Annotated in this window: 32 protein-coding genes; 9 read left to right on the top strand and 23 right to left on the bottom strand. The window is 72.3% G+C overall.

Annotation, left to right across the window (positions count from 1 at the left end; translation table 11 throughout):
* On the bottom strand, window positions 1-419 hold a 419-nt coding region (locus AA75_RS02895), incomplete at its 3' end, for a ribose-5-phosphate isomerase (protein WP_033818094.1).
* 74 nt (window positions 420-493) lie between these two features.
* Window positions 494-1,093, bottom strand: a complete 600-nt coding sequence (locus AA75_RS02890; RefSeq protein WP_033818093.1) for a biotin transporter BioY — start codon at window positions 1,091-1,093, stop codon at window positions 494-496.
* A 413-nt stretch (window positions 1,094-1,506) separates the two neighbouring features.
* Between AA75_RS02890 and AA75_RS02885 the strand changes: the two genes are divergently transcribed.
* Window positions 1,507-2,811: an amino acid permease gene (locus AA75_RS02885; RefSeq protein WP_233288897.1), complete on the top strand. Its 1,305-nt coding sequence runs from the start codon at window positions 1,507-1,509 to the stop codon at window positions 2,809-2,811.
* 129 nt (window positions 2,812-2,940) lie between these two features.
* Here AA75_RS02885 and AA75_RS02880 read toward each other — a convergent pair whose 3' ends face one another.
* Window positions 2,941-3,576 (bottom strand): DsbA family protein, encoded by a 636-nt coding sequence (locus AA75_RS02880; RefSeq protein ID WP_033818092.1) that lies wholly within the window; start codon window positions 3,574-3,576, stop codon window positions 2,941-2,943.
* Window positions 3,577-3,744: 168 nt separating this feature from the next.
* On the opposite strand from AA75_RS02880, the gene pepN reads away from it, so the two are divergent.
* A complete protein-coding gene (pepN, locus tag AA75_RS02875; RefSeq protein ID WP_033818091.1) occupies window positions 3,745-6,309 on the top strand; it encodes an aminopeptidase N in 2,565 nt (854 codons plus the stop codon).
* A 69-nt stretch (window positions 6,310-6,378) separates the two neighbouring features.
* On the opposite strand, the gene AA75_RS02870 is transcribed toward pepN, so the two are convergent.
* The 5 genes from AA75_RS02870 to acnA form a co-directional block, all read right to left on the bottom strand.
* Complete coding sequence (locus AA75_RS02870; protein WP_033818090.1) at window positions 6,379-7,323, bottom strand: carbohydrate ABC transporter permease; 945 nt, start codon at window positions 7,321-7,323, stop codon at window positions 6,379-6,381.
* 14 nt (window positions 7,324-7,337) lie between these two features.
* Window positions 7,338-8,270 carry a carbohydrate ABC transporter permease gene (locus tag AA75_RS02865; RefSeq protein ID WP_033818089.1) on the bottom strand — a complete coding sequence of 311 codons (933 nt, stop codon included), beginning with the start codon at window positions 8,268-8,270 and terminating at the stop codon, window positions 7,338-7,340.
* A 77-nt stretch (window positions 8,271-8,347) separates the two neighbouring features.
* On the bottom strand, window positions 8,348-9,757 hold the full coding sequence (gene ngcE / locus AA75_RS02860; RefSeq protein ID WP_033818088.1) for an N-acetylglucosamine/diacetylchitobiose ABC transporter substrate-binding protein: 1,410 nt from the start codon (window positions 9,755-9,757) through the stop codon (window positions 8,348-8,350).
* Window positions 9,758-10,139: 382 nt separating this feature from the next.
* A complete protein-coding gene (locus tag AA75_RS02855; protein WP_033818104.1) occupies window positions 10,140-11,462 on the bottom strand; it encodes a glycoside hydrolase family 18 protein in 1,323 nt (440 codons plus the stop codon).
* 171 nt (window positions 11,463-11,633) lie between these two features.
* Window positions 11,634-14,282, bottom strand: coding sequence for an aconitate hydratase AcnA (gene acnA, locus AA75_RS02850; RefSeq protein ID WP_033818087.1), 2,649 nt, complete (start codon window positions 14,280-14,282; stop codon window positions 11,634-11,636).
* Window positions 14,283-14,592: 310 nt separating this feature from the next.
* Between acnA and AA75_RS02845 the strand changes: the two genes are divergently transcribed.
* Complete coding sequence (locus AA75_RS02845) at window positions 14,593-15,009, top strand: type II toxin-antitoxin system VapC family toxin (protein WP_033818086.1); 417 nt, start codon at window positions 14,593-14,595, stop codon at window positions 15,007-15,009.
* 166 nt (window positions 15,010-15,175) lie between these two features.
* Complete coding sequence (locus AA75_RS02840) at window positions 15,176-15,763, top strand: hypothetical protein (RefSeq protein ID WP_051811688.1); 588 nt, start codon at window positions 15,176-15,178, stop codon at window positions 15,761-15,763.
* 22 nt (window positions 15,764-15,785) lie between these two features.
* Here the strand turns inward: AA75_RS02840 and argF are convergent, their stop codons facing one another.
* The 3 genes from argF to AA75_RS02825 form a co-directional block, all read right to left on the bottom strand.
* Window positions 15,786-16,784, bottom strand: a complete 999-nt coding sequence (argF, locus tag AA75_RS02835; RefSeq protein ID WP_033818085.1) for an ornithine carbamoyltransferase — start codon at window positions 16,782-16,784, stop codon at window positions 15,786-15,788.
* A gap of 323 nt (window positions 16,785-17,107) precedes the next feature.
* Complete coding sequence (locus AA75_RS02830) at window positions 17,108-19,804, bottom strand: polynucleotide kinase-phosphatase (RefSeq protein WP_082526200.1); 2,697 nt, start codon at window positions 19,802-19,804, stop codon at window positions 17,108-17,110.
* On the bottom strand, window positions 19,801-21,378 hold the full coding sequence (locus tag AA75_RS02825; RefSeq protein ID WP_033818084.1) for a 3' terminal RNA ribose 2'-O-methyltransferase Hen1: 1,578 nt from the start codon (window positions 21,376-21,378) through the stop codon (window positions 19,801-19,803). Before AA75_RS02825 ends, AA75_RS02830 begins: the two co-directional genes overlap by 4 nt.
* A gap of 192 nt (window positions 21,379-21,570) precedes the next feature.
* Here AA75_RS02825 and dapD point away from each other — a divergent pair, with 192 nt between their 5' ends.
* The gene (gene dapD, locus AA75_RS02820) at window positions 21,571-22,560 is read left to right on the top strand and encodes a 2,3,4,5-tetrahydropyridine-2,6-dicarboxylate N-succinyltransferase (protein ID WP_033818101.1); all 990 of its coding nucleotides are present in this window, start codon (window positions 21,571-21,573) and stop codon (window positions 22,558-22,560) included.
* Between the two features lie 341 nt (window positions 22,561-22,901).
* On the opposite strand, the gene AA75_RS48960 is transcribed toward dapD, so the two are convergent.
* The 8 genes from AA75_RS48960 to AA75_RS02780 all read right to left on the bottom strand — a co-directional run bounded on the left by AA75_RS48960 (window position 22,902) and on the right by AA75_RS02780 (window position 32,307).
* Window positions 22,902-24,065: a DUF6099 family protein gene (locus AA75_RS48960; RefSeq protein ID WP_033818083.1), complete on the bottom strand. Its 1,164-nt coding sequence runs from the start codon at window positions 24,063-24,065 to the stop codon at window positions 22,902-22,904.
* Window positions 24,066-24,241: 176 nt separating this feature from the next.
* Window positions 24,242-24,640 (bottom strand): nucleotide pyrophosphohydrolase, encoded by a 399-nt coding sequence (locus AA75_RS02810; protein WP_051811694.1) that lies wholly within the window; start codon window positions 24,638-24,640, stop codon window positions 24,242-24,244.
* A gap of 257 nt (window positions 24,641-24,897) precedes the next feature.
* A complete protein-coding gene (locus tag AA75_RS02805; RefSeq protein ID WP_051811686.1) occupies window positions 24,898-26,166 on the bottom strand; it encodes an AAA family ATPase in 1,269 nt (422 codons plus the stop codon).
* 141 nt (window positions 26,167-26,307) lie between these two features.
* Window positions 26,308-27,135: a putative RNA methyltransferase gene (locus AA75_RS02800; protein ID WP_033818082.1), complete on the bottom strand. Its 828-nt coding sequence runs from the start codon at window positions 27,133-27,135 to the stop codon at window positions 26,308-26,310.
* Window positions 27,136-27,226: 91 nt separating this feature from the next.
* Window positions 27,227-27,646 (bottom strand): hypothetical protein, encoded by a 420-nt coding sequence (locus tag AA75_RS02795; RefSeq protein ID WP_033818081.1) that lies wholly within the window; start codon window positions 27,644-27,646, stop codon window positions 27,227-27,229.
* The gene (locus tag AA75_RS02790; RefSeq protein WP_033818080.1) at window positions 27,643-27,885 is read right to left on the bottom strand and encodes a toxin-antitoxin system HicB family antitoxin; all 243 of its coding nucleotides are present in this window, start codon (window positions 27,883-27,885) and stop codon (window positions 27,643-27,645) included. The genes AA75_RS02795 and AA75_RS02790 overlap by 4 nt, the downstream gene beginning before the upstream one ends.
* Window positions 27,886-28,452: 567 nt before the next feature.
* Complete coding sequence (locus tag AA75_RS02785) at window positions 28,453-29,784, bottom strand: class I SAM-dependent RNA methyltransferase (RefSeq protein ID WP_033818098.1); 1,332 nt, start codon at window positions 29,782-29,784, stop codon at window positions 28,453-28,455.
* A gap of 459 nt (window positions 29,785-30,243) precedes the next feature.
* Complete coding sequence (locus AA75_RS02780) at window positions 30,244-32,307, bottom strand: APC family permease (RefSeq protein ID WP_033818079.1); 2,064 nt, start codon at window positions 32,305-32,307, stop codon at window positions 30,244-30,246.
* A 256-nt stretch (window positions 32,308-32,563) separates the two neighbouring features.
* Between AA75_RS02780 and AA75_RS02775 the strand changes: the two genes are divergently transcribed.
* Window positions 32,564-33,232, top strand: coding sequence for a TrkA family potassium uptake protein (locus AA75_RS02775; protein ID WP_033818078.1), 669 nt, complete (start codon window positions 32,564-32,566; stop codon window positions 33,230-33,232).
* The gene (locus AA75_RS02770; protein ID WP_033818077.1) at window positions 33,232-33,903 is read left to right on the top strand and encodes a TrkA family potassium uptake protein; all 672 of its coding nucleotides are present in this window, start codon (window positions 33,232-33,234) and stop codon (window positions 33,901-33,903) included. The genes AA75_RS02775 and AA75_RS02770 overlap by 1 nt, the downstream gene beginning before the upstream one ends.
* 76 nt (window positions 33,904-33,979) lie before the next feature.
* Here AA75_RS02770 and AA75_RS02765 read toward each other — a convergent pair whose 3' ends face one another.
* From AA75_RS02765 to AA75_RS02750, 4 genes are all read right to left on the bottom strand, one after another.
* Window positions 33,980-34,762 (bottom strand): DUF3159 domain-containing protein, encoded by a 783-nt coding sequence (locus AA75_RS02765; protein WP_233288895.1) that lies wholly within the window; start codon window positions 34,760-34,762, stop codon window positions 33,980-33,982.
* Window positions 34,759-35,169 carry an OB-fold nucleic acid binding domain-containing protein gene (locus AA75_RS02760; protein WP_033818076.1) on the bottom strand — a complete coding sequence of 137 codons (411 nt, stop codon included), beginning with the start codon at window positions 35,167-35,169 and terminating at the stop codon, window positions 34,759-34,761. The genes AA75_RS02765 and AA75_RS02760 overlap by 4 nt, the downstream gene beginning before the upstream one ends.
* Before the next feature lie 62 nt (window positions 35,170-35,231).
* Complete coding sequence (locus AA75_RS02755) at window positions 35,232-35,912, bottom strand: response regulator (protein ID WP_033818075.1); 681 nt, start codon at window positions 35,910-35,912, stop codon at window positions 35,232-35,234.
* The gene (locus AA75_RS02750) at window positions 35,909-38,500 is read right to left on the bottom strand and encodes a sensor histidine kinase KdpD (protein ID WP_033818096.1); all 2,592 of its coding nucleotides are present in this window, start codon (window positions 38,498-38,500) and stop codon (window positions 35,909-35,911) included. The genes AA75_RS02755 and AA75_RS02750 overlap by 4 nt, the downstream gene beginning before the upstream one ends.
* A 193-nt stretch (window positions 38,501-38,693) precedes the next feature.
* Between AA75_RS02750 and AA75_RS02745 the strand changes: the two genes are divergently transcribed.
* Together AA75_RS02745 and AA75_RS02740 are read left to right on the top strand one after the other, a co-directional pair.
* The gene (locus AA75_RS02745; RefSeq protein ID WP_051811684.1) at window positions 38,694-39,896 is read left to right on the top strand and encodes an ROK family transcriptional regulator; all 1,203 of its coding nucleotides are present in this window, start codon (window positions 38,694-38,696) and stop codon (window positions 39,894-39,896) included.
* A 121-nt stretch (window positions 39,897-40,017) separates the two neighbouring features.
* On the top strand, window positions 40,018-40,992 hold a 975-nt coding region (locus tag AA75_RS02740), incomplete at its 3' end, for an NtaA/DmoA family FMN-dependent monooxygenase (RefSeq protein ID WP_033818074.1).

Raw genomic sequence — 40,992 nt, 5'->3', positions numbered from 1 at the left:
TCGATCCGGCGGGTGTGCCGGGCCTCGCCGCTGTACGGGGGGTTGAGGAAGATCTCGACGAACTTGGTGGCCTCGTCGAGGGTGTGCATCCGGCCGCCGACGCTGATCACGTTGGCGTTGTTGTGCTCCCGGCCGAGGGCGGCGGTCTGCTCGCTCCAGGCCAGCGCCGCACGGACGCCCTTGACCTTGTTGGCCGCGATCGCCTCGCCGTTGCCGGAGCCGCCGATCACCACGCCCAGCGCCTCCGGGTCGGCCGCGGTCCGCTCGGCGGCCCGCAGGCAGAACGGCGGGTAGTCGTCCTCGGCGTCGTAGATGTGCGGGCCGCAGTCGACCGGCTCGTGGCCGGCCTCCTTCAGCCACTCCACGAGGTGGTTCTTGAGTTCGTATCCGGCATGGTCGGAGCCCAGGTACACGCGCATGGGTATGAGTGTGGCATGCGCGTGCACCCGGGCCCGGCAGCGGGCCCGGGAGAGCTCGCGGCGGTCCGGTGCCGTCAGCCGCGGCGGCCGAGCAGCTTCCAGGTGAGCGGCAGCGCGCCGACGGCCAGCGCGGCCTTCAGCGCGTCGCCCACCAGGTAGGGGTAGAGGCCCAGTTCGGCGGCGCGGGCGAGCGGCAGGTGCAGGGCGAGGGCGAGGTAGGGGACGCCGACGGCGTAGATCGCGAGGTTCCCCAGCACCATCGCGGCGGCGGTGCGCAGCGGGCTGCGGTCGGCGCCGCGGCGGGCCAGCGCGCCGGTCAGGCCGGCCGCCAGCACGAAGCCGATGACGTAGCCGAGGCTGGGCATGGCCCAGCCGGAGCTGCCCTGGGCGAACCAGGGCAGGCCGGCCATGCCGGCGAGCAGGTAGAGGCCGAGCGAGGCGATGCCGCGGCGGGCACCGAGGGCGGTGCCGACCAGCAGGGCGGCGAAGGTCTGGCCGGTGACCGGGACCGGGGAGCCGGGGACGTTGACCGAGAACTGCGCGGCCAGGCCGGTCAACGCGGCGCCGCCGGCCACCAGGGCCAGGTCGCGGGCCTGGGCGCCGAGCCGGGTCGCGGCCTGCGGGAGCAGGTCGGCGAGGACGGTGGCGGAGGGTGCGGGGGTGGCGGTGGCCATGGGCGGGGACTTCCGTTCGAACACGGTGGGACGGGTGAACAGTTGTGAACCTATGCGCCGGGGGCGGCCGGGGAGGGCGTCGGCAACCGACAAACCGTCAGGGCCCTGCTTGTCGGATTCGGCCTGACTCCAACCCCGATCTGTCACATCTGCGCAGTTGTGCATGCACTTTCGGTCACATCACTGTCCGGATAGCGGCTGTTTTGCCGCAAATCTTGGCCGGTCCGGTCGCTGTACCGAATAGTGGGGCGAATCCTCCGCTATCCGAACAGTCTGGATCCGACCCGATGTCGACCCCCACCCGACCGCCCGCCCAGGACCGGTCCGACGTTCCCGTCGCCTCCTCCCCCACCACGGCCGCCCCCGCCACCGAGGGCCGGCTCTCGCACGGCCTCAAGCAGCGCCACCTGTCGATGATCGCGCTCGGCGGGGTGATCGGCGCCGGGCTGTTCGTCGGCTCGGGCGCCGGCATCGCCGCCGCCGGCCCGTCCATCGTGCTGGCCTTCGCCCTCTCCGGGCTGCTGGTCATGCTGGTGATGCGGATGCTGGGCGAGATGTCGGCGGCCAACCCCGCCAGCGGCTCGTTCTCGGTGCACGCCGAACGGGAGATCGGCCGGTGGGCCGGGCTCACCGTGGGCTGGCTGTTCTGGACCCTGCTGTGCGTCGGCGTCGCCGCGGAGGCGATCGGCGCGGCCGGGATCATGGCGCACTGGCTGCCCGGGGTGGCGTCCTGGGTCTGGGTGGCCATCTTCATGAGCTTCTTCTGCGCGGCCAACCTGTCCGCCGTGAAGAACTTCGGCGAGTTCGAATTCTGGTTCGCCGCCGTGAAGGTGGCGGCCATCGCCGCCTTCCTGGTGATCGGCGTCCTGGCGATCACCGGGGTGCTGCCCGGCACGCCGTCCCCGGGGACGGCCAACCTGACCGGCGCGGGCGGCTTCTTCCCGCACGGCACCACCGGCCTGATCACCGGTCTGCTGGCCTCGGTCTTCGCGTACGGCGGCCTGGAGACGGTGACCATCGCGGCCGCCGAGTCGAAGGACCCCCGGCGCAGCGTCGCCACCGCCGTGCGCACCGCGATGTGGCGGATCGCCGTGTTCTACGTCGGCTCGATGGCCGTGGTGGTCACCCTGGTGCCGTGGAACGACCCGGCGGTCACCGGGTCCGGCCCGTACGTCGCGGTGCTCAACCGGATCGGCATCCCGCACTCCGGCGACCTGATGCGGGTGGTCGTGCTGATCGCCCTGCTGTCGGCGATGAACGCCAACATCTACGGCTCCTCCCGGATGGCCTACTCGCTGGTCAGCCGCGGCCAGGGCCCCAAGGCGCTGGCCAAGGTCTCCGGCGGGGTGCCGCGGACGGCGGTGCTGGCCTCCTCGGCCTTCGGCTTCCTCGCGGTGCTGCTCAGCTACTGGTGGCCGACCACCGTGTTCAGCTGGCTGCTCAACATGGTCGGCGCGGCCGTCCTGGTGGTCTGGGCCTTCATCGCCGTCGCCCAGCTGCGGATGCGCCGCCGGCTGGAGCGTGAGGCGCCCGAGCAGCTGACCGTGCGGATGTGGGCCTTCCCGTACCTGACCTGGCTGGCGCTCGGCGGCATCGTCGCGGTGCTCGCCCTGATGACGCTGGACAGCGGCAACCGGGTGCAGCTGTGGTTCACGCTCGGGCTGACGGCCGTGCTGGCGCTGGTCGGCGCGGTCCGCAAGGCGCCGCGCACCGCCTGAGCCGGCGGCTCGACCACGGCCGGACGACGGTCGGGAACGGCGGACGACAGAGGCCGAGGGGCCCGGTACGCACCACGCGTACCGGGCCCCTCGGCGCTGCTCGGGAGAGCCGGCCCCCGGGCGGAGTCGTCACTCGAAGGACGGGCCCGCCGTCCGGGTGCGCTTGATCTCGTAGAACCCGGGGGTGGAGGCGACCAGGATGGTGCCGTCCCAGAGCCGGGCCGCGGCCTCGCCGCGCGGGGTGGGGGTGACCACCGGGCCGAAGAAGGCGACCCGGTCGCCGTCCGGGCCGTCCACCGCGATCACCGGGGTGCCGACGTCCTCGCCCACCAGCGAGATGCCCTCCTGGTGGGAGGCGCGCAGCGCCTCGTCGTAGGCGTCGGTGTCGGCGGCGTCGGCCAGCTCGGCCGGCAGGCCGGCGGCGACCAGCGCGGCCTCGATGGTGGCGCGCTCGTTCGGCAGGCCCTGGTTGTGGAAGCGGGTGCCGAGCTCGGTGTAGAGCGGGCCGAGCACCTTGTCACCGTGGAGCTGGGCGGCGGCGATCAGGACCCGGACCGGGCCCCAGCCCTTGGCCAGCAGGTCCTTGTACTGCTGCGGCAGCTCGTCGCGGTTCTCGTTGAGCACCGAGAGGCTCATCACGTGCCACTTGGTGTCCACCGGGCGCAGCTGCTCGACCTCCAGCATCCAGCGGGAGGTCATCCAGGCCCAGGGGCAGATCGGGTCGAACCAGAAGTCGGCGATCTTGCGGGAGTCTGCGGTCGTCACGGACGGTGCCCTTCGGTCAACGGGTGCGGGGTCGCTCTGACCTAGCGCTCAACACCGCGGATCGGCGGCTGATTCCGCCCGAGCTGTGCAATGGTACGTGGCGCCGAGCATGAAAGGATGCGCCCGGCACCCCAGCCCCACCGGGCTCATACGGACAGGAGTACCACCGTGCCGGGCAAGAACCTGAGCCGCGAGGAAGCCCAGAAGCGGGCCGGTCTGATCGAGGTGGAGAGCTACCGCGTCCACCTGGACCTGGCCTCCGCACCGGATCCCGCGTCCGCGACCTTCCGTTCCACCACCACGCTGACCTTCCGTGCCGCCACCCCGGGCGCGGACAGCTTCGCCGACCTGCTGGCGCCGGGCGTGCGCTCGGTGACCCTGAACGGCCGGACGCTGGATCCTGCGGAGGTCTTCGACGGCACCCGGGTCGCACTGCCGGACCTGGCCGCGCACAACGTGCTGGTGGTGGACGCGGACTGCGCCTACAGCCGGACCGGTGAGGGCCTGCACCGCTTCACCGACCCGGTCGACGGCGAGACCTACCTGTACACCCACTTCGAGCCGGCCGACGCCCGCCGGGTGTTCGCCAACTTCGAGCAGCCCGACCTGAAGGCGCCGTTCTCCTTCACGGTCACCGCGCCGGCCGCCTGGGACGTGTACGCCAACGCGGTCCACGAGTCGGTGCAGGAGCAGGGCGCGGCCCGGGTCTGGCGGTTCGCCCCCACCCGGCCGATCTCCACCTACCTGACCGCGGTGGTCGCCGGCCCGTACCACGTGGTGCGCGACCACTACCGCCGGGAGCTGCCCGACGGCACCACCCTGGAGATCCCGCTGGCGGCGACCTGCCGCCGGTCGCTGGCCGAGCACTTCGACGCGGACGAGATCCTCACCGTCACCAAGCAGGGGCTGGACTTCTTCCACCAGGAGTTCGACTACCCGTACCCGTTCGGCAAGTACGACCAGTGCTTCGTCCCCGAGTACAACATCGGTGCGATGGAGAACCCGGGCTGCGTCACCTTCCGGGAGGAGTTCGTCTTCCGCTCGAAGGTCACCGAGGCCGCGTACGAGGGCCGGGCCAACGTCATCCTGCACGAGATGGCACACATGTGGTTCGGCGACCTGGTCACCATGAAGTGGTGGGACGACCTGTGGCTGAAGGAGTCCTTCGCGGACTTCATGGGCTCGTTCGGCCTGATCGGGGCCGGCACCCGCTACCGGGCCGCCTGGATCACCTTCGCCAACCGCCGCAAGGCCTGGGCGTACCAGCAGGACCAGTACCCGACCACCCACCCGATCACGGCGGACATCCGGGACCTGGAGGACGCCAAGCTCAACTTCGACGGCATCACGTACGCCAAGGGCGCCTCGGTGCTCAAGCAGCTGGTGGCGTACGTCGGCCGGGACGCCTTCTTCGAGGGCGCCCGCCGTTACTTCCAGCGGCACGCCTACGGCAACACCGTCCTCGGCGACCTGCTGGGAGCGCTGGAGGAGACCAGCGGCCGCGACCTGAAGTCCTGGTCGGCCTCCTGGCTGGAGACCTCGGGCGTCAACTCGCTGACCCCGCAGGTGACCTGTGACGCCGAGGGCCGGATCACCGAGCTGGCGGTGCTGCAGGACGGCGACACCCTGCGCCCGCACCGGGTGGCGATCGGCCTGTACGACCTGGACGGGACCGGCGCGCTGGTGCGCACCGGGCGGGTGGAGGCCGACGTCGCCGGGGCCCGGACCGTGGTGGAGGTCCCGGCGGGCCGGCCGCGCCCGGCGCTGGTGCTGGTCAACGACGAGGACCTGACGTACTGCAAGGTGCGCTTCGACGAGGTGTCGCTGGCCACCCTGCGTTCCGGTCTCGGCGCGATGACCGATCCCCTGGCCCGGGCGCTGGCCTGGTCCGCGGCCTGGAACCTGACCCGGGACGCGCTGATGCCCGCCCGCGACTACCTCGACCTGGTGCTGCGCTTCGCCGGGCAGGAGTCCGACATCGGGGTGCTGCAGTCGCTGCACCAGCAGGCCAGGGCGGCGCTCGACTACTACGCCGACCCCGCCTGGCGGGCCGAGGGCGGCCGGCTGCTGGCCGAGTGCGCGCTGCGCGAGCTGCGCGCCGCCGAGCCCGGCAGTGACCACCAGCTGGCCTGGGCCCGCTTCCTGGCCACGGTCGCCGAGGGCGCGGAGCACCTGCAGCTGCTCACCGGGCTGCTGGACGGCACCGCCCGGATCGACGGCCTGGCGGTCGACCAGGAGCTGCGCTGGGAGTTCTGGCTCGCGCTGGCCGCGGCCGGGTCGGCCACCGCCGGGGAGATCGAGGGCGAGCTGCGGCGGGACAACACCGCCAGCGGCAAGCAGCGGGCGGTCAAGTGCCTGGCGGCGCTGCCGACCCCGGGGGCCAAGGCGGCCGCCTGGGCGGCGGTGGTGGACTCCGACGAACTGCCCAACGCGCTGGTGGAGGCGCAGATCGCGGGCTTCGCCCAGCCGGGTCAGCGGGAGCTGACGGCCGGGTACACCGACACCTACTTCGCGCTGCTGGAGCAGGTCTGGGCGCAGCGCAGCATCGAGATCGCGATGCGGATCGTCGGCGGCTTCTTCCCCCGGCTGCAGACCGAGCGCTCGACGCTGGACGCCACCGATGCCTGGCTGGACGCGCATCCGCACGCGGCGCCCGCGCTGCGCCGGCTGGTGCTGGAGTGCCGGGACAACCTGGCCCGGGCGCTGCGCGCGCAGGACCGCGACCGCGGCTGACGGGGTGGTGACGGCGGACGGCCGCCCGGGGGTTCCCGGGCGGCCGTCCGTCTGCGCGTGGGGCGCGGGCTACTTGAGGGTGGCGGAGGTGAGGCCCGCCTGGACCTGCCGCTGGAAGGACAGGTAGACCACCAGCACCGGGAGCATCGCGATGGTCATACCGGCGAACAGGGCCGGTGCGTCGCTCTTGTACCCGGACTGCAGGGCCAGGTTGACCAGGCCCTGGGCGAGCATCGAGTGGTCGGCCTCGCCAGCCGTGGTGGGCTGCATCAGGGTGACCGGCAGGATGTACTGGTTCCACTGGCCGAGCACGTTGAAGATGGCGACGCTGACCAGGCCGGGCTTGGCCATCGGCACCATGATCTGGAAGAACGCCCGGGTGTGCGAGCAGCCGTCCAGCATCGCCGCCTCGTGCACGGCGGTGGGCAGCGTGCGGAAGAACGAGTACAGGAAGAACACGGTGAAGGGCAGCGAGTACGCCACGTACACCAGGATCAGGCCGAGGTAGCTGTTGAGGCCGAGCAGCGGGGTGATCTCGCCCAGGTTGCGGACCATGAAGAACAGCGGGACCAGGGCGAGGTAGACCGGGAACATCGAGCCGGCCACGAACAGGTAGTAGATCGCCCGGTTGCCCTTGAACTCGTAGCGGGCCAGCACGTAGGCGGCCATGCCGCCGAGCAGCATGGTCAGCGTGAGCGAACCGGCGAGCACGATCAGGGTGTTGAGGAAGAACCCGCCGATGCCCTTGGACCAGGCCCGGGTGAAGGCGTCGAAGCCCCAGCTCGCCGGCCAGGACCAGGCGCTGCCGTTGATCTGCGCGTCGGTCTTGAAGGAGCCGAGGACGACCCAGACCAGCGGGAAGATGATCAGCAGGGCCCAGACGGCGAGGAAGCCGTGCGAGAAGACGTTGAGGACGCCGCCGCCCTCGCCGAACCGGGTGGTCCGGTCGGCCTTCGGGCGCCCCGCCGCCCGCTGGGCGGGGACGGCCGGGTTGGTGTCGGTGCTAGTGCTCATGTCGATGGCCCCGCTCAGTACTCGATCCGGTCACGCTTGGTGGCCCAGAGCGAGACGACGGACAGGATCAGCGTGAAGAAGAAGATCACCACGCCCATGGCGCAGGCATAGCCGGCCTCACCGTTGCGCAGGAAGCTGCGCATCAGGTAGGTGGAGATCAACTCGCTGTGGTGGTCAGGGCCGCCGCCGAAGTAGGCACCGGGCGTGATGCTGGAGACCAGGGCGAAGGCGTCCATGGCGACGATCGCGAGGTACACCCAGGCGGTCTGGACGGTCTCCCACAGCAGCGGCAGGGTGATCTTGAGGAAGGTCTGGCCGCGCTTGGCGCCGTCGAGCAGGGCCGCCTCGTAGATGTCCTTCGGGATGCCCTGCATGGCGGCCGAGAACAGCACCAGGTAGAAGCCGACGCCGGACCAGACCAGCACCGCCAGGACGCACCACATGACCATGTCCGGGTCGGACAGCCACTGCACCGGGTGGGCCGCGTCGGCCAGGCCGAGCTTGATCAGGACGCCGTTGGCCAGGCCCGCGCCGTCGGTGCGGTAGACCGCGCCCCACAGCACCGCGAGGATCGCGATCGACAGCACCTGCGGGAAGAAGAAGACCACCTTGTAGAACGAGGCCCCGCGCACGCCCTGGATGCCGCCGGTGCCGCCCTTGCCGCCGACGTTGAGCATGAAGGCGAAGAACAGCGCGATCAGGATGGTGACCAGCGGCAGCAGGATCAGCAGCAGCAGGTTGTGCCAGATCGCGCCGAGGAAGACCTCGTCATCGAGGAGTTTCGCGTAGTTGTCCAGGCCGACGAAGTTCATCTCCTGGCTCTGTCCCGACCAGTCGGTCAGGGAGTATCCGAAGGTCTGCGCGTAGGGCCAGAGCACCAGTCCCACGTACAGCACGATCGGAAGAAAGAGGAACCCCACGATGAAGGGGTACTTGCCGTGACGCATCGCCACTTCTCCTGTCCTCGGGCAAGAGGCACCGGGGGCGGTTCGGGGCCCCCGGTGCGCTCTGAAAACTCCGCTGGTCAGGCGGTCTTGTTCTTGGTGGCCGACTCCTTGGCCCGCTTGATCCACTCGGCGGGATCGATGCGCGCGGCCATCAGCTCACCCGAGGCGTTCTGCAGGTCCTCGTCGAACTTGCTGGCGGTGTTCGGGTACTGGAAGTTGAAGGTGTTGGCGCCGGCCGCCTTGAGGGCCACCACGGTGGACGCGGTGCCGGGCTTCAGCTTGACCTCCGGGCCGACACCGTCCTTGAGACAGGTGAGGCTGTTGGCGGTCTGGGCGAACTTGCCCGAGGCCTCCTTGGTCAGCATCATCCGCAGGAACTCCAGGCCGCCCGCGACGTTCTTGGCCTTGGCCGGGACGATGAACGGCTCGCCGGCGCCGGCCCGGATCGCCTCGAACGGCAGCTTGTCACCCGGCAGCGACGGCATCGGCAGGAACGCCATGTCGAAGTCGGCCGGGGTGGAGGCGAGCTGCTCGTTCTCCAGCCAGGAGCCGGACGGGATGAACGCGGCCTTGTACTGGTTCCACGCGGTCTGCGACTCGGTGTGGGTCATGCCGTTGGTGCCGGGGAGCAGGAAGTCCTTGGAGACGATCTGGTAGAACGCCTCGACCGCGGTCTTGACGGCCGGGTCGTCCCAGGCGGCGGCGTCCAGGCCGTCGATCCGCTTCATGAGGTCCAGGCCGCCCTGCTTGGCGATCATGTCCATCATGACGACGTTGATGTAGTACGGGTACTTGCCCTGGTGGGCGACCGGGGCGATGCCGGCGGCCTTGATCTTGCCGCAGAGCTCGATGAACTCGGCCCAGGTCTTCGGCGGGGTCCAGCCGTGGTCCTTGAACAGCTTGTTGGAGTACCAGAAGCCGAACACGGTGTAGACGTAGGACAGGTTGTAGACCTTGCCCTTGATGGTGCCGGAGTCGATGGTGCCCGGCATCAGCACGTCGCGGACCTTCTTCGACGGGTCGTCGATGTACGGCGCGTCCAGCAGCGGGGTGAGCTCGGTCAGCTGGTTGGAGTCGGCGAGCACGTCCAGCTTGATCTGCTTGGCGCCCGAGTCGTCGATGACGTCCGGCGGGGAGCCGGCGTTGAAGCGCGGCTGCAGCTTGCCGGTGACGTCCTTGTCGGTCTGGTGGTTGATCTTGGCGCCGGGGTAGCTCTTCGAGTAGATGGCCTCGAAGGCCTTCGCGTACTCGTTGCCGTAGCCGCCGTCGAAGATGAAGACCTCGAGGCCGTCGGCCTCCTTCACCCCGAACGGGTTCTTGGCGTCGCTCAGGTTGAAGCCGCCCGCCCCCTTGGAGCCCTTGTCACTGCTGCCGCCGGTGCCACCGGCGCAGGCGGCGAGCAGCGAGCCGCCGCCGGCCGCGAGCACGGCGATGCCGGCGGCCCGCTTGAAGATGTCACGACGGTTGTACTCGGTTGCAGAGCCCATGAGTGCCCAAACCCCTCGGTGTCCAGAGAAGAAGCAGACAGGTCTGACGGAGGGTCAATTCCTGTTCGGTCAGGCGCGCCTAGCGGCAAAGGTGCCGGTCAGAGGCGGTTTTCTTCGATGCGCAAAGGTATAGTCCACTGTTCATCTGGCGGCAATAGGCCGACCGCCCGATGTGCCGGGTAACGGTCAAAGCGTTGTCGGCGGTGCAGCATGTGCAATGTGCAGGGAGCCTGCATATTGCGCTCGCGCCCCGTCGATGACCGAGAATGTAGCGCGATCATGCGCGTTTGAACATAGAAACGCGCAGCTTCGCGCATCACCGAACCAGAACTGTGATGTGCGAAGCCGCGCGTCCCGGCCGCCGGCGTGCCGGCGCGCCGGCTCAGCGCCCGCTGCCGCCGAGCCCCCGGTCCAGGGCCCTGACCAGCGCGCCCTGGGCGTCATCGTTGTCCAATGCCCACATCATCACGCCCCCAAGCCCGTTCCAGCGGGCGTACTGGGCCTTGCGGGCCAGCAGTTCGGGGGTGTCGTACGACCAGAACTCGGTGCCGTCGTACTTCCAGGTCGCGCCGTGCAGCCGGTCGTAGTGCACCGTGCCCGGCAGGTCCTTGATCTGGTTGTACGGCAGGTTCCCGCCACGCGCCGGACCGGTGGCGCTCTGGTACAGCCCGGCCTTCGGACCGGCCGGCACGCCCGTCCAGCCGTAGCCGTAGAAGGGCACCCCGAGGACGGCCTGGCGGGCCGGCAGCCCCTTCTCCAGGTAGTGCCGGACCACCCGGTCCGCGCTGTAGCCCCGGTTGTCGGTGGCCGGGTCGGCGCGGTCGGAGTAGAGGTTGGCGTTGTGGTCGGTCGGCCCCTGCGCCTCCCAGGTGCCGTGCAGATCGTAGGTCATCAGGTTCAGCCAGTCGACCGACCTGGCGACCTGGCGGACCTCCAGCTGGTCGGCCCGCGCCTCGTTGGCGGGCACCGCGGCGGTGAGCAGGTAGTGCGTCCGGGACTTCGCGCCGAGCGCGTCCAGCTGACGGCGGAACTCCTGCATCAGCAGGGTGTAGTTGTGACCGTCCTCGGGGCGCACCACGTTGCCCGGGTCACCGCCGCCGCCCGGGTACTCCCAGTCGATGTCGATGCCGTCGAAGACCCCGGCGCCCGCGCCGGCGCCGCCCTCGGCGGAACCGAGCTGCGGCAGGTTCCCCTTGAGGTAGAGGTCGAGGCAGGAGGCGACGAACTTCTTGCGGGAGGCGTCGGTGAGGGCCGCGTCGGAGAAGTACTTCGACCAGGACCAGCCGCCGAGCGAGACCACCGCCTTGAGCTGCGGGTTGGCGGCCTTGAGCTTGCGCAGCTGGTTGAAGTTGCCCTTCAGCGGCTGCTCGGCGGTGTCGGCCCGGCCGTCCACCGACTCCTCGGCGCCGACCGGGCGCTGGTAGTCGGCCCAGGCGTCGCCGACGCCGGCGGCGTTGGCCTCGAAGCAGGTGCCGTCGGCGGACACGTTGCCGAAGGCGTAGTTGAGGACGGTGAGCCGGCCGGCCTGGCCGGAGTCCTGCACCTTCCTGGCGGAGAATCCGCTGTAGATGCCCCACTGGGTGAAGTAGCCCACCCGCTGCCCCTGCAGGTGCGGGACGCGGTCCTGGGCCTGGGCGGCGGCGGGGGAGGCGACGGCGGCGGCCACCGTGGCGGCGGCGAGGGCGGCTGCGGTACGACTGAACATGCGCATGCGAGAAGACCCGTGGCTTTCTCTGAATCAGCGTCAAATGGTCTGGACCAAGCTGACAAAGAGGTTTAGTCCACGAGCGGCACCCCGCACAAGGGGTGTGCCGGAACGCGGACCGGGCCGCACCCCGTGGAAGGGGTGCGGCCCGGTCGCCGTACGGGGTACGGGTCAGCCGTTGATCAGGCTGCGCAGCACGTACTGCAGGATGCCGCCGTTGCGGTAGTAGTCCGCCTCGCCGGGGGTGTCGATGCGCACGACCGCGTCGAAGGTGACGTCGCCCGCCGTGACCTTGACGGTCTTGGGGGTGCGGCCCTCGTTCAGCTCGGTGACACCGGTGAAGGAGAAGGTCTCCTCGCCGGTCAGGCCCAGGGTCTCGGCGTTCTGGCCGGCCGGGAACTGCAGCGGCAGGACGCCCATGCCGATCAGGTTGGAGCGGTGGATGCGCTCGTAGGACTCGGCGATGACGGCCTTGACGCCGAGCAGCGCGGTGCCCTTGGCCGCCCAGTCGCGGGACGAGCCGGAGCCGTACTCCTTGCCGGCCAGGACGACCAGCGGGACGCCGGCGGCCTGGTAGTTCTGCGAGGCGTCGTAGATGAACGACACCGGCGCGTCGGCCTGGGTGAAGTCGCGGGTGTAGCCGCCCTCGGTGCCCGGCGCGATCTGGTTGCGCAGGCGGATGTTGGCGAAGGTGCCGCGGATCATGACCTCGTGGTTGCCACGGCGCGAGCCGTAGGAGTTGAAGTCACGCTTCTCCACACCGTGCTCGGTGAGGTACTGCGCCGCCGGGGTGCCCGGCTTGATGTTGCCGGCCGGGGAGATGTGGTCGGTGGTGACCGAGTCGCCCAGCTTGGCGAGCACACGGGCGCCGGCGATGTCGCTGACCGGGCTCGGGGTGGGCGCCATGCCCTCGAAGTACGGGGGCTTGCGGACGTAGGTGGACTCGGCGTCCCACTCGAAGGTGTTGCCGGTCGGGATCGGGAGCGACTGCCAGCGGTGGTCACCGGCGAAGACGTCCTGGTAACCCTTGTCGAACATGGCCTCGTCGATGGAGCCGGCGACGGTGTCGGCGACCTCCTTCTCGGTGGGCCAGATGTCGGCGAGGAAGACGTCGTTGCCGTCGGCGTCCTGGCCCAGCGCGTCCCGGGTGATGTCGATGTTCATGTTGCCGGCCAGCGCGTAGGCGACCACCAGCGGCGGGGACGCCAGGTAGTTCATCTTGACGTCCGGGTTGATCCGGCCCTCGAAGTTGCGGTTGCCGGAGAGCACCGAGACGACCGCGAGGTCGGACTCGTTGACGGCGGCCGAGACCTCCTCGGGCAGCGGGCCCGAGTTGCCGATGCAGGTGACGCAGCCGTAGCCGACCAGGTTGAAGCCCAGCTTCTCCATGTACGGGAGCAGGCCGGCCTTCTCGTAGTAGTCCATGACGACCTTGGACCCGGGGGCCAGGGTGGTCTTGACCCACGGCTTGACCGTGAGGCCCTTCTCCACGGCCTTCTTCGCCAGCAGGGCGGCGCCCAGCATGACGGAGGGGTTGGAGGTGTTGGTGCAGGAGGTGATCGAGGCGATCACGACCGCGCCGTTGTCGATCGCGTACGAGGTGCCGTCAGGGGCGGTGACGGTGGTCGGCTTCGACGCCTCGGAGGAGTACGCCGGCAGCGCCTCGGCGAACTTCTGCGCGGCCTCGGAGAGGATCACGCGGTCCTGCGGGCGCTTCGGGCCGGAGATCGACGGGACGACGGTGGAGACGTCCAGCTCGAGGTACTCGGAGAAGACCGGCTCGACCGACGGGTCGTGCCACAGGCCCTGCTCCTTGGCGTACGCCTCGACCAGGGCGAGCTGCTGCTCGTCGCGGCCGGTGAGCTTCAGGTAGCTGATGGTCTCGGCGTCGATCGGGAAGATCGCACAGGTCGAGCCGAACTCCGGCGACATGTTGCCGATGGTGGCGCGGTTCGCCAGCGGGATCGAGGTGACGCCCTCGCCGTAGAACTCGACGAACTTGCCGACCACACCGTGCTTGCGCAGCATCTCGGTGATGGTGAGCACCAGGTCGGTGGCGGTGGTGCCGGCCGGGAGCTGGCCGTTCAGCTTGAAGCCGACCACGCGCGGGATCAGCATGGAGACCGGCTGGCCGAGCATCGCGGCCTCGGCCTCGATGCCGCCGACGCCCCAGCCCAACACGCCCAGGCCGTTGACCATGGTGGTGTGCGAGTCGGTGCCGACGCAGGTGTCGGGGTACGCCTGGCCGCCGCGGACCATGACGGTGCGGGCCAGGTGCTCGATGTTGACCTGGTGGACGATGCCGGTGCCGGGCGGGACGACCTTGAACTCGTCGAACGCGGTCTGGCCCCAGCGCAGGAACTGGTAGCGCTCCTTGTTGCGGCCGTACTCGATCTCGACGTTCTGGACGAAGGCGTCCGGGGTGCCGAACTTGTCGGCGATGACGGAGTGGTCGATGACCAGCTCGGCCGGGGCCAGCGGGTTGATCTTCGCCGGGTCGCCGCCGAGGTCCTTGACGGCCTCGCGCATGGTGGCGAGGTCGACGACGCACGGGACACCGGTGAAGTCCTGCATGATCACGCGGGCCGGGGTGAACTGGATCTCCTCGGACGGCTCGGCCGTCGGGTCCCAGCCGCCGAGGGCGCGGATGTGGTCGGCGGTGATGTTCGCGCCGTCCTCGGTGCGGAGCAGGTTCTCCAGCAGGACCTTGAGGCTGTAGGGCAGCCGCTCGGAACCCTCGACGGCGGAGAGCTTGAAGATCTCGTACGACTCGTCGCCCACCTGCAGCGAGCTGCGGGCGTCGAAGCTGTTCGCGGACACGACTGACTCCTTCTAGGTCCACCCAGTGGTAAGGTAAGCCTTACTTAGGCTCCGCCTCGCCACGATGGAAGGCGTGCGCCTCTCGGCAAGTATCTTGATGTCAAGATAAATCATAGCGTGGAGTTATCTCGACGTCGAGATAAACCATAGTGCATGCCCGTCGACGGGACGAAGGCAGGCATGCCCGGGCATCCTCTCCAAACTTCACCTGCCGACCGCCCGCCGCAACCGCAGCCGAGGCGGCGGACGGCGCGGTGGCCGCGCTACCGTGGACGGCGTTCGAAGATCCTTCAGGCAGGGGGCCGGCCCGGTGATAGTTGTCGACGCATCAGCACTGGTCCTGGCCCTGGCGGACGAGGGCGAACGGGGCGATGCCGCCCGGGCCGCGCTGGCCGCCGATGCCGACTGGGCGGCGCCCGAACACGTCCTGATCGAGGTGATGCAGTCCCTGCGCGGGCTCTACCTCGCCCGGCAGGTCGACGCCGGCCGGGTCGCCGAGCTGGCCGCGGAACTCCCCCGGATCGCCATCCGCAGGGTCGAGGTCACCGCGCTGCTCGGCCGGATCTGGGAGCTCAAGGACAACCTGACGCCGGACGACGCCGCCTACGTGGCCGTCGCCGAACAGCTCGGGGCGCCCCTCGTCACCGCCGACCTGCGGCTGATGCGGGCGAGCGGTCCGCGCTGCGAGATCCGGGGCATCGCACCGGCGGGCGGGCCGAAGGGCTGACCGGGCGGGGCGGGCCGGGCGCGGCGGCGCGCCTACGGTCTCATGCGGGTGGGCCGGCTCTCGTACGGGTGAGCTTGGACGGGTGTCGGCACGGCGGCGTGCGGCGCGAGGAGTCCAGGCGCCACGGTGGGCGGTGCCCGGCCCGCCGTCCGAAAGGTCCAGCCCGATGACCGTCCCGCTCGCCACCCTGGCCACCGCCCTGGCACCGCTCGCCCTGCTGCCCGCGGCACCGCTGCCACCGGCCGCCGCCGGACTGCCGGCCTTCCCGCGGCCGGTCGCGGCGCTGCCCACGGTGGTGGACGCGGACTTCGACCCGGCCTCGGCGTTCGTCCCGCCGGTGGCGATCAGCTACGCCCGGGACCTCGTGCCGTACGGCGCACACGCGCGGGTCACCGTCGAGCGCGGCGCGGGGCGGACGGTGGTCACGGTCGAGCTGGCCGGGGTCGCCCCCGGACACCGCTTCCCGGCCCACGTCCACACCGGGCGGTGCGGCGCCGACCCCGCCGCCTCGGGGCCGCACTACCAGGACCGAACCGACCCGGTGCAGCCGTCCACCGACCCCGCCTACGCCAACGACCGCAACGAGGCCCGCGCCACCGTCCGCACCGACGCCGCCGGGTCCGGCCGCGCCGTGACGGCCGTGCCCTGGGCCTTCCGGGCGGACGCGGCCCACTCCCTGGTGCTGCACGCGGGAGACCCGGCCGGGACGCACCCCGCGGCGGAGCGGGTGGCCTGCGTGAACGTCGACTTCTGAGCGCCGGGGCCGCCGGCCGCGGTCAGCCCAGGGTCGCGACCAGGACGGCCTTGATGGTGTGGAGGCGGTTCTCGGCCTGGTCGAAGACGACCGAGTGGTGCGACTCGAAGAGCTCGTCGGTGACCTCCAGCTCGGTCATCCCGGTCGCCTCGTACAGCTGCCGGCCGACCTCGGTACCGAGGTCGTGGTACGCGGGCAGGCAGTGCAGGAACCGCACCGCCGGGTTGCCGGTGGCCCGGACGGTGTCCATCGAGACCTGGTACGGCTTCAGCATCGCGACCCGGTCGGCCCAGACCTCCTTCGGCTCCCCCATCGACACCCAGACGTCGGTGTAGAGGAAGTCCGCGCCCGCCACCCCGGCCGCGACGTCCTCGGTGAGGGTGATCCGGGCACCGGTCCGCCCGGCCAGCTCCTCGGCGGCCTTGCGGACCTCCTCGGACGGCCAGAGCTGCTGCGGGGCGACGATCCGGATGTCCATGCCGAGCAGGGCGCCGGTGACCAGCAGGGAGTTGCCGGTGTTGAAGCGGGCGTCGCCGAGGTAGACCAGCGTCACATCGGCGAGCGGCTTGGTGGAGTGCTCCCTGATGGTGAGGACGTCGGCGAGCATCTGGGTGGGGTGCCACTCGTCGGTGAGGCCGTTCCACACCGGCACGCCCGCGTGCGCGGCCAGCTCCTCGACGATCTCCTGGCCGTAGCCGCGGTACTCGATGCCGTCGAACATCCGGCCGAGCACCCGGGCCGAGTCCTTGATCGACTCCTTGTGGCCGAGCTGCGAGCCGGCCGGGTCGAGGTAGGTGGTGGACGCGCCCTGGTCGTGGGCGGCGACCTCGAAGGCGCACCGGGTCCGGGTGGAGGTCTTCTCGAAGATCAACGCGATGTTCTTCCCGCGCAGCCGGGGCTGCTCGGTGCCCGCGTACTTGGCGGCCTTGAGCTGGGCCGCCAGATCCACCAGGTGCCGGAACTCCTGGGGCGTGAGGTCCAGCTCCTTGAGCAAGTGCCGGTTCCGGAGGTTGAAGGCCATGCCGGGCTCCTGGGTCGTCTGGCGGATCGGGGCGACTCGGCGGACCGAGACGGGAAGTGTATACGACTGGCAGAATTTATATGCATCCCGGGGATGGCGGCGGCCCCACGGCGCGCGGGACATCCCGGAAACTCCCGGGGCGCCCCGGCTGTTCGCCGTGGGGCCGGACGGCGCCGCGGCCGCCGAGCGGTGACGGTTGGCGGGGCTCGACGGCGGTGCCGGGTGGCGGTGGCGGTGCCGGGTGGCGGTGCCGGGTGGTAGCGGGGCTGCGGAGGGAGCGGGGTCGGGTCGGCGCCCGTTACGGGAGAGCGACCCGGCCCCGGCTACAGCCTCGGGTCCACCGGCTCCGACTCGAGGGCCAGCACCGCGAACACCGGCTCGTGCACCCGCCACAGCGGTTCCCCGGCCGCCAGCCGATCCAGTGCCTCCAGGCCGAGGGCGTACTCGCGCAGCGCGAGCGAGCGCTTGTGGCCGAGGAAGCGCTGGCGCAGCTGGTCCAGGTACTGGGTGTAGTCCGGGCCGTAGATGATCCGCAGGTACTCACGGCCGCGGACCTTGACTCCCGGCTGGACCAGTCGGCCGTCCGCACCACCGCGGACCAGCGAGGCCAGCGGCTTGACCACCATGCCCTCGCCGCCCGCCGCGGTGAGCTCCTCCCACCAGGCCACACCGGCCGCGACCGAGGCCTCGTCCGCGGTGTCCACCACCAGGCGGCCGGTGCGCCGGAGGATCGGCGCGGCCGGGTCGTCCGCGTCGACGAGCCGGTCGATCCAGCCGAGGTGCTCGTCGTGCGGGCGCACGGCGAGGTTGGCACCCTCGGCGGCCAGCACCTGGAACGGCGCCAGGCGGATGCCGGAGAGCCCCTCGGTCGGCCAGCAGTAGCGGCGGTAGGCGGCGGTGAACGCCTCCGCGTCCGCCGCGCGCTGCCGCTGCTGGGCCGTCAGTTCGGCGACCTCCAGGCCGCGGCCGGCGGCCAGCTCAAGCGCCGCGAGCACCTGCGGCAGTGCGGCGCCGGCCGCCGCACCGACCGCCGCGTACTGGCGACGCAGCAGCTCGGCGGCCTTGAGCGACCAGGGCATCAGTTCGGCGTCGAGCAGCAGCCAGCCGGTCTCCAGCTCGTCGAACAGCCCGGCCCGCTCGGCGGCGGCGCGGACCCGGTCGAGGACGGCCGCGGTCAGCTCCTCGTCGCCGAGGAACGCCCGGCCCGTCCTGGTCCAGATCGCACCGGGGCCGGCCAGGTCGAACCGCTTCTCCAGCGCGGCGTCGTCCCGGGCCACCAGCACCACGGCACGCGAACCCATGTGCTTCTCCTCGCACACCACCTGCCGCACCCCGTCGTGCGCGTAGGCGAGGAACGCCTCCTCGGGGTGCTCCAGGTAACCCTCGCGGCGCGAGGTCGCGCAGGGCGCCATGGTCGGCGGCAGGTAGCTGAGCAGCCTGGGGTCGAGCGCGAACCGGCTCATCACCTCCAGCGCCGCCGCCGCGTTCTCCTCCCGGATCGACACCCGCCCGTGGTGGGCGGTCTCCACGATCCGGCGGCCAGCCACGTCGCCGAGGTCCAGCGGGCGGCCCTCCCGGGAACCGGGGGCGTCCGTGTGCATCGGACGGACCGGGGCGTACCACTCCTGCTCGGCGGGCACGCCGACCAGCTCGCGCTCGGGGTAGCGCAGGGCGGTGAGGCTGCCGCCGAAGACGCAGCCGGTGTCCAGGCAGATGGTGTTGTTGACGAAGCTCGCGACGGGCACCGGCGTGTGGCCGTAGACCACCAGCGCCTTGCCGCGGTACTCCTCGGCCCACGGGTAGCGCACCGGCAGGCCGTACTCGTCGGTCTCGCCGGCGGTGTCGCCGTAGAGGGCGTGCGAGCGCACCCGGCCGGAGTTGCGGCCGTGGTACTTCTCGGGCAGGCCGGCGTGGCAGACCACCAGGCCGCCGCCGTCCAGGAGGTAGTGGCTGACCAGGTCGCGCATGAAGGCGCGGACCTCGGCGCGGAACTCCTCCGGCTCGGCGGCCAGCTGGTCCAGCGACTCCTGGAGGCCGTGCGAGACGGTGACCTTGCGGCCGGCCATGTGCCGGCCGAGCTTGTTCTCGTGGTTCCCGGGCACGCAGATCGCGTGGCCGGCCCGGACCATGCCCATCACCAGGCGCAGGACGCCGGGGGTGTCCGGACCGCGGTCGACCAGGTCACCGACGAAGACCGCGGTACGGCCCTCGGGGTGCACGGCGTCGACCGGCCGGCCCTGGTCGTCCCGGGTGAGGGTGTAGCCGAGGCGCCGGAGCAGGGTCTCCAGCTCGGAGCGGCAGCCGTGGATGTCACCGACGATGTCGAACGGGCCGGTGAGGTGCCGGAGGTCGTTGTACCGCTTCTCGGTCACGATCTCCGCCGCCGCCACCTCGGCCTCGCCGCGCAGGATGTGGACCTTGCGGAAGCCCTCGCGTTCCAGGCCGCGCAGCGAACGGCGCAGCTCGCGCTGCTGGCGCGGGATGACGTGCGGCGGGAGCTGCCGGTCGGGGCGGTGCCGGTTGCGCTCGGCGCAGACGGCCGGGGGGATGTCGAGCACGATGGCGATCGGCAGGACGTCGTGCTCGCGGGCGAGCGCGACGAGCTGCTTGCGGGCCTCCTGCTGCACGTTGGTGGCGTCCACGACGGTGAGCCGGCCGGCGGCGAGCCGCTTGCCGACGATGTAGTGCAGGACGTCGAAGGCGTCGGCGGAGGCCGACTGGTCGTTCTCGTCGTCGGCGACCAGGCCGCGGCAGAAGTCCGAGGAGACGACCTCGGTGGGCCGGAAGTGCCTGCGGGCAAAACTGGACTTGCCGGCGCCGGTGGTCCCGATCAGCACCACGAGGGAGACGTCGGTGACGGGCAGGCGGCGCGGCTCGTGCGCCGGGGTGGCGGCGTCGGCGTCGGCGGGCACGGTGTCGGGCGTGGTTGCGGGCGGTGCCGTCACGATCTCGGTCTCGGGCACGGCTTCGGCGTTGCCGGGCTGCGCGGCCTCGGCGGGCTGTGCTGCGTCGGTGGTCATCGGGTCGCGCTCCCTTCCTGCGAAGTGGTGGTGTCCGCTGCCCCGCCGATGCGGAACAGCGCGAGCTGGGTCGGCGCGCCGACCTCGTCGTCCCAGGGGCCGACCGGACGGAGGCCGACGGTGTAGCCGTACTTGCGGGCCACCTCGTCGGCCCAGGAGGCGAACTCCGCGCGGGTCCACTCGAAGCGGTGGTCCGCGTGCCGGACGTGGCCGGCCGGGAGGGTCTCCCAGCGGACGTTGTACTCGACGTTGGGTGTGGTGACGATGACGGAAGCCGGGCGGGCGGCGCCGAACACCGCGTACTCCAGGGCCGGCAGCCGGGGCAGGTCGAGGTGCTCGATGACCTCGGAGAGCACGGCCGCGTCGTAGCCCTTGAGGCGCGCGTCGGTGTAGGTCAGGGCGCCCTGGACCAGCTTGACCCGGGCCGACTGACGCTCGGTCATCCGGTCCAGGCGCAGCTTACGCGCGGCGGCGGCCAGGGCACGGGAGGACACGTCCACCCCGAGCACCTCGGTGAACCTGACGTCCTTGAGCAGCGCGCCGACCAGCTCGCCCTGCCCGCAGCCCAGGTCGAGCACCCGGGCGGCCCCGGTCTCGTGCAGCGCGGCGACGATCGCCTCGCGGCGCTGGACCGCGAGCGGGACGGCCTTGGCCCCGGCGGGCGGCATCTCGACGGACGTGGCCTCGGCGGACGACGCCTCGGTGAGCGGCGTCTGGATGGTGCCGGCGGTCTCCTGGTCCTCGGGAAGGTCGTCGACCGCGTTGTCCACCTCCTCCGCCTCTCGGTCGTCGGCCTCGGCCAGCCGGGCCAGCGCCAGGCGTTCCAGCGCCAGCCGGGTGAGCGACCAGCGGCGGGCCAGGTACCGACGGGTGATCAGGGCCAGCTCGGGGTGGGTACCCAGCCAGCCCTCGCCCGCGGCGAGCAGCTTGTCGACCTCGTCGGGCGCCACCCAGTAGTGCTTGGCCCCGTCGAGCACCGGCAGCAGCACGTACAGCTGCTGGAGCGCGTCGGACAGCCGGACCGTGCCGGTCAGGGTGAGTCGGACGTAGCGGGAGGCGCCCCACTCGGGGAAGGTCTCGTCCAGCGGGAGCTGAGCCGCGTCGACCTGCCAGCCGAGCGGTTCGAACAGCCTGGTCACCAGGTCCGCGCCACCACTGTCACCGGCACCGTTGGCGGGCACCGCGGGAAGCGAGATCCGCAGCGGCAGCGGATGCCCGGCGAGACCGGGACGCAGCTCGCAGACGCCCTTCATCGCGGACCGGAAGACCGTCCGCAGCGCCACCGCGAGCAGCGAGGACGCGGCGTAGGGCCGGTCGTTGACGTACTGGGCCAGGGCGAAGTCGGGCGAACCGCCGCGACCCTTGCCCCGGCCCTGGCGGACCAACGCGACGGGGTCGACCTCGAGGAGCAGCACTGCCGTGCACACCGCCTCGGTCGCCTCGGGGTAGAGGACATGGGCCACGCCGTGGGACGTCGAGAACCGCTGCACCTTGTCGGGGTGCTTGTGGAGCAGAAATCCCAGGTCAGTGGCGGGCCGTTCGGCCGTGCCTGTGGTGGAGATCGAGATGAACACCTGTCCGAGTATCGCGGAGCGGCGCCTCGCCGGTCACCGGGTTTTGGCCGGTGCGCCGGTGCTCGGGCGCCGCCGGGAGTGCTGCCCGCGGCCCGGCAGGGTGCTCCGGCGGTGCTCGGGCGGGGCCCGGCACGGCGTCCGCACGATGGGCGCTTTCGGCAACCGTGACCGGGATTGGTTAACGTGCACCGTGTGACTGCTGAAACCTCCTCCCTCGCACGCGGTGCCGTCGCCGCCGGTCTGGCCACCGTCACCGCGGACGGCACCATCCTCGACACCTGGTACCCCGCGCCGGAGCTGGCCGACGAGCCCGGCCAGGCCGGCACCGTACGGCTGACCGCCGAGGAGGCCGAGGCCGCGATCGGCCCGGGTGCCTCCGAGGCGCTGCGCGGCGACGCCCGCCGCGGCGTCGAGATCGTCGCGGTGCGCACCGTGATCTCCTCGCTGGACGACAAGCCGCTCGACGCGCACGACGCCTACCTCCGGCTCCACCTGCTCAGCCACCGTCTGGTCAAGCCGCACGGCCAGAACCTGGACGGCATCTTCGGTCTGCTGGCCAACGTCGCCTGGACCAGCATCGGTCCGGTGCCGGTGGACCGGGTCGAGCAGGCCCGGCTCGCCGTCCGCTCGCAGGGCGGCCAGCTCGCCGTGTACGGCATCGACAAGTTCCCGCGGATGACGGACTACGTCGCGCCGGCCGGCGTGCGGATCGCGCACGCGGACCGGGTCCGGCTCGGTGCCCACCTGGCCGAGGGCACCACCGTGATGCACGAGGGCTTCGTGAACTTCAACGCGGGCACCCTCGGCACCTCGATGGTCGAGGGCCGGATCAGCGCGGGCGTGGTGGTCGGTGACCACAGCGACATCGGCGGCGGCGCCTCGATCATGGGCACCCTCTCCGGCGGCGGCAAGCAGGTCGTCTCGGTCGGCGAGCGCTGCCTGCTCGGTGCCAACGCCGGCATCGGTATCTCGCTCGGCAGCGACTGCGTGGTCGAGGCCGGTCTGTACGTCACCGCCGGCACCCGGGTGACCACCCCTGACGGCAAGATCGCCAAGGCGGTGGAGCTGTCCGGCCAGGACAACCTGCTGTTCCGCCGGAACTCGCAGAGCGGCGCGGTCGAGGTCATCGCCCGCTCCGGCTCCTGGGGCGGTCTCAACGCGGAGCTTCACGCGCACAACTGATCTCCTCTCCTGTCTCCTGTGCCACCCCGGGCCTGCTCTCCTGCTGTCGGACGACAGCAGGAGAGCAGGCCCGCTGCCGTCGTCACGGCCACAGCCACGGCCACAGGCGCTGTCACAGCCCTTGGTGGATGCGACGTGGTGGGTACGGCGTGGTGGGTACGGCGTGGTGGGTGCGGCGTGGTGCACCGGACGGCCGGCGCGCTAGCCGAGCGGGGCGGCGGACCGCAAACCCGGCTCACCCCTGGGGCTGACGCCGGACGGGGGTTGGACCTCATTGGGTGGTCTGCGGTGACCGGCCGCCGCCGGGGCTCGTTGGACCGGCGGCACCGACATCCGTCGCATCACACCGCACTACCGAGCTGGAGGGGCCCCCTCATGTCCGAGCCCTGGTCCGAGACGCCCGCCGCGCCGCAGGGGCCTGCCGCCCCCGCCGTTCCGACGGCGCCCACGAGCCTGTTGGAGCAGATGCAGGAGTTGCTCGCCTCCATCAGCACCGACCTGGCCGGGCTCAACGCCGACCTGCAGTCGGCCGGAGCCAGGGCTGCCGACGAGGCCACCGCTCCCGAGGGTTCGGTCTCCGGTGTCCCGGCCGCCGCGGGTTCGTCCGAGGCCACCGCCCCCGGTCGGTAGTCACCGGCGCCGGGCGGCCCGAGCGGGACGACCAGTATCGGCAGCGGTTGCCCGGCCAGCTGCCCGGCCGCCGCCACCACCGGCTCCCTGGCCCCGGTGCCGGGCGTACCCGTCACCCGGGACGTAGGAGGCAGTGGCGGCAGGGCCGCCGCATGTGCCCCGTCCAGGACGTCAGTCAGGTCCAGCTCGTCCGGCAGGCGCCCGTCGTCCACCCAGCCGTCCGTCGGGTGGTCCGCCGAGTCGGCCGCCGAAGCGTCCATCAGTCCGTCGGCAAGGCCGTCCACGAGGCCGTCCGCAAGGTGCCCGGCCTGCGGCTCATCGACGTCCTCCGGCCCCTCCGACCCCTCCTGCTCCCCCGGCGGCGCCCCGGACTCCCGGCGGACCGTCCGGAGCAGCTCGGCGACCAGGTCCTTGCACTCGGCCCCGGCGTCCACGCCGTCGATGCAGCGCCAGTAGACACTCTCGGCCTCCGCACCGCAGGCGAGCACCACCAGCGTCTCGGCGACCTCGTTCAGCAGGCTGCCGAGTGCGAGCAGGACGGGCTCCAGCTCGCCGAGCTCGCTCATCCGCTCGACCCGGCCGTTCCCCGACCACTCCGCGGACCACTCGTCCGGCCCGCACCACTCGCCCTCGACCTGCGCGGACCACTCCGCCTCGGCGTCGGGCGGCTGCTCCAGGCAGCCCGCCGTATGGCTGCCGGCGTCGCACAGCAGCTGCCCGAGCGCGGCCAGCTCGCCGGCCTCCCGCCCGGCGATCCGTGCGCCGACGGCCTCGGTCAGCAGACCGGCCTGCCAGGCCTCCAACAGGGCGTCCGGGACCGTCCTCGCCTCGGCCAGGGCGTGCCGGGCGGTCTTGATGAGTCGCAGCGCGTCCATACCCGCCGCTCCCTTCGCTCACGTCGGACCGCCGCCGTCGGGGGCGGCGGATCACGACGCAAGACTGCTGGCCGGGCCGGACTCCGTCAGCCCCCCACCGGATTCCTGTGGACAACTCGGGCCTGTGGATAACTCAGGTCCCCCACACGGGTGTACCGGAGCAGCCTCATGGAGGGTCAGCCGTCCGTGGCACCCCGCCCGTCGGCCCCATCCGCCCCGCCCGTCCGATCGGTCCCGTCGGCCCGGTCGGCCCGGTCGGCCCGGGCCCCAGGAACCGGGAAGCGCAGCTCGTTCCGGTCGATCTTCGCCGCCAACGCGGCCAGCGGATCGACGCCCACCGATGCACAGAACTGGAGCAGGTAGGCCAGGACGTCGGCCACTTCGTCCCGTACCCGGTGGGCTTCGGCGGGATCCGTCATCACCGTGGCCGCCTGCTCGGGTGTCAGCCACTGGAAGATCTCCAGCAACTCCCCGGCCTCCACGCTCAGCGCGGCAGCCAGGTTCTTCGGGGTGTGGAACGGCTGCCAGGCCCGCGCCGCCGCGAACGCGGCCAGCCGCTCCTGCAGTTCCACCAGCGAGGGCGCCCCGCCGCCGCCACCTGCGGGAACATGGTCAGCGGGGTCGGCGGCTGAGTCACGGGGGGACCCGGCCGGGCCCGGGGTCTGTCGTTCGGTCACCCATCAGGTCTACCTCATCCCACGCAGCCCGCGTCCCCACGAGCCACGCATCCCCACCAGCCACGCGCACCACGCGCACCACGCGCACCACGCCCGCCCCGCCCGCACCGCCCGCCAGGTGCACCAGACCCGCCAGGTGCGCCAGACCCGCAGCGTCAGGGCTGCCGCGCGTCCGCGCTCCCCTGCGGCGGCACCCGCAGGGCCTCCGGCCGCTGCAGCACGCTGTGCCCGGTCGCCGGGTCCCGGCGGCACTCGACCAGCTCCACCCCGGCCACCTCGCGGGCGGCGGCCGGCTCCTGCAGCGCACCCAGCACGCGGATGTCCTCCTTGGCGCACACCTCGCTGGCCAGCCGCAGCAGCGAGGCCGTCTGTTCGGTGCCGAGGCCGGCGCCCAGGTCCTCGGCGAGCAGGGTCAGCTGACGGTGTGCCGGCGGGATCTCGGCCGCCGGGTCGACGTCGATCACGCCCGCCCCGGTGAGCAGCACGGCCGCGAACGCGAGCAGCCGCAGCATGCCGTCCGAGGCCTGGTCGGCGCCGGTCCGGCCGAGCACGCCCTCGTCGAAGACCGCGAGCAGCCGCTCCTGCGCCTCGCTCCCGCGGAAGGCGATGTCGAGGCCGAGCAGGGGGTGCGGCGCCGCCGCCTGGACGGCCTTGAGCAGCCGCCCGTAGCGACGCGTGCACTCGGCCTTGAGCCGGGCCAGTACGGCGGAGATGTTGGCGGCGGTGCCGATCAGCCGGGCCTGGGGGTCGGGCCGGGTCCAGCCGCGCATCGCGGCGGGGACGGGGTGCAGCGGGAAGACCTCCCGCAGGGCGGTCAGCAGGTGCTCGGCGGCGGTCACCACCTTCTGCTCGCCGGGCGAGGAACCGGCGACCCGCAGCGGGATCTGCGCGGTGATCAGGCTGCCGCTCGGGAAGGGGGCCCGGATGTCACCCTGGCGGGTGTCGTTGTGCCAGGTGACGTTGACCCGGCCGTGCGGCACGTCCTGCTCGCCGGTCTCGACCAGGGTCTCGCCGCCGAGCGTCAGCCACTCCCGGGCGATCCGGACCTGGCCGTCGGTGCGGACCACCACCTCCAGCCGGATCGGTCCGGCGTACGAGCGGACGGTGCAGCCGAGGATGATCGCGTTCCGGCCGTGCGGGACGCAGCCGAGCAGCCCGCCCCGGACGGGGGCGGCGAGCGGGCCGCTGAGCGCGCCGGTGCCGTCCAGCGAGGGCCTGATCTCCTCGCCGAGGGCGAGCCGGGAGAGCACCGCGAGGGCGTCCAGCGCGTTGGACTTCCCGACGCCCGAGGGTCCGTGCAGGACGGTCAGCGGCGAGAGCGGGAGTGTGGCCCTGCGGTAGGACTTGAAGGAGGTGAGCCGGAGTTCCTCGACCGTCGGACGGAGAGTGGAACGGGGCGCACACTGGACGGCTTCGCTGGTCACCCAGAGGACCCTAGCCCGCGCCTGATCAGCAGAAACGTGCCTCCGGCGGCCATTCACCCCAATGAGTCAGCGGTGGGTGGCGGGGTGGGCGGTAAGTCGTCGTGGGCAGCGGTGGGTGGCGGGTCGGCAGTGGGTCGCGGGTCAGCGGTAGGTCGACACCAGCACCGAGCCGGTCACCTCGACCGGCTCCGGCAGCGCGGCGAGCGCGGCCGCCAGCCTGGCCGGGTCGGTGTGCCAGGCGCTGGGGCCCATCCCGACCACCGCCGCCGCGTCCTGGTGCGACAGCCGCAGGCGGAAGTCGACCTCCACCCGGTCCGAGCGGTCGAACCAGGGTCCGAGCTTCTCGTCGATCCGGCGCTCCTTGTCCTCGTCGACCGAGAGCAGGCCGAGGCCGCCGACCAGTTCGCGCAGGTGCCGGGAGGTCGGCGAGACCACCAGCAGGCGTCCGCCCGGACGCAGCACCCGGCGCAGCTCGGGACCGTTGCGCGGGGCGAACACGTTGAGCACCAGCTCGGCGCAGCCGTCCAGCAGCGGCAGCGGGCGCCAGGCGTCGCAGACCACCGCGCCGATCCGCGGGTGCGCCTTGGCGGCGCGGCGCAGCGCGTACTTGGAGATGTCGAGGGCGGCGCCCGGCCGTTCGCCGCCGAGGCGGTCGAGGACGTGCGCCAGGTAGTGGCCGGTGCCGGCGCCCAGGTCGGCGACCAGGCCGGGGCCGGCGCCGCGGGCGGCCTCGGCGAGCGCGTCGGCGACCGGTCGGTAGTGGCCCGCCGCCAGGAAGTCGGCGCGGGCGGCGACCATCTCGGCGGTGTCGCCGGTCCCGGTGTGCGCGTCGCCCGGCAGCAGGCTGACGTATCCCTGCCTGGCCTGGTCGAAGCTGTGCCCGGCTTCGCAGCGCAGGGTGCGGCCGTGCAGGACGAGGTGCTGCGCGCAGTGCGGGCAGGCCAGGTGGGGCTCGATGTCCTGCAGCAAGGTGGTTCGTTCCTCATGGTCCGGGGCGGGGCCCCAGCCTACTCAGTCCCGCCCGCGGTCCTGCCGTGGCCGTCCTGCCGTGGCCGTCCGGTCAGTCGTCGTCCTCCTCCTCGCCGCCGACCTCCTCGCCCTCGGCCTCGTCGACCACCCAGGCGGAGAGCCGTTCGGCCACCCCGGTGACGCCGAGTTTGCCCTCCCGGATGGCCCGGGCCAGGCTGCGCACCTCGCGTGCGGTGGTGGCGACGCTGCAGCCGCTGGCCACCAGGTAGGAGTACGCGACGGCGGTGGCGAACAGCTCGTTGCTGCGCTCCAGCGCGGGGACCCGGATGAGCTGGTGCATCAGGGCGGCGGCGCGGTCCTGCGGCTCGGGGTAGACCGCGATGTCGAAGATCTCGGCCTGGTGGCGGGCGACCGCGGCCAGCAGTGATCCGTAGTCGATGACCTGCGGATCACCGGGGGTGTACTGCTCAGCGGTCATGAGCAGCCACGAGAGGTCGACCTCGAGGTTCAACGGCGCCCGCCCTGGGACTCGCCGGGACCGTGCTCGCCGAATTCGGCCAGGAAGGCCGTCTCGTACTCCTTCATGAACTGTGCGGCGGTGTCGACGAACAGTCGCCCCGCCTCGCCCATGTCCTGCTGGACGAGCTTCTCGATGTACTGGTTCATGCTGATCCCCTGCTGCTCGGCCCGCTCACGGGCCATCTCGGCGGTGGTCGCATCCACCCTGACGTTCAGCTGCTTCTTGGCCATAGTTCAAGCTAGCGCTGGGGTGCTAGCACGGCAAGGGCGCACGGGGGTCGCCGCCCGCTCCCCTGAGATGTCCGCTCACGCCCGGCCGGAAACCAGCCACCGGGCGTACCGTTCCTACGCTTTCCCCGCAGGCGAGTTGAAGGGTGATCAGGGCTGCGCCCCGCTCGGGTCCGCGGACGCCACCCGGTACGGGGGACCGGATGGCGGGAGCCACCGGAAACCGCACGTCCGGCCGCCGGACTGCCTCGGCCGTACGCCGTCGCCCGCCCGCGGCCGGACCCGGGCCGGGGGCCGCTCCGGCCCGTCCGCGCCGGGGGCTCCGGCCGCCGCCCGCGGCGGGGCGCCGGTGTCCCGGCTCAGGATGCCGCGCCCGCACGGACCAGGTGCGGGGCACGCCACTGGAGCGCGGTCGGCAGGAATGTCCAGAAGTCGCCCCCGGTGTCCCCCGGCACCCGCGTACCCGGCGCCCCGCGCCCCGCAACGGCACGAAACGACCGGCCCGGTCGAGTCCGTGGACTCGACCGGGCCGGTCGGACGCCCCGAAGGGCACTGCTTCACACCCCGGGCTCAGGCGGTACGGGCGCCCTGCGCCGGCTCCAGGATCGCCACGCACTCGAAGTGGTGGGTCATCGGGAACAGGTCGAAGGCCCGCAGCGAGACCGGCCGGTAGCCGCCCTCGCGGAAGTAGGCCAGGTCGCGGGCGAGCGCGGCCGGGTCGCAGGCCACGTACGCGATCCGGCGGGCCTCCAGGCCGGACAGGTGCGCGATGGTCTCCCGGCCCGCGCCCGCGCGCGGCGGGTCCAGGACGATCAGGTCGGTGGAGGTGATCCCGGTGCGCGGCAGCAGGGTCTCCACCTTGTCGCACTCGATCCGGACGTTCTCCAGGGCGGCCAGGTTGTGCCGGGCGTCGAGGACGGCCTGCTTGCCGGACTCGATGCCGAGCACCGCGCCGTCGTCACCGACCCGCTCGGCGAGCGCGCCGGCGAACAGGCCGACACCGCAGTACAGGTCGAGCGCGCTCTCGCCCCACTGCGGGTCGAGACCCTCCAGCACCGCCGACACCAGGGTGTCCGGCGCCTCCGGGTGGATCTGCCAGAAGCCGCCGTTGGAGACCCGCCAGGTCCGGCCCGCGGCCACCTCGCGCACGAAGGTGCGGCCGTGCACCCGGTGGAAGTTGTCGTGGTCGTCGATCCGGGAGATCGACACCGGCCGGTCCAGCTCGACGATCGGCAGCTGGGCGCCCACCTCGGGGACCAGCACCACCTGGCGGTCCGAGGACCCCGTCGCCGCGATCACGTCCACCGACTCGACGCCGGGCCAGCTGCGCGCCTCGACGCCCAGCTCGCTGACGCCCTCGGCGGCGATCAGGCAGCGGTCCACCGGCTGGATGTCGTGCGAGCGGTGCTTGCGCAGCCCGACCGACCCGCTGGCCGGGTCGACCACGTACTGCACCCGGGTGCGCCAGGCCGGCACCGCGCCGGGCGGCAGCTTGCCGCCGACCGGCTCGACGCTGCCGTCCCAGCCCGCCTCCGCCGCCGTCAGCCCGGCCAGCTTGGCGAGCTGCTCGGTGAGCACCTGGCCCTTGAGCTTGCGCTGGCCGCCCGGGGTGACGTGCTGCCAGTCGCAGCCGCCGCACTTGCCGGGGCCGGCGAACGGGCACGGCGCCTCGATCCGCTCCTTCGCGGCCTCCAGCACCTCCACCGCGTCGCCGCGCAGGAAGCGCGACTTGGTGGTGCCCTCGGTGATCTCGACGATCACCCGCTCCCCGGGCAGGGTGTGCCGGACGAACAGCACCCGGCCCTCGTGCCGGGCCACGCAGTGCCCGCCGCCGTGCGCCACCGCGCCGACCTCGACCTCGTAGCGCTCGCCGACCAGCGGCTCGCCGGGCGGGGCCTTCACCACGGTCTCGGCGGTGCGCAGCGCCTTCGGCGGCCGCACGGCCTGCTTGCGCGGCTGGCGGGCCTTGGGCGCCGCCGGGCGGTCCTGGCCGTCGCCCGCCGCACCCCGGGCCGGCTTCCCGGCGCCAGCGCCCTTGGCGGCGGCGGACCCCTTGGCGGGGGTGGCCTTGCCGGCCTCGCCCTTCGCCTTCGAGGCGGACTTCGGGCCGCCCTTCATCGCGCTCTTCGGCACGGCCGTCGGCCGGTCCTCGGACCGCTCGGACTCGCCGGGCGCCAGCGGCGCGGTCTGGGCGGTGAAGCCGTCGCGGTCGGTGGCGGACGGCCTGGCGGGCCGGTTGCTCCACCGCGGGTGGGCCACCTGCCCCGGCTTGCCGCCGGTCTTGGCGCCGGTCTTGGCGCCGGGCCGGCTCGGCCGGCCGGAGGAGCGGGGCGGGGTGTTGCGGGTCACTGGCATGCGTCCTTACGCGAGCGGTGCGGAGTCGTCGCGCGGGCCGGAACCCACGCTCTGCTGGTCGTCGGAGCTGGCCGCGGGCCGGTGCCGGGGCTCGCCACGGCGGACGGCACCCGGAGCGGACCAGGCCTTCTGCGGCTTGCGCCGCTCGGAGGACTCCAACTGCCAGGGTACGGAAGTCACCATCACCCCGGGCTTGAACAGCAGCCGGCCCTTGAGCCGCAGCGCGCTCTGGTTGTGCAGCAGGTGCTCGTACCAGTGCCCGACCACGTACTCCGGGATGTACACCGAGACCACGTCGCGCGGGCTGGAGCGGCGCAGGTTCTTGACGTACTCCAGCACCGGGCCGGTGATCTCGCGGTACGGCGAGTCGAGGACCTTCAGCGGCACCTCGATGCCGCGCTCGTCCCACTCGCCGCGCAGCGCCGCGGTGTCGACCGGGTCGACGTTGACGGTGACGGCCTCCAGCGTGCTCGCCCGGGCGAGGCGGGCGTACGCGAGGGCGCGCAGGGCGGGCTTGTGCAGCTTGGAGACCAGCACGATGGCGTGCACCCGGGTGGGCAGCACCACGTCGTCCGGCTCCTCGGCGGCGACCAGCTCGGCGGAGACCCGCTCGTAGTGGCGGCGGATCGCCTTCATCATCACGAACAGCACCACCATGGTGGCGATGGCGATCCAGGCGTGGCTGATCTTGGTGGCGAGCACCACGATCAGCACCGCCATGGTCATCACCAGGCCGAAGGTGTTGATCGCCCGGCTGCGCTGCATGTGGGAGCGCTTCTTGGGGTCGGTCTCGGTGCGCAGCAGCCTGGTCCAGTGCCGGATCATGCCGGACTGGCTCATGTTGAAGGAGACGAAGACACCGACGATGTACAGCTGGATCAGCCGGGTCGGGTCGGCGTCGAAGGCGACGATGAACAGGATCGCCGCGCCGGCCAGCAGGATGATGCCGTTGGAGAACGCCAGCCGGTCGCCGCGGGTGTGCAGCTGCCGCGGCAGGTAGCGGTCCTGGGCGAGGATCGAGCCGAGCACCGGGAAGCCGTTGAAGGCGGTGTTGGCGGCCAGCACCAGGATCAGGCCGGTGACGGCGGCGACGAAGTAGAAGCCGGGCGTGAAGTTGGAGAAGACCGACTCGGAGATCTGCGCCAGCGCGGTCTTCTGGTGGTAGTCGCCGGGCGCCCCGATCAGCTGCTCGGTGGGGTTCTCGGCCATCTGGACGCCGGTCAGGCGGGCCAGCCAGATGATGCCCATGAACATCACGACCGCGATGGAGGCCATCATCAGCAGCGTGGTGGCGGCGTTCTTGCTCTTCGGCTTGCGGAAGGCCGGCACGCCGTTGGAGATCGCCTCCACACCGGTGAGCGCGGCACAGCCCGAGGAGAACGCCTTGAGCAGCAGGAACACCATCGCGAAGCCGGCCAGCGACTCGTTGCCCGGGGTGGCCTCCAGGTGGAAGCCGGAGCTCTCGGCGTTCATGTCCTGGCCGAGCCCGAAGTGACGGAACGCACCGTAGACGACCATGCCGATCACGCCGACCATGAAGGCGTACGTCGGGACCGCGAACGCGCTGCCGGACTCCCGGACGCCGCGCAGGTTCATGCCCATCAGCACGATCACCACGACGACCGACAGTCCCAGCTCGTGGCCGCGCAGCGACGGCACGGCGGAGACCACGTTGGCGACGCCTGAGGTGGTGGAGACCGCCACCGTGAGGATGTAGTCCACCAGCAGGGCGCTGGCGACCACCAGCCCGGAGTTCGGGCCGTGGTTGACGGTGGCGACCTCGTAGTCGCCGCCGCCGCTGGGGTACGCGTGCACGTTCTGCCGGTACGACGCGACCACCGCCAGCATCACGATCGCGACGACGACGCCGATCTGCCAGGAGAAGTGGATCGCCGAGGCCCCGGCCAGGGACAGGGTGAGCAGGATCTCCTCGGGGGCGTAGGCGACGGACGACAGGGCGTCCGAGGCGAACACGGGCAGCGCGATCCGCTTGGACAGCAGGGTCTCCCCCAGCTTGTCGCTGCGCAGCGCGCGCCCGATCAGGATGCGTTTCGGAAGGTCAGCAGGCATAGGCACATCAAGGAATCGTAGGGGCTGCCGACAACGGAGCCGACGACCGGTGCCCCCTTGGTCGAGCCTGCGTTCGGCCGACCGGCTAGCGTGTCGGATGATGAGGTTGCGGGCAGCACTCCAGTTGCCCCTGCACAGACCCGGTTCGCGCACTTGAAGGCGGAACCGACGGATCGCCCACGAAACCAGGGCGCGGAAGGACGATGAGCGGTGTTTGCGCAGGTCATTAACCCAACGGACAGGGTGAGGTAGTCCCGTGCACATCGTCATCATGGGTTGCGGCCGCGTGGGCTCGGCCCTCGCCAGAGCACTCGAGAAACAGGGTCACTCGGTCGCCGTGGTCGACCAGGACCCGACCGCGTTCCGGCGGCTGGGTGCCGGATTCAACGGCCGCCGGGTGACCGGCGTGGGCTTCGACCAGGACACCCTGCGCGAGGCCGGCATCGAGGAGGCGGGCGCGTTCGCCGCCGTCTCCAGCGGTGACAACTCCAACATCATCGCCGCCCGGGTGGCCCGGGAGAACTTCGGCGTCGAGCACGTCGCCGCCCGGATCTACGACCCCCGCCGCGCCGAGGTCTACCAGCGCCTGGGGATCCCGACCGTCGCCACCGTCCGCTGGACCGCCGACCAGATGCTGCGCCGGCTGCTGCCCAGCGGCGCCGAGCCGCTGTGGCAGGACCCGAGCGGCAGCGTGCAGCTGGCCGAGGTCGCGTTCGCGCACGAGTGGGTCGGGCACAAGCTGAGCGCGCTGGAGGAGGCCGCGGGCGTCCGGGTCGCGTTCGTCACCCGGCTCGGCGAGGGCACCCTGCCCACGCCGTCGATGGTGGTCCAGGAGGGCGACCTGGTCCACGTCATGCTGCGCCGCTCCGAGCTGGCGTCGGTCGAGGCCGCGTTCGCGCAGGGCCCCGAGGAGGAGGGTCACTGATGCGAGTCGCCATTGCCGGGGCCGGTGCGGTCGGCCGCTCGATCGCGGGCGAGCTGCTGGAGAACGGCCACGAGGTCCTGCTGATCGACAAGAACCCGAACTCCATCTCGGTGGAGCGGGTCCCGATGGCCGAGTGGCTGCTCGCGGACGCCTGCGAGATCACCTCGCTGGACGAGGCCGCCCTGCAGCGCTGCCACGTGGTGATCGCCGCCACCGGCGACGACAAGGTCAACCTGGTCGTCTCGCTGCTGGCCAAGACCGAGTACGGCGTGCCGCGGGTGGTCGCCCGGGTGAACAACCCGAAGAACGAGTGGCTCTTCAACGAGTCCTGGGGCGTGGACGTCGCCGTCTCCACCCCGCGCCTGATGTCGGCCCTGGTCGAGGAGGCCGTCAGCGTCGGCGACCTGGTCCGGCTGATGCGCTTCAGCCAGGGCAACGCCAACCTGGTCGAGCTGACCCTGGCGGACGACGCCCGGCTGGTCGGTACCCGGGTCGGGGACGTCGAGTGGCCGGTGGACACCGCGCTGGTGAGCATCATCCGCGAGGGCCGGGTGCTGGTGCCCGCCAAGGACGACACCCTGGAGGGCGGCGACGAGCTGCTCTTCGTGGCCGCCCAGGAGCGCGAGGAGGAGCTGGAGGACCTGCTGTCCGCCGAGACCGGCGCGAAGTAGCTCCTGCTGCCCCCGCACACGCCGGAGGGGCCGTACCCGGTCGGGTACGGCCCCTCCTCGCGTCGGTCGGGCCCGCTCAGTCCTCGATCTCCGCCTTGATCGGCGCCGGGGCCTTGAGCAGGATCCGCCAGGTCACGTACATCGCCAGCGCCAGGGCCGGGATGCCGAGCGCCGTCTTGAGCCAGCCCAGCAGCGAGGTGTTGTGGGTGAAGTACAGCGGGAAGAGGATCACCGGCTTGATGCCCATGATCACCACCCAGGCCCAGGTGGCCTTGGTGTACGCGGCCAGCCGGCCGGGGTTCTGCTTGCGCCAGGTGAACATCTCGCCGGTGACCGGGCCGAGCATCAGGCCGACCAGCGGCCAGCGCACCAGCGCCGAGACGGCCAGCACCAGGCAGTAGCCGACGTTGTAGAGCAGCCCGGGCAGGTAGAAGTCCTCGGCCTTGCCGGTCTTCATCGCGATCCAGGCGCCGATCGCCACCCCGAAGACGCCGCTGAAGGCGTGCTGGATGGTCTCCCGCCGGGCCAGGCGCACCACGACGAAGAGGGCGCTGAGGCCGAGCGCGGCCCAGGCGGCGGCGGCCACCTGGTGGGTGATGTTGAAGGTGAGGATGAAGACCAGACCCGGGAGGGTCATGTCGATCATTCCCCGGACCCCGCCGAAGGCCTTCATCACGGTGTCGGCGGCCTCCTTGGAGGCCGCTTCGTCCGCTGCCCTGCGGTCGGCCTCGGACTGCTCCCACTGCTCGGCGGCCGACGTCACCACCGTCTCGGTCAGCGTGTGGTCGACGTATCCGGCGAGGTCGTCGCCGGGGGCGGCGGTGCGGGCGGCGGGCTCGCCGCCGGGCAGGTTGGTCACGCTGATTCGCTCCCGTGTCCGACCGGACGCAGCTCGTACCGAGGGTTGAAGAGCACGCGGCGGCCGCGTGCGTGGCTGATCCGGCCGCTGGCGATGAGCCGGCGGCCCGGCTCTATGCCGACGATCGAACGGCGGCCCAGCCAGACCACGTCGAGCGCGTCGCTGCCGTCGAAGAGCTCCGCCTCCAGCGCGGGCACCCCGGCCCGGGGCCGGAGCGTCACGGTGCGCAGGGTCCCGGCCACGGTGACCACCTCACGGTCGCCGCAGCTGGCGATCGGCGTGCACCCGGACTCCGCGGTGTCCTGCCGCAGCTCCTCGGCCTCGAGCTCTTCCGGGGAGGAGGTCAGCCGGCTGAGCATCCGCCGGAACCGGCCCTGCGGCTGCACGCTGCTGTTGTCACCACTCATGCCGGAAGGGTACCGGTTTCGCCGCCCCCGGTGGCGGGTCTCCAGGTCAGCGCCGCGGGCGGTCACGGCTCGAAGCGGTAACCCATGCCCGGCTCGGTGATGAAGTGCCGCGGGTGCGAAGGGTCGGCCTCCAGCTTGCGGCGCAGCTGCGCGAGGTAGACCCGCAGGTAGTTGGTCTCCTTGTGGTACGCCGGGCCCCAGACCTCCTGGAGCAGCTGGGTCTGGCTGACCAGCCGGCCGGAGTTGCGGACCAGTACCTCGACCAGGTGCCACTCGGTCGGGGTGAGGCGGATGTCGACGCCGTCCCGGTTGACCTTCTTGGCGGCCAGGTCGACGGTGAAGGTCTCGGTGGTGACCACCGAGTCGTCCTCGCCGGCCACCGGTTCGGCCCGGCGCACGGCCGCCCGCATCCGGGCCAGCAGCTCGTCCATCCCGAACGGCTTGGTGACGTAGTCGTCGGCGCCGGCGTCCAGCGCCTCGACCTTCTCGTCGGAGGCGTGCCGGGCGGACAGCACGATGATCGGCACCCTGGTCCAGCCGCGCAGCCCGCGGATCACGTCCACGCCGTCCATGTCGGGCAGGCCGAGGTCGAGCACCACCACGTCGGGGTGGCGGGCGGCGGCCAGTTCGAGGGCGCTCGCACCGTCGTGGGCGGCGTCCACCTCGTACTTCCGGGCCTTCAGGTTGATCACCAGGGCGCGGACGATCTGCGGTTCGTCGTCCACGACGAGGACCCGGGTCATACGGGCTCCGCCTTTCGGTCGGTCGGCATCGGCTGGTGGTCGGGCAGGTCGACGGCGGGCAGGGTGACCACCATGGTGAGCCCGCCGCCCGGGGTGTCCTCGGCGGCCACGGTGCCGCCCATCGCCTCGACGAAGCCGCGGGCGACGGCCAGGCCGAGGCCGACGCCGGCGCCGCGCGGGGCGTCACCGTAGCGCTGGAACGGCGCGAAGATCCGCTCGCGGGCCTCCTCGGGCACCCCGGGCCCGCGGTCGACGATCCGCAGCTCCACCCGGCCGTCGGCGCCGGCCGGCTTCAGGGCGTCCGCCTTGACCAGCACCCGTTGGCCGTCGGGGCTGTACTTGACGGCGTTCTCGATCAGGTTGGCGAGCGCCCGCTCCAGCAGCCCGGCGTCGGCGTGGATCATCGGCAGGGTCTCCGGCACGTCCAGCCGGACCTCCTCGGGCGGCACCCCGCCGAGCGCGTACGGCACCACCTCGTCCAGGTCGGTGGGCTGGATCAGCGGGGTCACCGTGCCGGTCTGCAGCCGGCTCATGTCGAGCAGGTTGTTGATCAGGTGGTCGAGCCGGTCGGCGCCGGTCTCGATACCGGCCAGCAGCTCGGCCTCGTCCTCCTCGTCCCACTCGACGTCCGCCGAGCGCAGCGAGGTGACGGCGGCCTTGATGCCCGCCAGCGGGGTGCGCAGGTCGTGCGAGACGGCGGCGAGCAGCGCGGTACGGATCCGGTTGCCCTCCGCCTCGCGGCGGGCGGCGGCGGCCTCCCCGGCCAGCCTGCGGCGGTCCAGCAGCACCGCGGCCTGGGCGGCGAAGGCGCCGAGCAGCCGGCGGTCCTCGGCGGGCAGCACCCGGCCGCGCAGCACCAGCGCCAGCCGGTCGCCGACGGGTACGTCCACGTCGGCCTGCTCGGGGCGCGCCGGCGGGCGCACACCACTGGCCGCCAGGCTCTGCCACGGGCCGTGCGGGTCCGGGCGCTCCAGCAGCGCGGCCGCCTCGGCCTGGAAGGTCTCCCGGACCTGGTCGAGCAGGGCGGTCAGCACGCTGTCGCCGCCCGGTAGCGCCTCCCCGGCGGGCGCGCCGCGCAGCACGGTGCCGGCCAGGGCGCTCAGGGTCTGCGCCTCGGCCTGGCTGCGGGCGGCCTGGTGGGTGCGGCGGGCGGCCAGGTCGACCACCGAGGCGACCGCGATGGCGACCGCCGTGAAGATCGCCACGGCGAGGATGTTCTGCGGCTCGGAGATGGAGAAGGTGTGCAGCGGCGGGGTGAAGAAGTAGTTCAGCGCGCTGGAGCCGATCAGCGCCGAGGCGACGGCCGGCAGCAGCCCGCCGACCAGCGCGGCGCAGACCGTCAGCGACAGGAACAGCAGCATGTCGGTGGGCAGCCCGAAGGAGTGCACCTGGGTGAGCAGCAGCGCCAGCAGCGGCGGGCCGGCCACCCCGATCAGCCAGCCCGCGACCGTGCGGGTCCGTCCGAGGTCGGTGATCCGCCGGACCGGGATCCGGCCGCGGCCCGCCGCCGCGTGCTCGTGGGTGACCATGTGGACGTCGATGTCGCCGGAGTCCCGGGTGACGGTCGAGCCGACCCCGGGGCCGTACACGTACTGCCAGGGGCGGCGGCGGCTGCTGCCCAGCACGATCTGGGTGGCGTTGACGCCGCGGGCGAACGCCAGCAGGCCGGCCGCCGGTTCGTCGCCGAGCACGGTGTGGAAGCTGCCGCCGAGGCTCTCCACCAGCGCCCGCTGCTCGATCAGCGCGTGCGGCGAGCCCTCGCCGGACAGGCCGTCCGAACGGGCGATGTGCACCGCCAGCAGTTCGCCGCCGGCCCCGCGGTCGGCGATCCGGGCGGCCCGGCGGATCAAGGTGGCGCCCTCGGGCCCGCCGGTCAGGCCGACCACGATCCGCTCGCGGGCCTGCCAGGTGCCCTGGATGCCCTGCTCGGCCCGGTAGCGCTGGAGGTACTCGTCGACCCGGTCGGCCGTCCAGAGCAGGGCCAGTTCGCGCAGCGCGGTCAGGTTGCCGGGACGGAAGTAGTTGCCCAGCGCGGCGTCGATCTTCTCCGGGGCGTACACGTTGCCGTGCGCGAGGCGGCGGCGCAGCGCCTGCGGCGACATGTCGACCAGTTCGATCTGGTCGGCCCGGCGGACCACCTCGTCCGGGACGGTCTCGCGCTGCCGCACGCCCGTGATGCCCTCGACCACGTCGCCGAGCGACTCCAGGTGCTGGATGTTGACGGTCGACACCACGTCGATGCCGGCCGCCAGCAGCTCCTCGACGTCCTGCCAGCGCTTGGCGTTGCGGCTGCCGGGCACGTTGGTGTGGGCGAGCTCGTCCACCAGGGCCACCTGCGGGCGGCGGGCCAGCAGCGCGTCCAGGTCGAGCTCGGCGAACCGCGCGCCCCGGTGGGTCAGCAGCCGCCGTGGAACCGTCTCCAGGCCCTCGGCCAGCGCGGCCGTCAGCGGACGGTCGTGGTCCTCGACCAGACCGGCCACCACGTCGGTGCCGCGGTCCTGCCGCCGGTGCGCCTCGGAGAGCATGGCGTACGTCTTCCCCACGCCGGGGGCGGCCCCCAGGTAGATCCGCAGCCTGCCACGTGCCATGAGCACCATTCTGGTCCGGCCCGGGGGGCATCACCCCGGACAACTGTTCGCCACCTGCGAGACTACGGCTTTTCGAGTGAATCTCCCTGGTTCGATACGGTTCAACGGCGGTTTTAGCACGTTATTGACGGCCCGGCCGGCGGTTCACGCCGCCGCCACGGCCGCGCAACACCCCGCCGGGACAATCGACCGCATGCTCTCCCTGGTCGCCCCCGTCCCCGCCGGCCGCGCACCGCTGCCCGTAGAGGGCGGCGGCGTCGGCGCCGTCCTGCGCACCGTCCTGGCCGACGGACCGCTCACCCGGGCCGCCCTCGGCCGGGCCACCGGCCTCAGCCCGGCCGCCGTCTCCCGGCACACCGCCGACCTGAGCGCACTCGGCCTGCTGCGCGAACTCCCGCCCCGGGAAGGCCCGCCCCGGGCCGGCCGCCCCCAGCTCCCGCTGGACATCGACACCCGCCACCACCTGGCGGCCGGCGTCCACATCGGGGTGCCCTGGCTCACCTTCGGCCTGCTGGACCTGCGCGGCCGGGTGGTCGCCCACGAGCGGGTGCCCCGGCGCGGCGACGCCGCCGCCGTGCTGCGCACCGTCCGCGGCCACCTGCCCGGCTTCGTCGCCCGCCGGGCGGCCGGCCGCTCCCTGCTCGGACTCGGCGTGGTCACCGGCGGCTGGGTCGACTCCGAGCGCGGCACCGTGGTCGAGCACGGACCGCTGGGCTGGCACGACGTCCCCGTCCGCGACCTGCTGGCCGGGGCCACCCGGCTGCCCGTCCACCTCGACGGGCACGCCCGCGCACTCGCCCAGGCCGAGCTGCTGTTCGGCGCGGGCACCGGAGCCACCGGGCTGGTCCAGCTGTTCGTCGGCAACGTGGTCGACGCCGCCATCGCCACCGGCGGCACCGTCCTGCGCGGCCACCGCTCCCGGGCCGGCGACATCGGCCACCTGCCGGTCCCCGGCTCCACCGAACCCTGCACCTGCGGGCGGACCGGCTGCCTGGAGGCCACCGTCTCGCAGGACACCGTGGCCCGCCGCGCGCACACCGGCGGGCTGATCCCGGCACCCGACTTCGACCTGCTGCTACGGCTGGCCGCCACCGGCGACCGCGGCGCGCGCCGGCTGCTGGAGGAACGGCTGGAGCGGACGGCGCCGGCCGCCGCCCTGCTGATCGACGTGCTCAACCCCGACGTCCTGGTGGTCAGCGAGGGCGGCCTGCTGACGCTGCCCGACCTCACCGGCCACCTCAGGGAACACGTGCTGCGGCACACCAGGGCGCAGCCCCCGCCGCTGGTCACCGGCGCCTCCTTCGGCCGGGACATCCTCGCCGTCGCAGCCTGCGCCGGGGTCCTGGACAGCGCGTACCAGCGCCCGATGGAGCTGCGGACCGCACGCGCACTGTGATGCTGCCGCACCGTCAACGCGGCATTAATTCCACGGCCCGGCGAATCGTTGTCCGGCCCGCCGACCGCCTGGACGATGGCAGCTGACCCCTTCACTCCTCCGGAACCGGAGCCGTTTCGCCATGCCCGAAGACCGCCAGCTGCACTTCAACCTGTTCCTGATGGGCGTCGGCCACCACGAGGCCGCCTGGCGCCACCCGCGGACCGACCCCGGCCGGGCCGCCGACATCGCGCACTTCCAGCACCTCGCCCAGGCCGCCGAGGCCGCCTCCTTCGACTCGGTCTTCCTCGCCGACGGCGTCGAGGCCCGCGCCGCCGGCGGCTGGGGCCTGATCAGCCACTTCGAGCCGTTCACCCTGCTCACCGCACTCGCCGTGGTGACCGAGCGGATCGGCCTGATCGGCACCGCCTCCACCGGCTTCTCCGAGCCGTACAACCTGGCCCGCCAGTTCGCCTCGCTCGACCACATCAGCCACGGCCGGGCCGGCTGGAACATCGTCACCTCGGCCGGCGACCGCGCCGCACAGAACTTCGGCCGCGACGCGAACCAGGAGCACGCCGTCCGCTACCGGCGCGCCGACGAGTTCCTCCAGGTCGCCACCGCCCTGTGGGACAGCTGGGAGGACGGCGCGCTGCTGCTCGACCGCGAACGCGGCACCTTCGCCGACCCCGCCAGGGTGCACGAGATCGACCACGTCGGCGAGCACTTCAAGGTCCGCGGCCCGCTGAACATCCCGCGCAGCCCGCAGGGCCACCCCCTGCTGGTGCAGGCCGGCTCCTCCGACAACGGCCGCGCCTTCGCGGCGCGCTGGGCCGAGGCCGTGTTCACCGCCCAGCAGACCCTCGCCGAGGGACAGTCCTTCTACGCCGCCCTCAAGCGGCAGGCTGCCGACGCCGGCCGCGACCCGGCCGGCCTCAAGGTGCTCCCCGGCGTGGTCCCGGTGCTCGGCTCCACCGAGGCCGAGGCCAAGGCGCTCGACCAGGAACTCGACGACCTGATCGACCCGGCCCGGGCGATCGGCGTCCTGTCCACCGTCCTCGGCGTCGACCTCACCGACCACCCCCTGGACGCCCCCCTGCCCCCGCTGCCCCCGGTC

It is taken from the genome of Kitasatospora sp. MBT63 (assembly GCF_000710465.2).
In the GTDB taxonomy this organism is placed as follows: Bacteria; Actinomycetota; Actinomycetes; order Streptomycetales; family Streptomycetaceae; genus Kitasatospora.
The sequence above is the reverse complement of the archived record's forward strand: the minus strand, read 5'-3'. Positions and strand labels throughout refer to the sequence as shown.

What these genes read in the sequence shown, in the direction of transcription:
- AA75_RS02780 (WP_033818079.1), bottom strand. Translation starts at nt 32,307, where the DNA reads ATGCCTGCTGACCTTCCGAAACGCATCCTGATCGGGCGCGCGCTGCGC.
- AA75_RS02890 (WP_033818093.1), bottom strand. Translation starts at nt 1,093, where the DNA reads ATGGCCACCGCCACCCCCGCACCCTCCGCCACCGTCCTCGCCGACCTG.
- AA75_RS02870 (WP_033818090.1), bottom strand. Translation starts at nt 7,323, where the DNA reads ATGAGCACTAGCACCGACACCAACCCGGCCGTCCCCGCCCAGCGGGCG.
- AA75_RS02840 (WP_051811688.1), top strand. Translation starts at nt 15,176, where the DNA reads ATGACCGTCCCGCTCGCCACCCTGGCCACCGCCCTGGCACCGCTCGCC.
- AA75_RS02745 (WP_051811684.1), top strand. Translation starts at nt 38,694, where the DNA reads ATGCTCTCCCTGGTCGCCCCCGTCCCCGCCGGCCGCGCACCGCTGCCC.
- AA75_RS48960 (WP_033818083.1), bottom strand. Translation starts at nt 24,065, where the DNA reads ATGGACGCGCTGCGACTCATCAAGACCGCCCGGCACGCCCTGGCCGAG.
- AA75_RS02790 (WP_033818080.1), bottom strand. Translation starts at nt 27,885, where the DNA reads ATGGCCAAGAAGCAGCTGAACGTCAGGGTGGATGCGACCACCGCCGAG.
- AA75_RS02750 (WP_033818096.1), bottom strand. Translation starts at nt 38,500, where the DNA reads ATGGCACGTGGCAGGCTGCGGATCTACCTGGGGGCCGCCCCCGGCGTG.
- AA75_RS02885 (WP_233288897.1), top strand. Translation starts at nt 1,507, where the DNA reads ATGATCGCGCTCGGCGGGGTGATCGGCGCCGGGCTGTTCGTCGGCTCG.
- AA75_RS02855 (WP_033818104.1), bottom strand. Translation starts at nt 11,462, where the DNA reads ATGTTCAGTCGTACCGCAGCCGCCCTCGCCGCCGCCACGGTGGCCGCC.
- AA75_RS02755 (WP_033818075.1), bottom strand. Translation starts at nt 35,912, where the DNA reads ATGACCCGGGTCCTCGTCGTGGACGACGAACCGCAGATCGTCCGCGCC.
- AA75_RS02830 (WP_082526200.1), bottom strand. Translation starts at nt 19,804, where the DNA reads ATGACCACCGACGCAGCACAGCCCGCCGAGGCCGCGCAGCCCGGCAAC.
- AA75_RS02760 (WP_033818076.1), bottom strand. Translation starts at nt 35,169, where the DNA reads ATGAGTGGTGACAACAGCAGCGTGCAGCCGCAGGGCCGGTTCCGGCGG.
- AA75_RS02865 (WP_033818089.1), bottom strand. Translation starts at nt 8,270, where the DNA reads ATGCGTCACGGCAAGTACCCCTTCATCGTGGGGTTCCTCTTTCTTCCG.
- argF (WP_033818085.1), bottom strand. Translation starts at nt 16,784, where the DNA reads ATGGCCTTCAACCTCCGGAACCGGCACTTGCTCAAGGAGCTGGACCTC.
- AA75_RS02770 (WP_033818077.1), top strand. Translation starts at nt 33,232, where the DNA reads ATGCGAGTCGCCATTGCCGGGGCCGGTGCGGTCGGCCGCTCGATCGCG.
- ngcE (WP_033818088.1), bottom strand. Translation starts at nt 9,757, where the DNA reads ATGGGCTCTGCAACCGAGTACAACCGTCGTGACATCTTCAAGCGGGCC.